Source organism: Pseudarthrobacter sulfonivorans (genome assembly GCF_024391045.1).
GTDB classification, from domain to species: Bacteria; Actinomycetota; Actinomycetes; order Actinomycetales; family Micrococcaceae; genus Arthrobacter; species Arthrobacter sulfonivorans_B.
Genome location: NZ_JANFCZ010000020.1, coordinates 1 through 56,599 on the forward strand (window position 1 = coordinate 1; position 56,599 = coordinate 56,599).

Genomic DNA, 56,599 nt, shown 5'->3' on the forward strand with positions numbered 1-56,599 from the left:
ATACCGGGCCGGGCCGGCTCCTGATCGCCGTCTATGCGGTGTTTGCCATCTCGGCCACGGCCCGGGCCGGCTACCAGATCCTGACCAAGTTTTCCGATGCCCCGCTGGCGTACCTGCTTTCCGCTTTCGCCGCCCTGGTGTACCTTGTGGCCACCGTTTCCCTCGCCAAGGCGGGCAGCACGTGGTTCAAGGTGTCGCTGACCGCCGTGCTGGTGGAACTCATCGGCGTCCTTGTGGTGGGCGCGCTGAGCCTTCTGGATCCGGTCGCCTTCCCGCACGAAACCGTCTGGTCGCTTTTTGGCCGGGGTTACGCGTTCATACCGTTGCTGCTCCCCATCCTCGGGCTGGTCTGGCTGTACCGCCGCAGGCCGGGCAAGCGCGTGGCCGACGCGCAGATCTAGCCTCTACTTCATACCGAACAGGCCGCCAAGGAGGCCGCCCAGCCCGCCGGGCTTGTCAGCTTCCGCCGTCCCCGTCTCAGCCTCCGTCTCCGTTTCCTGGCCGGGCAGATCCACCTGGATGGCCTCAGCGGGCTGAACTGAGGGTGCCCCGGGCAGGCGCTGAAGCCCGGGCTGTCCTGCCCCGTACGGCTGTTCTGCCCGGGCCGGCTGTTCCGCCGCGGCTGGCTCTTCCGGGGTTCCTGGGTCGAAACTTTGGTCCGTCCCAGCGATGTCATCCGCGCCTGTGTTGGAAGCGCTGCCGGCGCCCGCTCCGCCGCCGAGCAGCCCGCCAAGCCCACCGAGAATGCTGTCCAACACCGAACCCTGCCCCGCTCCCGCAGGTCCGCCTCTGCCCGCTCCCAGAATTCCACCCAGGATGCCGCCGAGGTCAATGCCGCCGGCTCCAAGTCCGCCAGCACCGGCACCGCCTGCTCCAGGTCCACCGGGCTGCGACGCCTGCCCGCCGCCCTGGCCGCCCTGCCCGAAGATCTTCTTGGCGAGGTAGGACATAACAATCGGTGCCAGGATCGGCAACGCCTTGCGAATGAGGTCCCCGCCCACACCGCCAAGCCCCGCTGTGCCGGCCAGTTGTGCGGCCACCTGATCCTGCTGGCCGCCAAACACGTGGCCAACGATCTTTTCGCCGTCGGCCGTATCAACCTGGTTCACGTCAACGCCCCCGTCGAGCAGGCCATTCTGGTGCTGACCGAGGGCGGATTGCAGCGCGGCGGCGCCGTCGGGAGCCTGGGCGTTGGTGTGCATACCCGCCAGCAAGGTGGGGAGTGCCGCTTCCACCGCGGTCTGCGCGGAGGCCGGGTCGGTGCCGAGCAAGGACGCCACTTGGTTGACGTCAATCTGGTTCAGGAGATCGTGAATCTCGGACATTTGGTACTCCTTCAGCGCCGCGGCGGTACGCGGACATGGTTTGTTTGCGGCACGCGGGGTGTGTCGTAGGAGGACTGCCCTTGAATCGTAGTCCCGGTGCCCGGCAGGCCACTAGGGAAAAGCGGCGTGATTTCCAGCCTGCCGCCAGTTCCGGGCCGCGTCAGGAGGGCCGCCTGAATGCGGGTAATCTTAGAGAGTTCCGGCGCCGGCGCGTTCGGATAGATGTCAGTGCAGGCAGTAAAAGGCGAGGTTGATGGTCTACATCTGGAACGATCCGTCCGAGGTCCCGGCGGACTTTGGTCCCTCCGTGGTCACTTTCGGCAACTTCGACGGCGTCCACCGCGGCCACCAACAGGTGCTCTCCGAGCTCATCCGGTCCGCCCGCATTAACGGGACCAAAGCCGTGGCTGTGACCTTTGATCCGCATCCGGCGCTGATCCACCGGCCGGAGACCGCACCGGAAATGATCATGGGGCTGGCGGACAAGCTCGCGGCCCTGGGCGAGTTGGGCCTGGACGGCATCCTGGTCATGAAGTACTCGCTGAACCTCGCCAGCTTGACCCCCGAGGAATTTGTGGGCCAGGTCCTGGTGGACAGCCTCCACGCCAGCCACGTGGTCATCGGTCACGACGCCCGGTTTGGCCGCGGCAACTCAGGGGATCTCGACACCATGAAACAGTTGGGCGAAAAGTTCAACTTCGACGTCGAGGTCATCAGCGAGTTCGGCTCCGAAGGGTACCCGCTGCATGACGACGGCGGCACTGACCGCCGCTGTTCCTCCACCTGGGTGCGTGAGGCACTTCAGGAAGGCGATGTCGCCACGGCCGCAGAAGTACTGGGCCGTCCCCACCGCATGCGCGGCGAAGTGGTGCACGGTGCCGCCCGGGGACGTGCCCTCGGGTTCCCCACCGCCAACCTCGCCCACGAGGCCAGCGGGTTTGTGCCGGCAGACGGAATTTACGCGGGCTGGCTGGTTGACCAGGCCGGCAGGCGCTGGCCCGCCGCCATTTCCGTGGGCTCCAATCCAACCTTCGACGGCGTGAGCCGCCAGGTCGAAGCCCACGTGATCGACCGCCCGCATGAAGAGGTGGAGGACTTCGATCTGTACGGCCAGACAGTAATTGTGGAATTTGTGGCGCGGCTCCGCGGCATGGTGGCTTACCGTGGGCCTGAGGCTCTCGTTGACCAGATGCGGCTGGACGTCGTCCAGGCCCACGAACTCCTGGCCAGGCGCTGACCCGGCCCACCGGGAACCGAAGGCGGCCGTCGTGAAGGAGAAAGGCAGCGCAGTGACCGTTGAGAAGAACACCCGCAAGCTGGACAAGGGAATCGTCCGCGATTTCAGTTCCCGGATGAGCTACGCATCGTACCTTCAGCTGCCCACCCTTCTCAGCGCCCAGCAGCCGGTCAGCCAGCCCGAGCACCACGACGAAATGCTGTTCATTATCCAGCACCAGACCACGGAGCTGTGGCTGAAGCTGGTGCTGCACGAACTTCGTAGCGCGGCTGCCTGGCTCCGCGCCGATGATCTTGGCTCCGCGCTCAAGGGCATCGCCCGCGTCAAGCACATCCAGAAGACACTGACCGAACAGTGGTCAGTCCTGGCAACGCTGACGCCAACGGAGTACTCCCAGTTCCGCGGCTTCCTGGGCAGTTCCTCCGGCTTCCAGTCCAGCCAGTACCGTGCGGTGGAGTTTGTCCTGGGCAACAAGAACCGCAAGATGCTGCCAGTGTTCGAATCGGATCCGGCCGCCCACGCCATGCTGACGGAGCTGCTCAATGCCCCCAGCATCTACGATGAGTTCCTCTCGTACCTGGCCCGCCAGGGCTACAACGTGCCGCCGACCGTTTTGGACCGCGACGTCACCCGCGCCCACGAGTTCTGCCCGGAGCTGGTGCCGCTCTTCAAACACATCTATGAGAACGCGGCGGCCAACTGGGGCGCCTACGAGGCCTGCGAGGAACTCGTCGACCTGGAAGACAACTTCCAGCTGTGGCGGTTCCGCCACCTGCGCACCGTGCAGCGGACCATCGGCATGAAGTCTGGAACCGGCGGATCCAGCGGTGCCGCGTTCCTTCAGAAGGCACTGGAACTGACCTTCTTTCCTGAACTTTTCGCAGTACGGACGGAGATCGGCCAATGAGCAGCGCTACCGATGCAACGATGGAAAATCACGACGCCGCCGCCCTCCTGGACCGGGCTGCGCACCTTGATGCAGTGGACCCGTTGGCTGACTTCCGGGACCACTTCATCGGCACCGATTCAGACCTGTCCTACCTCGATGGCAACTCGCTGGGCCGGCCGCTGAAAAGAACAGTGGACGATATCAGTGCCTTCATTCGGGACGGCTGGGGCGGGCGCCTGATCCGCGGCTGGGACGAGGAATGGCTCGACCTGCCGCAGGTCATCGGCGACCAGGTGGGCCGGTCCGTCCTCGGCGTCGCGCCGGGCCAGACCGTCATTGCCGACTCAACCACCGTGGTGCTCTACAAACTGATCCGTGCGGCCCTGGCCGCCGTGGCTGACCCGGCCCGGACAGAGATTGTCCTGGACACCGACAACTTTCCCACTGACCGCTACCTCGTTGAGGGGATCGCCCTGGAGGAAGGGCTGACCCTGCGGTGGATCGAAACCGATCCAGCAGCGGGGGTGACCCCTGACCAGGTGCGGGACGCAGCCGGACCAGCCACCGCCGTCGTACTTTTGAGCCATGTGGCGTACCGCTCCGGCTTCCTCGCCGATCTGCCGGCCATCACAGAGGTTGCACACAGCGCGGGGGCCCTGGTGGTCTGGGATCTGTGCCATTCAGCCGGTTCGGTGGAGCTGGACCTCGACGCCGCGGACGTGGATTTTGCCGCAGGGTGCACCTACAAGTACATCAACGGGGGCCCCGGTTCGCCGGCCTTCGCCTACGTCAATGCCCGGCACCTGCCCGCGCTGAAGCAGCCGATCTGGGGGTGGATGGGGCGCAAGGACGCGTTCGAGATGGCCGCCGGCTACGAGCCTGCGCCGGGCATCCGGGGTTTCCTCAGCGGCACGCCTGCCATTTTCGGAATGCTGGCCATGCGCGGGACCTTGGACCTCATCGAGGAAGCCGGCATGGCGGCCATCCGGCAGAAGTCAGTGACATTGACCGGCCACGCCGTGGAACTCTACGAGGCGTGGCTCAAGCCGCTGGGGGTGGAACTGGCGTCACCATGGGATCCGGAACGGCGTGGGAGCCACATCACCCTTGACCATCCGGCCTTCCGCGACGTCACTGCGGCGCTGTGGGAACAGGATGTCATTCCGGACTTCCGTGCGCCGCAGGGAATCCGGATCGGACTTTCTCCGCTGAGCACGAGCTTCGTGGAGGTTCACCGGGGAATGGCCGCGGTCAGGGAACTCCTGCAGCGGTAATTGCCCGCTCGCGGTGGGGCTGTTTTCCTTGCCCCCGAGCGGCGGTTTCGACAAGTCTGCGGACCTGCCGGTAAACTGGGCGTTGGATCTGGCTGCAGTCCGTGGCGGCTGGTTCCTGCCATGCGTGGAAAAACCCTGATATTCAGGGAATTCCCGCGCGGGCAGACCCGGCAGTGAATTACTGATTCGGGCCTCACGGCACATCTCTAGGAGTTATTGTGGCACTTGACGCCGCTGTAAAGCAGTCCATCATCAAGGATTTCGCAACGTCCGAGGGCGACACCGGTTCGCCGGAGGTCCAGGTTGCAGTCCTGACCCAGCGGATCAAGGATCTGACTGAGCACATGAAGGAGCACAAGCACGATTACCACACCCAGCGCGGTCTGCTGGCCATGGTTGGTCGTCGCAAGCGCATGCTCGCCTACCTCAAGAACACTGACATCACCCGCTACCGTGCGCTCATTGAGCGTCTCGGCCTGCGCCGCTAGTCAGGCTTAAGGGGCGGCCCTTTCCCTTGTGGATCGGGCCGCCTTCTTCAGAAGAAAACTAAACAGGAGGATCAACCGCATCACGCATTCGCGGTCCTCGGTAGTGATCCCCGGGAACGGCTTCGTTGATTGAAGCCACGGCCCGTGGATCTCGATCGACGACCGGGTGCAGGGACAGTAGACAGATGCTGGCCTGGGTTGATGCGGCTGGACTCCGTGAAACAGAAACGGAGGTGACTCTCTTGGAGGGTCCCGAAATCCAGTTCTCAGAAGCAGTCATTGACAATGGCCGCTTTGGCAAGCGTGTAATCCGCTTCGAAACCGGCCGCCTCGCCAAGCAGGCAGCCGGCGCAGCCATGGTGTACATCGACGACGACACCGCGCTGCTCTCCGCCACCACCGCAGGCAAGCACCCGCGCGAAGGCTTCGACTTCTTCCCGCTGACGGTTGACGTTGAAGAGCGCATGTACGCCGCCGGCCGCATCCCGGGCTCGTTCTTCCGCCGTGAAGGCCGCCCCTCCACGGAAGCCATCCTGGCTTGCCGCCTCATGGACCGCCCGTTGCGCCCGGCCTTCGTCAAGGGCCTGCGCAACGAGGTCCAGATCGTGGTGACCGTTCTGGCCATCAACCCGGACGAGCTCTACGACGTGGTGGCCATCAACGCCTCCTCCATGTCCACCCAGCTCTCCGGCCTTCCGTTCTCCGGCCCGATCGGCGGCGTCCGCGTTGCCCTCGTCGCCGACGAGAACGGCTCGCAGTGGGTTGCCTTCCCCAAGCACTCCCAGCTTGAGAACTCAGTGTTCAACATGGTTGTGGCCGGCCGCATCGCCGGTGACGACGTCGCCATCATGATGGTCGAGGCCGAAGCCACCGACAACTCCTGGAACCTCATCAAGGAACAGGGCGCCACCGCCCCCACCGAAGAGGTTGTTTCGGAGGGCCTGGAAGCTGCCAAGCCGTTCATCAAGGCACTGTGCGACGCCCAGGCCGACCTGGCTGCACGCGCCGCCAAGCCCACCATTGAGTTCCCGGTCTTCCTGGACTACCAGGACGACGTCTACGCAGCTGTTGAGGCCGCCGCCGCCGAGAAGCTGGCTGCCGTCTTCCAGATCGCTGACAAGCAGGACCGCGACGTTGCCACGGACGCCCTGAAGGACGAAACCACTGCTGCCCTGGCCGGCCAGTTCGAAGGCCGTGAGAAGGAGCTGTCCGCAGCATTCCGCTCTGTCACCAAGCAGGTTGTCCGCCAGCGCATCCTCAAGGACCAGGTCCGCATCGACGGCCGTGGCCTGACGGATATCCGCCAGCTCACCGCTGAAGTTGAGGTTCTGCCCCGCGTCCACGGCTCGGCCATCTTCGAGCGCGGCGAGACCCAGATCCTGGGTGTCACCACGCTGAACATGCTCAAGATGGAGCAGCAGATCGACTCGCTGTCGCCCGTCACGCGCAAGCGCTACATGCACAACTACAACTTCCCGCCGTACTCCACCGGTGAGACCGGCCGTGTGGGTTCGCCCAAGCGCCGCGAAATCGGCCACGGTGCCCTGGCGGAACGCGCCCTCGTGCCCGTGCTGCCGTCCCGCGAGGAATTCCCGTACGCCATCCGTCAAGTGTCTGAGGCTCTCAGCTCCAACGGTTCGACGTCGATGGGTTCCGTCTGCGCCTCCACGCTCTCCATGCTCAACGCCGGTGTGCCGCTGAAGGCAGCTGTTGCAGGTATCGCCATGGGCCTGGTCTCCGACCAGGTTGACGGCCAGACCCGCTACGCAGCCCTCACCGACATCCTGGGCGCCGAAGATGCCTTCGGCGACATGGACTTCAAGGTTGCCGGTACTTCCGAGTTCGTCACTGCCATCCAGCTGGACACCAAGCTCGACGGCATCCCCGCTTCCGTGCTGGCAGCAGCCCTGAAGCAGGCCCGCGAAGCCCGCCTGCACATCCTGGATGTCATCAACTCCGCGATCGACACCCCTGACGAGCTCTCCGAGTTCGCGCCGCGCGTCATCGCGGTCAAGATCCCCGTTGACAAGATCGGCGAGGTCATTGGGCCCAAGGGCAAGATGATCAACCAGATCCAGGAAGACACCGGCGCTGACATCTCCATCGAGGATGACGGCACGGTCTACATCGGCGCCACCAACGGTCCGTCTGCAGACGCAGCACGCTCCGCCATCAACGCCATTGCCAACCCGCAGGTTCCGGAAATCGGTGAGCGTTACCTGGGTACAGTCGTCAAGACCACCACCTTCGGTGCCTTCATCTCCCTGACCCCGGGCAAGGACGGCCTGCTGCACATCTCCGAACTGCGCAAGCTGGCCAACGGCAAGCGCGTGGACAACGTGGATGACGTGGTTTCCGTCGGCCAGAAGATCCAGGTGGAAATCACCAAGATCGATGATCGTGGCAAGCTGTCACTGTCCCCCGTAGTGGCTGAAGAGGAAGGCGCTGGCGACAGCGTTGACGCTTCCGCTGCAGAGGGCGCCTCCGAAACGGAATAGTTCACCGACGCGGAGCTACGTGCTCCTGCATCACAGCATGAATCGGCGGGGCCGGTGGATGATCCACCGGTCCCGCCGCTGTTACGATGGCAGCCAGATCCGGCCGCCGCTCCTGAAAGGCTTCAATTGACTGTTGTACCCCTGCCGCTTGAGCAGAACCAGCCCGGCGACACCTTGGTCCACGGGTCCGACGGCGGCTCCGTTGTCCGCCGTTCCGTGCTTCCCGGCGGCGTACGGGTGCTCACGGAGGCGATGCCCGGACAGCGTTCGGCAACCATCGGGTTCTGGGTAGGGGTAGGCTCACGCGACGAGGCTCCCGGCCAGCATGGTTCCACGCACTTCCTGGAACACCTTTTGTTCAAGGGCACGAAGCGCCGCACCGCTCTGGAAATCGCCTCGGCCTTCGATGAAGTGGGTGGGGAATCCAACGCGGCGACGGCCAAGGAAAGCACCTGCTACTTCGCGCGTGTACTGGACACGGACCTGCCCATGGCCATCGACGTCATTGCGGACATGATCACCGGCGCGGTCCTGGACCCGGCCGAAATGGAGCAGGAACGCGACGTCATCCTGGAGGAAATCGCCATGGACAGCGATGACCCCACCGACGTGGCGCACGAAAACTTCGTCGCCTCCGTGCTGGGCACGCATCCCCTGGGCCGGCCTATCGGCGGCACTCCGGCGGCTATCCGCGCGGTCGCCCGGGACTCCGTCTGGGATCACTACCGGCGCTACTACCGCCCGGACGAGCTTGTCATCACCGCCGCCGGAGGCCTGCAGCACGACGTCGTCTGCAATCTCGTGGTGGATGCCCTCCACTCCGCCGGCTGGGCACTCGAGTCCGACGCAGCCCCAGTGGAGCGCCGCTCCACAGCCCGCGCCGAGATCGTAGGCACTGCCGGCCTGCACGTGGTTAAGCGTGCAGTGGAGCAGGCCAACATCATCATGGGGTGCCCCACCATCGTGGCCACCGATGAACGCCGCTATGTCATGAGTGTCCTCAACGCCGTGCTGGGCGGCGGGATGTCCTCGCGGCTGTTCCAGGAAATCCGCGAGAAGCGCGGCCTCGTGTACTCCACCTACTCGTTCGCCTCGTCGTACGCCGACGCCGGCTACTTCGGGATGTACGCCGGGTGCACCCCGTCGAAGGTCCGGCAGGTGCTTGATCTGTTGGGGCGGGAACTGGACAAGCTCGCCGAGGGCGGGATCTCCGACGACGAACTCCGCAAGGCCGTAGGGCAGCTCTGCGGCGGCATCGTCCTGGCCCTTGAGGACACCGGATCCAGGATGTCCCGGCTGGGACGGGCTGAACTCGTCTCCGGCGAATACCAGGACATCGACGAAACGTTGCGGCTGATCAAGTCCGTCACCGTCCAGGAAGTCCAGGACCTTGCCCGGGAGCTGGCGGCGGCGCCCCGGACAGTCACAGTGGTCGGTCCATTCGAGGAGACGGAGACGTTCGGCCTCTGACGGGGTGGCGCCCTTCGGGTTAGCCGGGCGTCAGAGGGGCATCCGGTCCGGAGACACCAGTCGGTTATTAGCCGGTCCGGACGCACCCGTCCGTTGGTGCCCGGTCCGGGAGTACGGGTCTGTTAGTACCCGGTCCGGACGCACCCGTAGGTTGGTGGGCCGCGGTGGAGCAAGGATCGTGGGATTTCTGTCCCGATGCTTATTTTGGCGGGCCATAATGTAGCCATGAACTCTTCGCAGCCGGGTATGTTGCACGCAGTGCTGGAAGAGTTCCTGGGGCACTGGCGCGGAATCACGCATCTTGTCCCGTCGGCTTGGGGACCTGAACGCTCGGCCGTGGCGGAGATCAGCTTTACCCGGGCGGCCGGAGGTTTCGCGGTAGTGCAGAGCTACCGGCATACGGAAGAAGACGGCACTCATTTCGACGGCCATGGCGTGTTCACAGTGGATCCTGATCATAATGACGTCCTTTGGTATTACGTAGACAGTATGGGCATGCCGCCCGGAACTCCGGCACGCTGCCTCTGGGTGGATGGAGTCCTGCGCGTGGAACGCCACAGCGACCGGGGGAGTGCGCGCCACACCTTCCGAGTCTCCGACGGCGTGCTGACCCACACCGCCGAACTGCGCATTGGCGATGCCCAGGATTTCGTTCCGTTCATGACGTCGGAGTGCCGCCGCCACTGACGCGCTCCCGGCTTCGCCCGGCCTGTTGGGTCTCGTCGCAGCACGAGGCTAAGAACCTGTGCTCCCGGCGGCGTGGCCTTATGGTCGGTAGGTGTCCCGCGCTGCTCCGGAGGAGCGGCGCGGCGCGACTAGTCAGCACGGCAATCGAACCGGGCAACGCTGATGGCCGTGGCGCCATCATTGGTGCACTTAGTTAGGTGGTGCCACTCTTTGTGGCCCCCTCATTAAGCAGCTTCCACCGGATCGATGGATGATCCGGTAACTGGACTGCTCAATCGCCTGATTCTGCGGGCGCGTGTGATCCGGTAGGCGGACTGCTCAGTCGGCTAAATTTGCGGGAGCGTGTGACTCCTCAGTCAGTTCTTTAGTCGAGCTGACAATCCAACTGGGTGGGTTGTCGGGCCAGGTGGGTGGTTCCCAGTCGGGTGGTTCGCTGTGGTACTGGCGTCCGGAGGGTGAGATCCAGCCGGGTGGTGTGTCTTGGGTGGGTTCGGTGGGTGTCCAGGCGGTGGTGTGGCGGAGCCTGTGGTGGCGGTGGCAGGGCTGGCCAAGGTTTGAGACCCCGGTGGTCCCGCCGTCGGCCCACGCGAGGATATGGTCGGCTTCGTTATCCAGGGACTGGTTAGTACAGCCGGGGAAGGGGCATCGCCCGTCGCGGAGCCTGAGCCATTGGCGTTGGGCTTTGGTGACCCGGTAGCTGGACCGGCCGATCTCCAACGGTGCCCCGTCACGGGGGTCGATCAGGACCCGGTGGAAGGAGTCTGCGCCGTCGGCGATCAGCCGCCGGGCCATGGACGGCGGGATCGGCCCGTACCCGTCCAGCATCGCCGGTTCCTCCGTCACACCCAGTAAAGCCATCACCGGGACCGTGATCAGCACCTGCGCCCGCGGCGACGGCACACCAGCACCCCCACCGGCGCCCGGGCCGGGGCCACTGCCCGGGCCGGCGGATCCGCCAGCCAACCCATCAGCGCCAATGCCGGCCCGCATAGCGGACAGGCCGTCCGCGGCCCCGTTGAGCGGAGCTGTCTGGTTTGGGTTTTCTCCGGTGATGTTCTCGACGTCGGAGGTGCAGGTCCCGCCCAGGAGCCAGGTGGCTGCGTTGTCGGCGCGGAGCTGGGTGAGGGTGCGGTCCTCGCCGGGGCCCTGCATGGCCCGCGCGGCGGCGGTGGTCCGTTCCCAGATCCCCGACGCGGTATCGGCCGGGAGGTAGGCCGAGAGCCAGGCCATCCCGTCCCGGTCCGGGGCAAACACCACCCGCCGGTCCGTTACGCATTTGGCATAACGCTTTTCGATGCTCACCGGGTGGTGCCGCTCCCGCCACAGCCGGGCCTTGGCCCGGAACCGGCCGGGAACCAGATCCCCGACCGGACAACCCCGCGCCGGGCCCACCGCATCCGGGCCGAGAAAGTGCGCTTCCAACGCCTGCGCGCCATCGGGCCCGAGGCTGCTGGCCTCGTCCACCATGATCCGGGCATGCTGCCACGACACCCTCCCGGCCTCCAACGCCGCCATCGTCAGCGGCAGGGCCGTGGTCAGCTCCCGGGCCTCCACCAGCAGCCCCGCGGCCGCCGACTCTCGGACGGTCAGGGCACAAGCGACCTCTGCGATGACGGCCATCTCCTGGGCGGTGTTCTCCTGCGGGGACGCAGGAGGCGGCGCCTGGGCTTCCACAGCACGGGAGTAGCCCGCCGCAAGGTGAACTCTCAGTGCTGATGCCTGGGCGTCAATCCGGGCAGTCTCAGCCAACCCGTCGAGGAAATCATTGGCCAGCGCCCGCAGCGGATCGGCGTCACGGTCGTCCCCGCCTGTGCCGGACCCGATCGGTGCTTCTCCCCGCAAAGCCGCGGCAAGCGCAGTGGCAGAAGCCGCCAAGGCCTCCGCCGCTTCCACCGCCGCTCTACGATCCATACCCACAGCATCCCAGCAAGCCGGGGCAAAAAACCCGTGGATTGGCGGCTATGTGGATAACTCTGGGGTACCCCTGCAAACGGGCACGCAGCCCCCGGTAATCCTGGTAAACAGCAACGGGCACGCAGCCGCCGGTAAGGCTGGGCCAACTCCACCCGTCGCGTCAGCCTTTGCCGATATCCCTATCCGCCGGCGAACGGCGGCAACACGTCCACCACGTCGCCCGGGTTCAGGACAGTGGCACGGTCCTTAACTGCCACCTCGTTCAGCAGGAAGCTGCTCCGGGCGAGGAGCCGCTGCAGGGGAGGAGTTCCGGTGGGGGGCTCGGCGCGTTCCACGGCGAGAACCGCTTCGAGCAAATCGGCCACAGTCGCCCCCAACGGGAGATCGTAGGCTTCCTCTTCCACACCTGCGGCAGCGCGCGCGGCAGCGAAGTAACGTACGTTCAAGAAATTCAGCCTCCGATGGCGCTCATGCTGCGGTCCGGCTGGACGAAGTCCGCCGCACCGAGACCCGTGTGGTCCATTCCGTGCGCCTTGGGCTTGACCCACATGGCATCCTGCCACCGCTCAGCCAGGGCTTCATCGCTGGCGCCTTCCCGCAGAAGGCCCAGCAGATCAAACTCTTCACGCGAGAACAGGCAGCTCATGATCTTGCCCTCGGCGGTGATCCGGGTGCGCCGGCAGTCAGCGCAGAACGGCTCCGTGACGGAGGCGATGATGCCCACGGTGCCCAGCACCGGACCCTCCGCGCCCAGCTGCTCCGCATCAGAACCAAGCGGACCCGCAGCCCCGGCCACCCGTCGTCGTACTTCAAAACGCTCGGCAGGGGCGCCGTCGCGGGCGCGCGGGTCCGGGCTCAGGACATAGTCCACGGAAAGCAGGGAACGGATTTCGGCGGCCGTGATCATGTTCCGGCGGGTCCAGCCATGATCGGCGTCTAGCGGCATCTGCTCGATGAACCGGAGTTCGTAGCCACGTTCCAGGGCCCAGGCGAGCAGTGCGGGCGACTCGGCGTCGTTGATCCCCCGCATCAGGACGGCATTGAGCTTGACCGGGCCCAGACCCGCCGCCCACGCGGCGTCGACCCCGGCCAGGACACGGTCCAGGAACGGACGACGGGTGAGCTTGGCGAAGGTCTCTTCGTGCAGGGAATCCAGGGAAACATTGATGCGGGTCAGGCCCGCAGCCTTAAGTGCGGCGGCCTTCTTATCCAGTCCAACACCGTTGGTGGTCATGGAGATCGGCAGCTCGGGATGATTGCTGCGCAGCGCGGCGATGATGTCCACCAGGTCAGCCCTGACCAGCGGCTCACCGCCCGTCAGGCGGAGTTCGCGCACGCCCAGCAGTTCGACGCCGACGCGGACAATCCGCACAATCTCGTCCGCGGTCATCACTGCCTGCTTGGCAAGCCACTCAAGGCCCTCGGCCGGCATGCAGTAGGTGCAGCGCAAGTTGCACTTGTCCGTCAGGGATAACCGCATGTCGGTGGCGCGGCGTCCGTACTGGTCCAGCAGCCCGGACGGGGTGCCGGCCGGCCGGGCAGGCGGCAGGCCAGGACCGACGCTGTCCCGGGATTGCGGCATGCCTAGCTGAATGCTCATGGATTCAGGCTACGCCACCCGGGCCCGCTCATCACGTTCGCGTCGCCCCGCACCCGCCGCATCTCCCGGCAGCTGCAACTTCCCGCCGATAAGAGGCCAAGTCCGGCGCCGCCAGGCTGCCACACTCCTATGCTGGAGGTGTGAACAGGTTCCTGCCCGTGGATGAAACGGCCGACGACGGCGCGAGCTCCGGAACGAGGCACCGTACCTTGCGTGCCGCACAGGGCGGCCGCTTCCGGGCAGCTGCGTCAGGGACTGTTTCCGCGGTCGCAGCCGTTGTGGTCGGAGAGCTGCTCGCCGGACTGCTCAGCCCGTCCTTGTCTCCTTTGGCAGCAGTCGGCGGGGCATTGATCGACGCCCTTCCGCCGGGAGTGAAGGAATGGGCCGTCAGCCTCTTCGGCACCGCAGACAAGACAGTCTTCGTGACCGGCATGCTGATTGTCATCGCTGCCGTTGGGGGTCTCGCCGGAATCCTGGAGCAACGACGACGCTTTGCCGGTGCCGCCGTGATGGCGGTCTTTGGTCTCGTGGGGCTTGTTGCCGTCATCACCCGCGCACAGGTGACGTTCGGCGCCGTTCCGGTTCCCTTGGCCGCAGCCCTTGCCGGTGCGCTCCTGTTGCGGTTCCTGATCCGGCGGCTCCAGGAAGACGCTTCGACCGACGCGCCGGTCCCAACTGGTACCGGCCGGCGCACGTTCCTGCAGGTCCTGGCGGCCAGTGCTGCGGTGACGGCGGTGGCAGGGATCCTTGCCGGGGTCTGGCGCGGCGCCGCCGCGGGTATCAGCACCGCCCGCGAAAAGCTGAAACTGCCCGCGGCGGATTCTGCTGCGCCTGCAATTCCCGCAGGCGCAGAAGTAAGCCTGGACGGCATGCAGCCGCTGGTCACCCCAAACAACGACTTCTACCGGATCGACACCGCCCTGATCGTCCCGGTCATCGACCCCGATACCTGGACACTGCGCGTCACGGGGATGGTGGACCAGGAAATCGAACTGAACCTGGCTGACCTCCTGGCCAAGCCACTCATCGAACGCCACGTCACCATTGCCTGCGTGTCCAACGAAGTGGGTGGCGACCTGATCGGCAATGCGCGCTGGCTTGGGTGGCCGGTGCGGGAATTGCTCTCCATGGCGCGCCCGCAGGCCGGCGCGGACATGGTGTTGTCGCGAAGCTCGGACGGCTGGACCGCAGGCACGCCGCTGGAGGTCCTCACCGACACCAGGGACGCCATCCTGGCCGTGGGGATGAACGGCGAACCCCTGCCGCTCGAACACGGCTTTCCCGTGCGCATGATTGTGCCCGGTCTGTACGGCTATGTCTCGGCCACAAAGTGGCTCACGGAACTCCGCCTCACCAAATTCGCCAACGACGAAGGCTATTGGACGCCGCGCGGCTGGTCCGAGCGGGGCCCCATCAAGACGGCATCCAGGATCGATGTCCCGCGCCAGGGCAAGCGGGTCAGCGCCGGCACGGTGCAATTCGGCGGCGTTGCCTGGGCACAGCACACCGGCATCGGCAAAGTGGAACTGCGGGTCAACCGCGGCACGTGGCAACAGGCAGACCTCGCCCCCGGCATCTCGCGGGACACCTGGTATCAATGGCAGTTGGGCATCACCCTCAGTCCCGGCCAGTACGAAGTCCAGGTCCGGGCCACGGACCTCAACGGTGAGCCGCAGGCTGAGGAACCCCGGCCCGTCGCGCCGGACGGAGCCACCGGCTTCCACACCATTAGAGTTGACGTGAGTCCATGACAGCCTCTACCGAAGGCAGGACCATGCACAGCCCTCCGCATCAGCACGGCGCCGCCCCGCACCAGTCGCGGTCCGTTGCCCGCCACCGCGCCGCAGTCGCCGAACTGCTTGCGCCCCTGCTGACCGGCGGCAAGACGGAAACGCTGGCGCTGCGGGACGCACTGGGGAGGGGCCTGGCCCACGATATTGCGGCGCCCCTCAGCCTGCCGCCGTTCGCGAACTCGCAAATGGACGGCTTCGCCGTCAACAGTTCAGACCTGCCCGACGACGGTGCGGAGCTCAGGGTCGTGGATCCGGTTCCGGCAGGTGCCACGCCCGCGCCCCTGGAGCGCGGGTGCGCTGCCCCGATCATGACCGGCGCCATGATCCCTGACGGTGCCGACGCCGTCGTGCCCGTGGAACGTGCCATCCCGGACAGTTTTCCCGCCCCCGGGGTTGCAAGCACCGTGTGGCTGCCGGCGACGGCGGCGGGCACCTTCGTGCGCGCCGCAGGAAGCGACCTTGCAGCGGGGGAGCAGGCGCTGGCTGCCCGCACGTTCCTCGGGCCGGCGCAGCTGGGGCTTCTGGCCGCCCTGGGCATCAGAGAGGTGACGGTGCACCGGACGGTGACCGTTCTCCTGGCCACCACAGGGGACGAAGTGGTGGAGCCGGGCACGCCGTTGCCGGCCGGGAAGATCTACGACTCCAACGGAACCCTCCTCGAAAGCGCTCTCCGGCAGGCTGGCCTGACGGTGGTGCGCACCGCCATCGCCTCGGACCGGCCCGAAGAACTTCAAGCGCTGCTGCGCAGCCACGCCGGATCCGTGGACCTGATTGTCACCACCGGAGGGGTCAGCAAGGGAGCCTACGAAGTGGTCCGGCAGGCGATGGACGGACAAGCAGCCGAGTTTGTGCACCTGGCCATGCAGCCCGGGGGGCCGCAGGGGATCGGCGAATTCGACGGCGTGCCTTTCCTGGGATTTCCAGGCAACCCGGTGAGCTGCCTGGTGTCCTTCGAGATGTTCCTCCGGCCGGTGCTGTCCGAAATGTTTGGCTCACCCGCCCCCCGGACCAGCCTCCGCGCACGCCTGGCCCATGGCCTCACCTCCCCGCAACACAAACACCAGGTCCGGCGCGGAAGCTTCCAGGCTGACGGCACCGTCCGCCTGGAAGGGGGCGAAAGCTCCCACCTCATGCATGCGCTCGCCGGCTCCAACGCGCTTGTTCATGTCCCGGCTGGAGTCTCGGCGCTCGCGGAGGGCGACGAGGTGGAAGTATGGATGCTGTGAATCCAGAACAAACGCCGGCGCTGACCCACCTGCGCCACGACGGCAGCGCCCAGATGGTGGACGTATCAAACAAGGCCGAAACCACCCGGGAAGCCACCGCCACGGCCACCGTCCGCACCACCCGCGAAGTGCTGGGCCTGCTCGGCTCCGGCGGACTGCCCAAGGGCGACGCCCTGGCGGTGGCGCGCGTCGCCGGGATCATGGCGGCCAAGAAGACACCGGAGCTCATTCCGCTGTGCCATCCGCTGCCGCTGTCCAAAGTCACCGTCGACTTTGAACTGGGGACGGAATCGGTGGACATCCTTGCCACGGTTAAGACCCGCGGTGTCACCGGAGTGGAGATGGAGGCGCTCACGGCGGCGTCCGTGGCAGCCCTCAGCGTGTATGACATGGTCAAGGCCGTCGACAAGCACGCCGTACTGACCGACATCAAAGTGCTGGCTAAAAGTGGCGGCAAGAGCGGGGACTGGACACTGTGAGCGAGGACACTTTCTTGAGCGAGCCGCACACTCACGTGCCGCACGCCGCTGAGCCGCAGGCCCCCGAAGCGCACGCGCACGACAACCACACACACGGCGAGGTCCAGGGCCGGAAAGCCGGAGTTGTGATTGCCTCCACCCGGGCCGCGGCCGGCATCTACGAGGACGAGACCGGCCCCGTGATCACCGACTGGCTCACGGAGCACGGGTTCCAGGCCTACCCCCCAATGGTGGTGCCGGACGGTGAGTCCGTGGGCGCAGCCATCCGGGCGCTCCTCACCCAGCACCCCGCCGTCGTCATCACCAGCGGCGGGACCGGCCTCAGCCCGGACGACCGGACCCCTGACGTGACGCAGCCCCTGCTGGATCGCGAAATCCCAGGGATCATGGAAGCCATTCGGCGCGCCGGAGCGGCGAAAACCCCGCTCGCCGCGCTGAGTCGGGGGTACGCCGGAGCGGCCGGCCGGACGTTTATCATCAACCTGCCCGGTTCGCCCAAGGGCGTCATGGACGGGCTGTCCGTCCTGGACCCATTGATCGGGCACCTGTGCGACCAGTTGGAGGGCCGTAATGGGCACTGAATCAGTTTTCGAAGTGGTCCACGCGGTCTTGAGTGCGGAAGCGATCTCCGTGGAACAGGCCATCGCCGCCGTCGAATCGGACACTGCAGGCGCAGTTGTCAGCTTCAGCGGGGTGGTCAGGAATCACGACGGCGGCAAGCCGGTGGAGCGCCTCAGCTACAGTGCGCACCCCACTGCGCACCAGATGATGGCGGACGTCGTCGCGGCCCTGGTCGCAGAACATTCCCAAGGTTCGTCCGGCGAGCAGCCGGTCCGGATCTGGGCTGCCCACCGCATCGGCCTGCTGGACATCGGGGATCCCGCACTGGTTTGCGCTGTCTCTGCCGCCCACCGGGGCGAGGCCTTTGCCGTGTGTTCCGAGTTGGTGGACCGGATCAAGGAACAGGTTCCCATCTGGAAGGAACAGTTCTTCACCGACGGCACCGTCGAGTGGGTGGGCGCCGGCAGCTGACTCCAGCCTGACCGGCCGGCCGCCGCCTAGGCATTCACGTGTTGCCTTTCGCCGCCGACCCGCATGCGAGGTAACGCACGCCCGCCGGTTCCGTACCGCACCCTGCCCGACGGTAGGGTTAAAGGCATGACCGAACAACACCCCGCTCCCAGCCGTGTGGCTGTCCTGGGCGCCAACGGGCGCATGGGCGCCGAAGCCGTCAAAGCCGTTGAAGCCGCAGCCGATATGACCCTCGTAGCCGCCCTGGGACGGGGCGATTCGCTGGATCAGCTGGCCGCCGCCGGAGCCGAGGTCGTGGTGGACCTCACCGTTCCCGAGAGCACGGAAGCTAACGTACGGTACGCCGTCGAGCACGGCATGCACGCCGTGGTGGGAACCACCGGGTGGGATGGCACCCGGCTCGCCGCCCTCGGAGCCCTGCTCGCGGAGTACCCCGGAACCGGTGTGCTGATCGCTCCCAACTTTGCCCTCGGTTCGGTGCTCGCCTCAGCCTTCGCCGCCAAGGCCTCCAAGTACTTTGAATCCGTGGAGGTCATCGAGCTGCACCACCCGGACAAGGTGGATGCACCTTCCGGAACCGCCGTCCGGACCGCCCAGCTCATCGCTGCCGAACGGGCCGCGGCAAACGTGCCCGCCAGCCCTGACGCAACGACCAGTGAACAGCCGGGGGCCCGTGGCTGCGACGTGGACGGAGTGCGCGTCCACAGCGTCAGGCTGCGTGGACTCGTGGCGCACCAGGAAGTCCTGCTGGGCGGACCGGGGGAGCAGCTGACCTTCCGCCACGATTCCTTTGACCGCGCCTCGTTTATGCCCGGTGTGCTGTTGGGTGTCCGCAACGTCGCGGCGAACCCCGGACTGACCGTGGGCCTGGACGGCTACCTGGACCTGGGGATCTAGGCCGTGGGTCCGTTCCTCGCTGCGTTCCGGAAGAACCGCACCAAGATCTGGGTGGGTGCCGTGACGCTCCTCCTGGTCTTCTACCTGGTGGTTTCCTTCCAGCGTTCCATCCTGCTGCTCACGGACAACAACCTTGCCGCCAAAGCGATCGGCGCCGCGTACCTGGTACTGCCCATCGTCGGTGCCTGGGCGCTCATTCGGGAGCTCATGTTTGGAGCGCGAACTGAAAAGATGGCCAGGATCCTGGAAGCCGAAGGCGGGCTGCCTGTGGACGACCTGCCGCGCACGCCCGCCGGCCGGATCATCCGGGCGGCAGCCGACCAGGAATTCGAAAAGTACAAGGCCGAGGCCGAAGCCGCGCCCGAGGACTGGCGGTCCTGGTTCCGCCTGAGCTGCGCGTACGATGCCGCGGGGGACCGCAAACGCGCACGTGCTTCCATGCGTGACGCCGGCCGGCTCTTCCAGGGGAACGTTCCCGCCAGTTAGGGTCCGCCGATCCGTCCGGTGCGGCCGAGTTGGTTGGCCGCGTGGCCAGCCAACTCCAGCGGTCCGCGCCATTTCAACAGGACAAATACCATGCCGGCGACGATGGCTACAGCGGCGTGCGCAAAGTACATTCCGTCTTCCGTCCAGCCGACGGGCAGGGGCTTCAGGTAGAAGCCCGACACCACCCAGACGTGCGCCGAGTAGAGCGTCAGCGTCATGGCGCCCGCACCGCGCAATGGCAGCAGCAGGTCCAGGTCCAGCCAGTCCGCCAGCTTGCCGAGGAGGAGGCAGGCGCCCACCACCGCCGCGGCCACCCCTGAGGTGTGCGCGAGGTCCAGGGGTGTGGCCGAATGCGGTGCAGCGGAGGCCAGCCACCACCACGATCCTTCCTGCCGGATCCCGGTGAGATTGACCTGGAGCACGCTGTCGAGTGGGTATCCCGGGGCGTTCAGCACCTGCTCCAGTGCTGCGCGGCCGCCCCAGTTTTCCATGGCGGCCGTCCCCAGGGCCTTGGCCAGAGCGGCCACCGCTGTGCCTCCGGTCAGCAGCAGGACCGGGACCAGCGCTGCGGTGAGGGGCAGCCGGCCGATGGCCAGGCCAACCAGCAGGTAGGCCAACCATTGAAAGGCCGGGTAGTAGCCGGTCAGGAACAGCTCACCCAGCAGGGGGAAAGGCGTCGAGAGGTCTTCCCAGGACGGGTTGTGTCCCAGATGGAGCGGCGGGTCCGCCGCCATCAGCCAAGGGCGGAGCAGATAGGCCAGCACCGGCGAGAACAGGATCCAGCCCGCGGCCCAGGCGCACAGCGCCTTTAATTTCAGTCCCAGGAACGGCAGGACGCACAGAAACAGCACGGCATAGTGGACCAGGATGATCGCGACGTTGACTTCCAGCCCGCCCAAGGAAAGTCCGACGGCGGCAATTACCAGTGCGCGCAGGGCCACTCCGCGGCGGGCAGCGTTCAGGGCGGCTCCTTCCAGCGGTACCCGTCTCCCGGTTGAAAGTGCCAGTCCGACGCCCGCCAGTACGGCGAACAGGGCCGCTGCGCGGCCCGAGAACGTCAGGCCGATCCACGTGGGTGTCAGCTCCGCGTTGGGCTCGAACGTGGGCAGCAGGTGGGTGGCCATCATGCCCAGGAGCGCCAGTCCCCTCGCGGCATCAATACCGCGGAGCCGGCTGGCAGGGGAAGCTGATCGAGTGGCCCGCGAGGGACTTGCCGTGGCTCGGGACGTCATGAGGCATGTTCTCACACCGGTACGGCCGGTCCCCAGTCAACATGTCGCCAACCCTCGCTGCCGGTAGGACGCTGGCAGGGTAGTAGGACGCTGGCAGGGTAACTGCCCGGCCCGCACTTGTATTCGAATATATGTTCGAATAACATGAGCGTTATGCACACTCCATTCGAGCCGCAGCGGTTTCCGGAACCTTCAGCCGATGGTGGCCCGCTGCGGCCACCGCCCGGGGTCGGCACCACGGCACAGCCGGCAGGACAGTCGGCAGGATTGATGAGGGCCATGAGCCCCGGGGTGGTTGATTTCCTCTTCCGCCAGCTCGTGGCAGGACGGTCCGCGGAGGACATCCAATGGCAGCAGGAGGGCATCACCCTGACCGCGCAGCCACCGGGAGCCGAACTGGCGCGCCGGTTGGCCGAGACGGATCTGGACGCGCTGACACCCACGGAGCTGTTCCACTATGTCCGTTCCGCCCAACGGCTGGCGGCCTGGGCTGAAGGATTACGGGAGGCTGCAGTTCAGAGGTATTGCCGGCCCGGTGAGGTGCAGGAGGAAAGGTTGCCTGGTGCGCAGGAGCAAGGTGGCTGCCTAGGATAAGGATGTGACCGAGGCCCTGACAGTATCCGCCGTCCAGTACCAGGCCCTGGCTGGCGGGATCATCCCGAATGTCGAGGAACACGTCCGGCTGATCGAAGACGCCGACTCCCACGGCGCCCGGCTGGTGATCTTCCCGGAGATGTCGTTGACCGGATACGATCTCGCTCTGCTGTCCGCTGAGGAAGCCTGGTTGCAACCGGACGATCCCCGGCTGGAGGACCTTCACGAAATTTGCCGCAGGACCGGGATCACAGCCGTTTCAGGGGCGGCCTATCGGGAGCCAAACGGCACTCCCCGGCTGGCATGCGTTGCCACCCACCCGGACGGCACCACCGCATTCAGTTTCAAGACCCACCTTCACGGACCGGAGGAGGCCCTCTTCAGGGCCGGCCAACGTGCCCTGCTCCTCGAAGTGGATGGCTGGCTGGTCGAACTGGCCATGGGCACCGATGCTGCTGTTCCGGCCCGTTCCGCAGCGGCGGCGCCCGCCGGCGCCGATGCCTTTGCCGTGCCGGGCCGCTACACGATGGAGGAGGCGCGGCGGCTTGGCCTGCACCTGGCGGCCAGGGCCATGGATAACCGGATGTTCGGCGTCCTCGCAAACCTCGGCGGAGCCACGCCGGCGGGACCTTCCTGCGGGCTGAGCGGCTTCTGGGGACCGGACGGCTTCCAGATGAAGAATGCCGCCGGTACCGGCACAGAGGTGGTCACGGCCGTTCTGCAGCGGAACGCCGTACGGAAATTCCGTTAATCAGGTGGCCTCGGGGGAGTATGTTTGACGCTTATCACCCCGCCGGCATTGTCCTAACCGGCGGCTGACAGGGTAACGTTTTTTCCATGCCTCACAATTCCGTCACCATCCCTGCCCTTGGTACGCTCCTCACCGCCATGGTCACGCCCTTCACCAAGGACGGCGCCGTGGACTACCGGCAGGCGGCGGAACTGGCCACCAAGCTCGTTGATGAGGGCTGCGACGGCCTCGTGGTCACCGGGACCACCGGAGAAACGTCCACCCTGTCCGACGAAGAAAACCTTGGCATGTTCCGAGCCGTCAAGGAGGCCGTGGGGGACCGCGCCGCCATCATTGCCGGCACCGGAACCAATGACACCGCACACTCGGTACACCTTTCCCAGCAGGCGGCCGCGCTCGGCGTCGATGGCCTGCTGCTTGTCACGCCCTACTACAACAAGCCCAGCCAGGCCGGCGTCCGCGCACACTTCGAAACCGTCGCGTCCTCCACCGACGTGCCCGTCATGCTCTATGACATTCCGGGCCGCTCCTCCATTCCCATCGAGCCCGAGACCATGATTCGCCTGGCGCAGCACCCGAACATCGTCGCGGTCAAGGATGCAAAAGCCGATTTCATGGCCGCCAGCCGCGTGATGGCAGAGACGGACCTGGACTTCTACTCAGGCGATGACGGCCTGATCCTGCCCTGGATGTCCCTGGGCGCCGTCGGGCTGGTGGGCGTGACAACCCACGTGGCCACGCGCCGCTTCCGCGAGCTGATCGACGCCGTCAACGCGAACGATCTGGAGACCGCACGCAAGATCAACTTTGGGCTGCTCCCAATCGTTCGGGCCACGATGACCCGCGTCCAGGGAGCCGTTGCAGCCAAACAAATTCTTAAATGGCAGGGAGTCCTGCCCAACTCGATTGTCCGTTTGCCCCTCGTGGAGCCGGACGAAGCCGAGATCGAAACCATCCGCGAGGACTTGGCGGAAGCGGGGCTGGTCTTTTCCTGAGGCTAAGACCGGCACCCTTCCGCCTGGAAAGTAGTGCACTATGACCCAAACCGCCCTTCCCGGCCTTGTCACGCCGCCGCGCCTGCCGAACGGCACCCTCCGCATTGTTCCGCTTGGCGGGCTGGGGGAAATCGGCCGGAACATGGCCGTGTTCGAGATCGACGGGAAGCTGCTGATCGTCGACTGCGGTGTCCTCTTCCCGGAGGAAACCCAGCCCGGCGTTGACCTGATCCTGCCTGATTTCTCCTACATCGAGGACCGGCTGGACGACGTCGTGGCCGTTATCCTGACCCACGGCCACGAGGACCACATCGGTGCCGTTCCCTACCTCCTGCGGCTCCGCGCGGACATCCCCCTGGTGGGCTCGCAACTGACGCTTGCCCTGATCGAGGCCAAGCTGCAGGAGCACCGGATCCGTCCCTACACTCTCACGGTTGAAGAAGGCCAGATCGAGAAATTCGGCCCGTTTGAGTGCGAATTCGTCGCCGTCAACCACTCCATCCCGGACGCACTTGCAGTGTTCCTCCGCACTGCCGGCGGCACCGTGCTGCACACGGGTGACTTCAAGATGGACCAGCTGCCCCTGGACGGCCGCATCACCGACCTCCGTCACTTCGCCAAACTCGGCGAAGAGGGCGTCGACCTCTTTATGTCCGATTCCACCAACGCGGACGTGCCCGGGTTCACCACTGCCGAAAAGGAAATCGGCCCCACTCTGGAGCGGCTCTTCGGCCAGGCCACCAAGCGCATCATTGTGGCCTCCTTCTCCTCGCACGTGCACCGCGTCCAGCAGGTGCTGGACGCCGCGGCCAAGCACAACCGCAAGGTGGCCTTCGTGGGCCGCTCCATGGTCCGCAACATGGCCATCGCGGCAAAGCTCGGCTACCTCGACGTGCCCGACGGCCTCCTGGTGGACATCAAGAACATCGACAACCTCCCGGACAACCGTGTGGTGCTGATGTCCACCGGATCGCAGGGCGAACCGATGGCTGCCCTGTCCCGCATGGCCAACGGCGACCACCGCGTTGTAGTGGGCGACGGCGACACCGTGATCCTGGCTTCCAGCCTGATCCCCGGCAACGAGAACGCCGTGTTCCGGATTATCAACGGCCTGCTCAAACTCGGCGCGGACGTCATCCACAAGGGCAACGCGAAGGTCCACGTTTCGGGACACGCAGCCGCCGGCGAACTGCTGTACTGCTACAACATCCTTGAGCCGCTCAATGCCATGCCCGTGCACGGCGAGACCCGGCACCTGATCGCCAACGGCAAGATCGCCATCGAGTCCGGCGTTCCCACGGCCAGTGTCATCCTGGCGGACAACGGCACCGTCATCGACCTCAAGGATCACCGGGCCGACGTAGTGGGCCAGGTCGAAGTGGGCTTTGTCTACGTGGACGGCTCCAGCGTCGGCGAGGTCACGGAAGCTGACCTCAAGGACCGCCAGACCCTCGGCGATGAGGGTTTCATCTCCATCATCACGGTCATTCACCGCGCCACCGGCAAGGTGGTCTCGGGACCGGAGATCCACGCCCGCGGTGTGGCCGAGGACGATTCCGTCTTTGACGAAATCATCCCCAAGATCAACGCCGCACTGGAAGAAGCCGTGCTCAACCGCACGGATCACACCACGCACCAGCTCCAGCAGGTAGTACGGCGTGTGGTGGGCACCTGGGTCAACCGCAAGCTGCGCCGCAAGCCCATGATCATCCCCGTGGTCCTCGAGGCGTAACCCGCCCATCGGTGACACTGCTGCCCCTGCGGGAGCCCGAAAGGCCCGGTTCTTCGGAACCGGGCCTTTCGCTGTTCCCGGACACCGGTTTGAGGGCGCAGGGAGGCAACATGGAAGCCCCGGATCCGCCGGAAATCCGCGGAAAACCGGACCAGTTCCGGTACCGTGGCACGTATGGCCACTCGTACTACCCCCGCGCCCAAAGGCACCGCCCGCGGCAGCAACACCGCCAAATCCGGCAGCTCCGCGGGCCGCGGCGCAGGCGCAGGCAGCTCCAGGAGCGGCGCCGGCAGCCGGACGGGAACTTCCGCCGGCACTGCACGCACCCGCCAGGTTCCCGCCGTCGAACAGCGGCAGTCCTGGCTCCTTCGGGTGGTGGGTGGCGCGTGGCTCGGCGTAGGGCACCTGGTCGGCGGGGGAGTCCGCAGGATCGGCTCCGACGTCAGCGACCTGCCTGCCGAGGAGCGCCGCGACGGCGCCGCCCTGTTCAACCTGGCGCTGGGTGTCTTCATAGCAACCTTCGCCTGGTGGGGGATGACTGGCTGGTTTCCCGACGCCGTCTACAGTGTGGTCAACGGCACCTTCGGCTGGATGTCGCTGGTGTTGCCACTGATGCTCTTTGCTTGTGCGTTCCGGCTGTTCCGGCAGCCCGACGACGGCCGCGGAAACAACCGGGTGGGGATCGGCTTCCTCATCATGACCTTCGCGGGCTGCGGGCTCGCGCACGTGCTGGGCGGACAACCCACCGTCGCCGAAGGCTTCGACGGCCTCCGCCAGGCAGGCGGCATGCTCGGTTTCCTGGCGGCGACCCCGCTTGCCGCCATCCACCCCGCCGTGCCTGTGGTGCTTTACGGCGTCTTGGCCTTCATCTCCCTGCTGATCATCACCGCCACACCCTTCGGGGCCATTCCGCGCCGGCTCCGCGCCGCCTACGAACACCTGATGGGCATCGACCTGCACGAACCGGGCGACGCCGGGGACCGCCACGACCGCAGCTACCTGGAGGAAACGCGCGCAGCAGCCGCACCGAAGAACAAAAAGAAGCGGCGCTTCTTCGGCAAGGATGAAGACTCCGACGCCCGTCTGGAAGGCTATGTCGGGGACGAGGCCTTCGAGCACGCGGTCATCGATGACGAGGACGCCGAAGCCGAAAAAGCAGGCCGGGGACCCCGTCCTGCGCCCGGAGTGCGGCGCCCCACCCAGGCGGAGATCGCCGTCGAAAAGATCAAGGCCGCCCAAGGCCTCGGCGGCGCCGGACACAGCCCGGCGGAGAACGCCACCGAGGCCATTCCGCTGGTCACCCCTGGTATGGTGGCCGCCGGCTCGCTCAACGCTCCCGCCGTCAGCCCGCAGGTGCCGGCCAACCCCGTCGCCCCCGCGCCGTTGCCCACGCCCATCCCGCAGCGGACTGAGCAGCTTTCACTCGCCGGTGACGTCACCTACACCCTGCCGTCCTCCGACGTCCTGACCCCGGGCTCCATCCCCAAGGAACGCACGGAGGCCAACGACGCCGTCGTCGCCGCACTCACCGACACACTCCAGCAGTTCAACGTAGACGCCACGGTGACCGGCTTCAGCCGCGGGCCCACCGTGACCCGATACGAGATCGAACTGGCGTCGGGAACCAAAGTGGAGCGGGTCACCGCCCTGTCCAAGAACATTTCCTACGCGGTCGCCTCCAGCGACGTCCGGATCCTCAGCCCGATTCCGGGTAAGTCCGCCATCGGCATCGAGATCCCCAACACCGACCGTGAAACCGTCTCACTCGGCGATGTCCTCAGGAGCCAGAACGCACGGCGGACCGAACACCCCATGGTCATGGGCGTCGGAAAGGACGTCGAGGGCGGATACGTCGTGGCCAACCTGGCCAAGATGCCCCACCTGCTCGTCGCGGGAGCCACCGGCGCGGGTAAATCGTCCTTCGTGAACTCCATGATCACCTCCATCCTGATGCGGGCCACCCCCGATGAGGTACGCATGGTTATGGTGGACCCCAAACGCGTGGAGCTGACGGCCTACGAGGGGGTCCCGCACCTCATCACGCCCATCATTACCAACCCGAAGAAGGCGGCCGAGGCCCTGCAGTGGGTGGTCCGGGAAATGGACGCCCGCTACGACGACCTCGCCAACTACGGGTTCAAGCACATTGACGACTTCAACAAGGCGGTCCGGGCCGGCAAAGTCATCCCGCCCGAAGGATCCAAACGGGTCATCCGGCCCTACCCGTACCTGCTGGTGATCGTGGATGAGCTCGCCGACCTCATGATGGTGGCACCCCGCGACGTGGAAGACTCGATTGTCCGGATCACCCAGCTGGCACGTGCCGCCGGCATCCACCTGGTCCTGGCCACCCAGCGGCCGTCCGTGGACGTCGTGACCGGCCTGATCAAGGCCAACGTGCCCTCCCGCATGGCGTTTGCCACCTCCTCGGTCACCGACTCCCGGGTGGTGCTCGACCAGCCCGGTGCGGAGAAGCTCATCGGCCAGGGTGACGCGCTGTTCCTGCCGATGGGTGCTTCCAAGGCCATGCGTGTGCAGGGAGCCTGGGTCACCGAGTCGGAAATCCACAAGGTGGTGGAACACGTCAAGGGACAGCTCAAGGCCGTCTACCGCGATGACGTAGCGCCCGAGGCGCAAAAGAAGCAGGTCGACGACGACATCGGGGACGATCTCGATGTACTGCTGCAGGCCACCGAACTCGTGGTCACCACCCAGTTCGGTTCCACCTCGATGCTGCAGCGCAAGCTCCGTGTCGGTTTCGCTAAGGCCGGCCGGCTGATGGACCTGCTGGAGTCCAGGGGAGTGGTTGGCCCCTCCGAAGGATCCAAGGCACGCGACGTCCTCGTCAAACCTGACGATCTCGCCGCCGTACTGGCAGCCATGAACGGTCAGGATGCACCGGCTGTTGCGGATGCCCACACCGCGGCGCTCAGTGACAACGCCAACGCCAACATCAGCCAGGGCGGCTACGCGGAAGACCTGGTCCAGGCGGACCTGGACCAGCGGAGCCAGAACGCTGAATACTTCGACGGCGCCGACGGCGGCGGTGACGACGAGGACGGCTCCGAGGACGCCTGGTCACTCACCGGGCGGTAGCCCAAAGAATGTAGCCTAGGAGGGTGACTAGCACCGAAGCAACTGCCGCCGGCTCCAGCAGCTCAGGGATCTGGAATCTACCCAACATCCTCACCATGCTGCGGATCGCACTCGTGCCGTTCTTCGTTTGGTTCCTCGTCCTTGACGCTCCCGGGCTGCGCAGCGAGTCCGGTCCGTGGCGCTGGGCGGCGGTGCTGGCGTTCTCCGTCGCCATCTACACGGACAAGCTCGACGGCGACATCGCCAGGAGCCGCGGGCTCGTCACCAATTTCGGCAAAATCGCCGATCCCATCGCCGATAAGCTCCTGATCGGCTCTGCGCTCGTTATGTTGTGCGTCCTCGGTCAGCTGCCGTGGTGGGTCACCATAGTGATCCTTGTTCGGGAGTGGGGGATTACGGCACTTCGCTTCTGGGTCATCCGCTACGGCGTTATTCCGGCATCGCGCGGCGGCAAACTCAAGACCGTGGTACAGACTGCCGCGATCTTCCTTTACCTGCTGCCGCTGGGCGCGCTGGCTCCCTGGCTGGTGTGGGTGGCCTTCGGTGTCATGATGGTGGCAGTACTCATCACAGTGTGGACCGGCGTCGACTATGTGGTGGAAGCCCTGCGTCTGCGGGCGCAGGGAAAGCGGTCCCGCAACACAACGCCCGGTACCTAGGAGCTGACGTGACAAATCTTCATCATCTGGCGGAGCAGGCAGTCAGGAGTGCTTTGGAGGCGGGGCGGACTGTCGCGGCTGCGGAGTCACTTACTGCCGGGATGGTCACCGCCGTCCTGGCCGATACTGCCGGCGCCTCGGGCATGCTGCAAGGCGGGGTGGTGGCATACCAGAACTCCGTGAAAGTTGAGGTCCTGGGTGTTTCCGCCGAACTGCTGGCCGCGGTCGGCTCGGTGGACGGCGACGTCGCTGCGGCCATGGCCACGGGTGTGCGGTCCGCGCTGCGCGCCGACATTGGGGTCGCCACCACAGGGGTGGCCGGCCCCGAAGAACACGACGGCAAGGCTGTGGGCACTGTCTTCATCGGCATTGCAACAGCCGAAGGAGCCTTCGGTTACCAGTACAGCTTCACCGGCAACCGCGCCGATATCCGCGGGCAGGCATGCGGTGCAGCACTGGAAAAGCTGCTGAGTGTCCTGTCTACCTGATGGCCTCCACCTTGCAAGCTACCGGGAGTAAAGTTGCCGGGAACAAATCCCCGGACCTATTAGTTATTACATTGTGTCGCTTTGGAAGAGCCGAGGCGCCTAGGATAAATACCAACTCCGGTTTTCCACGGTGAACCGGACATATGAAGGAGCAATGCGATACAGATGGTAAAGCAGCCCGTATCCGTAAACGGCGTTGTCCGCTGGAAGGATGTGGGCCTCGCCGATCAGGCTAAGAGCGAACAGAAGGAGCGCAAAATGGTTGTACTTCGCCACGAAATCGGTGATGTCCTGCGCGATGTCCGCCAGCGCCAGGGGCGTACGCTCCGCGAAGTGTCGCACAGTGCCCGCGTATCGCTGGGCTACCTCAGCGAAGTGGAGCGGGGCCAGAAGGAAGCCTCATCCGAGCTCCTGTCGTCGATCTGCTCCGCCCTGGACGTCCCGTTGTCCATCATGCTCCGTGAAGTCAGCGACCGTGTAGCCGTCGCCGAAGGCGTTGCAGTTCCGGACACCGTCCCCCAGGAATTCTCACAGCGCTATGGCCGCGATCTTGACCGGGACCTCAACGCTGAACTCACGAACGAACTCACCACAGGCCTCCTCTCCGGCGCACGCTAAGCCGGCCCGCAGGGGCCCTGCACAACACCAGCAAAGCCTCCGGCCAGCGGCCGGAGGCTTTGCTGTGCGCTGCCACGTGCTGGTGCTCGGCTACGTGGCGGTGGTGCCCGTCCGGTACGGTCCACCGCCACGGGCGCCCGGCTCTTTGCCGAGGACGTCCAGGTCGAAGACCGCGTTGAGCTTTGCCATGTAGTCGGCCAGCGTCTGCAGTTCCTCCACCGGCCATTCCCCCAAACGCTCCCGGAAGTCCTGGCGGCGTGCGTCCTGGACCTGATGCATCCTTTCCTCACCCTTTTCGGTGAGGCGGATCGACTGCGCACGCCCGTCCAGCGGGTCCGCCTCCTTGGAGACCAGCCCGATGCCTTCCAGGAAGGCGATTTGGCGGCTGACCGACGGCTTGCCCACGCCAATGTTCTGGGCCAGATCGGTCAAACGGATGGGGCCTTCACGCCGGATAACCGCCAACAGGCCGTAGGCGGACGGCTCCATGTCCGGATGGACCTGACGCGAGAGCTGCTGGGAGATTGAACGCGAACGGCGCCAAAAAAGGCTGATCTGATGTTCCACCGTGTTGAGCGTTTCGTCGAGGGTGTCCCCGCCCGAAACTGTGTCGGGAGCGACTGCATCAGCAGGTGCTCCTGCTGGGGGGCCATCGGCTGGGTTGCTCATGGCAACAATTCTAGGGTCCGGGATCATGAGAGACTCTATTGGTGCGGATCAGTGACTATTGGCGGCTAATGGACGACGAATTTGGCGCCGGCTACTCCAGGGTCCTGAGCAGCACCCTGGTTTTGGCCGGCGTGGGGGGACGCACTGCAGATGAAGCCCTCCGGTCCGGCGTGAGCCCCAGGAACGTCTGGCTCGCCATGTGCGACGTGCAGGACGTTCCGCCCGAGCGGCGCTTGGGCCGTGACGTCAAGCCCCGGGACTGAGCGCTTGCGTCTGAACCCCCGCGACTGAGCGCTTGCGTCTGAACCCCCGCGACTGACCTGCTAAACGATGCGCGTGCTTCCTTCCGGCTGACACGCCGCGGGATCTGTTCGAATATCTGTTCGGGTAAAGCTATGCTTTTTGTAGTGGGTTATCCACATACGCGATGTCGCCCGGCCTGAATGTCGGAGGGTGCCATTAGCGTCAGAGATGACCAATAAAGGCCGCTGAGGCCACTCCAAAGCGAGAAAGCATTAGAGGTGTGAACCATGGCGGCAGCCCCGGATCGTGAAAAAGCGCTGGAAGCAGCGCTGGCCCAGATCGACAAGCAGTTCGGCAAAGGATCGGTCATGCGCCTGGGGGACGAAGTCCGTGCCCCCATCGAGGTCATCCCCACCGGTTCCATCGCCCTGGACGTGGCACTGGGAATCGGCGGCCTGCCCCGTGGCCGCGTCGTAGAGATCTACGGCCCGGAATCCTCGGGTAAAACCACCGTGGCCCTGCATGCGGTCGCAAACGCCCAGCGTCAGGGCGGCATCGCCGCGTTCATCGACGCCGAGCACGCCCTGGACCCGGAATACGCCGCCAAGCTCGGTGTCGACACGGACGCCCTCCTGGTCTCCCAGCCCGACACCGGTGAGCAGGCCCTGGAAATCATGGACATGCTGATCGGATCCGGCTCGCTGGATGTCATCGTCATCGACTCCGTAGCCGCCCTGGTGCCGCGAGCGGAAATTGAGGGCGATATGGGGGACAGCCACGTCGGCCTGCAGGCGCGCCTGATGAGCCAGGCGCTGCGTAAGATCACAGGCCGCCTGAGCCAGACCAAGACCACCGCCATCTTCATCAACCAGCTCCGTGAAAAGATCGGCGTCTTCTTCGGCTCCCCGGAGACCACCACCGGTGGTAAGGCCCTGAAGTTCTACGCCTCCATCCGCATCGACGTCCGCCGGATCCAGACCCTGAAGGAAGGCGCCGACTCCGTCGGTAACCGCACCAAAGCCAAGATCGTCAAGAACAAAATGGCGCCGCCCTTCAAGATCGCCGAGTTCGACATTATCTACGGCCAGGGAATTTCCCGTGAGGGCGGCATCATCGACATGGGCGTTGAGCACGGCATCATCAAGAAGTCCGGCTCATGGTTCACCTATGACGGCGACCAGCTTGGCCAGGGCATGGAAAACTCCCGCCGGTTCCTGCGCGACAACCCCGAACTGGCCGCTGAACTTGAGCGCCTCATCAAGGAGAAGCTGGGCGTGGGAGTCAAGCCCGCCGCGGACGAGTCCAAGGATTCGCCCAAGCTGAAGGCCGTCGACGGCTTTTAGGGTGACGGGTTCCAGGGTTGAAGAGTTTTAGGACCGTGCTTTCGAAGACGCCGCAGACTGATGGATGAGCGGGACCCCGCGGCAGGCACAGCGCGGCGCACGGGTACCGGGAGACGTACGGGCGCCGGCCGGCGGGGCAGCAGTGGATGGCACACCACGTCGGCCCCGGACGGACCCGATCCGGACTCGTCCGTCGCTGCGGACCCCGAGCCTGACCCGGCGTCCGTAGCACGGGCCATCGTCCTGCGGCAGTTGACCAGTTCGGCAAAAAGCCGGCAACAGCTTGCCCGCAAGCTAGCGGAACGGAACATCCCGGAGGACGTGGCCGAGGCCGTACTGGATCGTTTCCAGGAGGTCCGGCTGATTGACGACGCCGACTTCGCCGACATGTGGGTACGCAGCCGCTCGCAGTCGCGGAAACTGGCGAAGGGGGCGCTCCGCCGCGAGCTGGCAGACAGGGGCATCGACGCGGACACCACCGCGGCCGCGCTGGAGCAACTCTCCGATGCGGATGAGGAGGCGGCCGCCCGCCTGCTGGTGGAACGGAAGCTCCGCCCCGGCACCGAACTCTCCGACAGGGCAGACCGGGACAAGACCACCCGGCGCCTTGCCTCGATGCTCGCGAGGAAGGGCTACCAGCCCGCCCAGGCGTTCCGGGTGGTGGGTGAGGTCATCGACGCCCGCCTGGGCGATGGGGCAGCCGGTCACGGGTCCCGCCATGACGCCTACGACCCCGAGCCCTAGGCTGCCGGGACGGTGGCTCCGCTGAGCCGGTACCCTTAACGGGTGAGTTTGACCATTCCTTCCCCCGCATCCGGCACCGTCCCTTCCGCAGCCACAGGCGCACCGCAGGCTACAGGCGTCCCCAAAGCTTCTGGCGTCCCCAAAGCTTCTGGCGTCACCCAAGCTTCCGGCGAACCGCAGCCGCGCACCTATCAGGTGCGTACTTTTGGTTGCCAGATGAACGTCCATGATTCGGAGCGGATGGCCGGCATGCTTGAGGACGCCGGCTACGTGCCGTCCCAGGGCGAGCAGGCCGACGTGGTGGTGTTCAACACCTGCGCGGTGCGGGAGAACGCGGACAACAAGCTCTACGGCAACCTGGGGATGCTGGCGCCGGTGAAGGCGGCCAATCCGGGGATGCAGATCGCCGTGGGTGGTTGCCTGGCCCAGAAGGACCGCGAAACCATCCTCAAGAAGGCTCCCTGGGTGGATGCCGTCTTCGGCACCCACAACGTCGGTGCGCTGCCGGCGTTGCTGGACCGGGCCCGACACAACAACGAAGCCCAGTTGGAGATCCTCGAATCCCTGGATGTCTTCCCCTCCACGCTGCCCACCAAGCGGGACTCGGTCTACTCGGGCTGGGTGTCCATCTCGGTCGGCTGCAACAACACCTGCACGTTCTGCATCGTTCCGGCGCTGCGCGGCAAGGAGAAGGACCGGCGCCCCGGCGACATCCTGGCTGAAATCCAGGCACTCGTGGACGATGGCGCCATCGAAGTGACCCTGCTCGGGCAGAACGTCAACTCCTACGGGGTGGAATTCGGCGACAGGCAGGCCTTTTCAAAACTGCTGCGGGCATGTGGCGACATCCAGGGCCTGGAAAGGGTCAGGTTCACCAGCCCCCACCCCGCAGCCTTCACGGACGACGTCATTGACGCCATGGCCGAGACCCCCAACGTCATGCCGCAGCTGCACATGCCCCTGCAGTCCGGATCGGACAAGGTCCTGAAAGACATGAAGCGTTCCTACCGGTCCACCAAGTTCCTAGGCATCCTGGACAAGGTCCGGGAAAAGATCCCGCACGCTGCCATCTCCACCGATATCATCGTGGGTTTCCCCGGTGAAACGGAGGAGGACTTCCAGGCCACCCTCGATGTGGTGGAGAAATCGCGCTTCGCCACGGCCTTCACGTTCCAGTACTCGAAGCGTCCGGGCACTCCCGCGGCCGACCTGGCGGACCAGCTGCCCAAGGCCGTGGTCCAGGAACGCTTCGAGCGACTGACCGCGCTGCAGGACCGCATTGCCGCCGAAGAGAACGCCAAGCAGCTCGGACGCCGGGTGGAGGTCATGGTCACGGCCCAGTCAGGGCGAAAGGCGGATGAGACCCACCGGCTCTCCGGCCGGACCCAGGACCAGCGGCTGGTGCACTTCTCGGTTCCGGAGGGCGCCGAGTCACCACGTCCCGGAGACCTTGTCACTGTCAGCATCACCGAGGCCGCCGCCTTCCACCTCGTCGCGGACCCGGCACTGCAGGACTACAGCCTGCGTCGTTCCCGTGCCGGGGATGCCTGGGACAGGTCGCAGGCTGAGTCCTGCGGCGCTCCCGTACCGGGCACCGGCGACGGTCGCAAGGGCGTTTCGCTCGGGATGCCCTCGCTGCCCGTGCGCACTTCCTGATCCGTGGGCACCCCGCCCGTAATCGCCGTCGTTGGTCCCACCGGCTCGGGTAAGTCCGATCTTGCGGTGAGCCTTGCGCTCGAGCTGGATGGTGAGGTGATCAACGGCGATGCCATGCAGTTCTATCGGGGCATGGACATTGGTACCGCCAAGATCACCCTGGCCGAACGGCGCGGCGTGCCCCACCACCTCCTGGACACCCTGGACGTCACCGAGGAAGCCAGTGTTTCCGACTTCCAGCAGCAGGCCAGGGAGGTCATCGCGGGCATCCACGCCCGCGGCAAACGCGCAATCCTGGCTGGGGGGTCAGGCCTCTACGTGCGGGCAGCACTGGATGTTCTGGAGTTTCCGGGGACCGACCCCCTGGTGCGCCGCAGCCTGGAAGCCGAGCTTGAGCAATCCGGACCGGAAGCTCTCCTCGCCCGGCTCCGGGAAGTGGATCCCGTCTCCGCCGGCCGGGTCAGTGATGCCCGGCGCATCATCAGGGCACTGGAGGTGCACCAGCTCACTGGCAGGCCGTTCAGTTCGTTCATGCCCCAGCGGGAGTATTTCCAGCCGGCAGTGCACATCGGCCTGGCCGTGGACCGCGCGGCTCTCCGGGAACGGCTGGGCCTGCGCGTCCACAAAATGGTGGAACAGGGCCTGCTGGCGGAAGTGCGCCGGCTGGATGCGGCAGGACTGCGCACCGGCAAGACCGCGCCCCGTGCCCTGGGCTATGCCCAATTCCTTAAAGTGCTCGACGGCGTCTCAACCGTCGCGGAGGCAACCGAGGACACCATCGTCGCCACCCGTCAGTTTGCCCGGCGCCAACTCACCTGGTTCCGGGCAGACCCCCGCATCACCTGGCTGGACTGGCAGGCACCGGATCTGGTGGCCCAGGCCGCGGCACAGAGTGGCTGACAAGCGACGCGGCTGACAAAGCGACGCGGGTGATAACTGCACTGCGCGGCTGACAAAGGACGCGGCACTCAAGGCAACAAGCCCGCACACAGCAGCCGCCGCCGTCGGCCGTTTTAGCCGTTCAAAGCTCGGCCGGTAACCTAGGAGCATGGACGCAACCCCCGCAGAGACCACCGAGCCCGCCTACCGTTCGCTGGGCGGCCTCCGCTTCTCCAAGGGCCACGGCACGGGCAACGACTTTGTGCTCATCGCCGATCCGGACGGGGTCCACACCATCGACGCCGGCCAGGTTGCCGCCCTGTGCGACCGGCACCGCGGCATCGGCGGGGACGGCCTGATCAGGGCTGTTCCCTCCCGCTTCCTGTCCGAAGGCCGTGACCTGCTGCAAACCGTTCCGGAAGCGGAATGGTTTATGGACTACCGGAACGGTGACGGGTCGCTCTCGGAAATGTGCGGCAACGGTGTCCGCGTTTTCGTCCACTTCCTGCGGGCCGAAGGCTTGGTTGACCTGCCCGACGGCGGATCACTCACCATCGGTACGCGCGGCGGCGCCAAGACAGTTGTCCGGACCGGCGACAGCTACGCCGTGGACATGGGGCCGTGGGAGTTCATTTTTCCTGGCGAAGCGACAGCCAAGGCCATGGATTCCCTGGTGACCGCGGACGGCCTGGAAGTGCCCCGGCCGGCGCTCTCCGTCAGCATGGGCAACCCGCACACGGTGGTGGCATTAGCCGAACTGTCCGAGCTGGAAACCACCAGGCTCTACGACGCCCCGATTGTTGATCCGGTGCCAGCCCACGGCACCAACGTCGAATTCGTTGTGCCCGCCGAACCGCTCGTCCACAACGGCGTCGGCACCGTAACGATGCGGGTCCATGAGCGCGGCGTCGGCGAAACCCAGTCCTGCGGAACCGGCGCCTGCGCCGCAGCGGTAGCCATCCGGCACTGGGCCGGTGCTGAAGCGCCCGACTCCTGGCTGGTCAACGTGCCGGGCGGCGTGGTCGGCGTCAAGTTTTTTGTTGGCGCTGCCGGCCACGAGCACGTCGAACTCAGCGGTCCCGCGGTGATCGTGGCTACTGGGACGCTTTCCTGACCCGCAGGATCCGGAAGGATTTGGCGGTGCTTTCGCGGGTGACGGTGAGGGACCGGTCCAGTTCCGCGGCCAGCCAGCGCTGAAGCGAATCAGAGCCAAGATTTTTCTGGACCACCAGCCAAGCCGAGCCGCCGGGCGCCAGCCGGGGGAGCCACAGCTTGAGCAGGCTGTGCAGTTCGTCCTTGCCGATCCGGATGGGCGGGTTGGACCAGATGGTGTCGAACCGAAGGTCGGGGTCCACGGCGTCCGGGCTGCTGGCCGTCACGTTGCCCAGGCCCAGCAGGGCGGCGTTTTCGTTGGTCAGGGTGATGCACCGCTCATTAACATCCACGGCATACACCGCGGCATGCGGGGCGCGCAGCGCAAGCGTCAATGCAATGGGGCCCCAGCCGCAGCCGATGTCCAGGAGGTTGCCGGTGGGGGACGGTGCCGGGACTTCTGCCAGAAGGACTGCCGTTCCTTTGTCGATGCCGTCCGGGCTGAAAATCCCCGCCGAGGTCTGCAGCGTGCGCGTTGCGCCGGCCAGCTCCACCGTCAGGGGCTTGCGGGTGAACGGACCGGCGGGCGATGCGCTGAAATAGTGTGCGGACTCCATAACTGGCCAGATTAGTTGGCGGCGGTGAACAATGCGAAACGGAGCACGCGAAACTGAAGCATCCGGTTCTGCTAATCTTGAACCCATGTTCTTGATCTTCGAGTAGCCGGACCGGCGCTGCGCCTTGCGCAGCTGTCCGTCCCGAAGCCCGCGCCCACGGCGATGCAGGTATCTTCCTTCCGTCTGTGCACCACAGGCAGGTCTCCCACACCTGTCCTGCCGCAGGGCGAGCCTCGAGTGATCATCCCCCGGAACGGTCCCTCCCTTGAGATTGCCTGCGCCCTTTCCATCACTCGTCGCATCAGCTCTGATGCGACCCACCCGCCGCGCCCCGCTTTGAGCGGCCGGCGGGCAGGCCAGGAGGCCAGGATGACTGCAAGCCGTCAGCCCAGCGCGAATACTTCACCACGTTCCAACGAACGGCACTATTCTGAGAATGCCGAATCTTCAAAGGAGACCATGACCAGCCAGCCCAACACCGGTTCCGATCCAGCAGCCCAGGACATGAGTCCCGAGGAAATCCAGGCTGTTATCGACCGGATCCTCGCCAAGGACGTCCCGGCCAGGAACGCCAAAGCTGCCGACGGCGAGAAGGCCGTGTTTGGCAGGGCCCAGGCCATTTCCCGCCAGGACAACGAACATACAAGCTACGACGGCGACCAGCAGGACCTCGACGAACGCCGGGCCCTGCGGCGCGTGGCAGGCCTCTCCACGGAACTCGAGGACGTCACCGAAGTCGAGTACCGGCAGCTGCGGCTCGAAAGGGTGGTGCTGGCAGGTCTTTGGTCCGAGGGCACGCTCGCAGATGCAGAGAACTCCCTCCGCGAGCTCGCAGCCCTCGCCGAGACGGCGGGCTCGGAAGTGCTGGACGGACTGGTGCAGCGCCGTGCCAAACCTGACCCCGGCACATTCCTGGGCTCCGGCAAGGCCCAGGAGCTGAAGGAAATCGTCATGGCCACGGGTGCTGACACCGTGGTGGTCGATGCTGAACTGGCGCCGTCCCAGCGCCGCAGCCTTGAAGACATCGTCAAGGTCAAGGTCATTGACCGCACGGCCCTGATCCTGGACATCTTTGCCCAGCACGCCAAGAGCCGTGAAGGCAAAGCCCAGGTGGAGTTGGCGCAGCTTGAGTACCTCCTGCCGCGCCTGCGTGGCTGGGGTGAATCGATGTCCCGCCAGGCCGGTGGCCAGGTGGGTGGCGCCGGTGCCGGTATGGGTTCGCGTGGACCCGGTGAGACGAAGATCGAACTGGACCGCCGCCGGATCCGCACGCGCATGGCCAAACTGCGGCGGGAAATCGCCGCGATGAAGCCTGCCCGGGAAACGAAGCGGGCCAACCGTCGTCGTAATTCGGTGCCGTCTGTGGCAATCGCCGGGTACACGAACGCCGGAAAGTCATCGCTGCTCAACCGCCTCACAGACGCCGGCGTGCTGGTCGAGAACGCCCTGTTCGCCACGCTTGATCCCACGGTCCGCAAAGCAGAGACTGCTGACGGCCTGGGGTACACGCTGGCCGATACCGTGGGCTTTGTCCGGTCCCTGCCCACCCAGCTGGTGGAGGCCTTCCGCTCCACGTTGGAGGAAGTGGCTGACTCCGATCTGATCCTGCACGTGGTGGATGTTTCGCATCCCGACCCCGAAGGCCAGATCGCCGCCGTCCGCAAGGTCTTCAGCGAGGTTGACGCCCGCAACGTGCCCGAGATCATCGTCCTCAACAAGGCCGATGCTGCCGACCCGTTCGTGGTGGAGCGCCTCAAACAGCGTGAGCCGCGGCACGTGGTGGTGTCAGCCCGGACCGGTCAGGGGATCCCCGAGCTTCTTAAGGCCATCAGTGACGGGATTCCGCGGCCGGGCGTCAAGCTGGAGCTGCTGATCCCGTACGACCGCGGTGACCTGATCAGCAAGCTGCACGAGAGCGACGCCGAAATCCTCAGCCTCGATCATGTGGAACAGGGTACACGGGCTGTGGTGATGGTCCGCGAGGGCCTTGCGGCTGAACTGGAATCCTTCGTCAGCAATGACTGATTTGGTGGCAGGGGAGATCTCCGACACGGCCGGCGAGGAGTTCGTCATTGAACTGCTCGACCGTGCCGTGGCCGGAATGGGCGGTCAAAGCCGGGCCGGCCAGCACGAGATGGCCCGGCAGGTGGCCAAGGCCATCGAAACCGGCGATCACCTCCTGGTCCAGGCCGGCACCGGTACCGGCAAGTCACTGGCGTACCTCATCCCGCTGATTGCGCATTCGCTGGTCAGCGACAAGCCCACCCTGGTATCCACGGCAACCCTTGCTCTGCAGACCCAGATCGTGGGCCGGGACCTCCCCCGGCTGCTCAAAACCATCACGCCGGCACTGGACCGTCCCGTCAAGGTGGCGCTCGTCAAGGGCCGCTCCAACTATGTGTGCCGGCACAAGCTGGAGGGCGGGTTCCCCTCCGAGGAACCCGCCGAGGGCCAGCTCTTCTCCCTCGGCGAGGACACCAGCGTGCCGCACTTTGCCGCTGCCGTGGGTGGCCCGTCGTCGCAGCTGGGCAAGGAAGTGGTACGCCTTCGGGAATGGGCTGAAAAGACGGCCACGGGGGACCGCGACGAGCTCCTTCCCGGCGTAACAGACCGCGCCTGGCGGCAGGTGTCCGTCACGTCGATGGAATGCCTGGGCGCCCAGAAGTGCCCGATGGCGGCCGAATGCTTCAGCGAGCTGGCGCGCCACGATGCGGCCGAAGCCGATGTTGTGGTCACCAACCATGCCATGCTCGCCGTCAGCGCGTTTGAGGGCCTGGCTGTGCTGCCTGAATACGACGTTGTGGTGGTGGACGAGGCCCACGAACTGCAGGACCGGGTCACGGGCGCCGTGTCCGGGCAGTTGTCGGTGGCCATGGTGCACGCTGCGGCGGCGGGCGCCCGCAAGCACACCGCCATCACAGTTGACGCCCTGAATGCCGCTGCCGCCAACCTCGAACTCGCGCTGGTGGGGGTCCCGAACGGATTGCTGCCCAACGGGCTCAATGACGAACAGCTGGACTGCGTGGATCAGTTGCGGGAGGCGTGCCGGGCAGCCCTGTCAGATTCCAAGGGGGACGGCAGCCAAACGGCCGACGGCGGGCGGCAGCTGGCGCGGTCACGGCTGATGCTGATCCTGGAACTGTGTGAACGCCTCATCGTCGCCCGCGAGAACCGTGAAGTCGTCTGGTTTTCCCGCGCCAGTTCGTTCGACCCGCAGCAGGGCTACTCGCAGCCCGACGACTCTGCTCCGGCGTTGATCAACATCGCGCCGCTCAGCGTTGCCGGCAAGTTGCGCGAGGGGCTGTTCGCCGGTCACACCGTGGTCCTGACCTCGGCAACCCTGGCCATCGGCGCAGCGTTCGAACCGGCTGCCGGCGGCCTGGGACTGGTAGGGGAGGGTGCGCCCAGCTGGACCGGGATCGACGTCGGCTCGCCGTTCGACTATCCCAAACAGGGGATCCTCTATGTTGCCGGCCACCTGCCCAAGCCCGGGCGCGGAGCGTCCCCGGAATCGCTCGACGAGCTGGAGGCGCTGATCCGTGCTTCCGGCGGCGGAGCGTTGTGCCTCTTTTCGTCGCGCCGTGCCGCGGAGGAGGCGGCCGATGCGATGCGCCTCCGGCTCGGACTCAGCATTCTGTGCCAGGGCGACTCCACCATGACGGCGCTCGTGAAGCAGTTCGCTGACGAACCCGATACCTGCCTGTTCGGCACCATGTCCTTGTGGCAGGGCGTCGACGTTCCCGGTGGATCATGCCGGCTGGTGGTGATCGACCGCATTCCGTTCCCGCGGCCCGACGATCCGCTCATGACGGCCCGCTCCCGCGCCGTCGCGCAGTCCGGCGGGAACGGCTTCATGGCAGTCTCTGCCACGCACGCAGCCATCCGCCTGGCCCAGGGGGCAGGCCGGCTGATCCGGTCGACGGGGGACAAGGGAGTGGTGGCTGTGCTCGACTCACGCCTTGCCACCGAGCGCTACGCCGGTTTCCTGCGCGCAGCGCTGCCGCCGTTCTGGCCCACCACGGACCGGAAGACGGCGTTTGCGGCGCTCGAAAGGCTATCCGGGAAAAGCACCTGAGGCTTCGCGGCGCGCGTCTGGCCGTAGCTGCTGCCAGCCCGCGGCGAGGACCCGGCTACGAGGGCCTGGCTACGCGCACCTTGCTACAGCGACCGCAGTACCGAGACGACCTTGCCCATGATGGTGGCGTGATCCCCGAGGATTGGCTCGTACCGGGTGTTCTGCGGCAATAGCCAGGTGTGGCCATCACGCTGGCGGAAGGTCTTGACGGTGGCTTCGTCGTCCAACAGGGCCGCCACGATATCGCCGTTGGCGGCGTCGGCCTGCCGCCGGACCACCACCCAGTCGCCGTCGCAGATGGCGGCGTCCACCATGGAGTCGCCGGCGACGCGCAGCATAAACAGCTCACCCTGACCCACCAGTTGCCGCGGCAGGGGCATCACGTCCTCCACCACCTGGTCGGCAAGGATTGGCCCACCTGCAGCGATGCGCCCAACCAGCGGCACCATGGCAGTGTCCATGGCCGTGGGAAGTTCGGTGACTGTTCCGCCGACGCTGTGCAGGACTGCAGGCTTGGCCGAGGATCCGGCTTTGCCTGCACCGCCGTCCAGCGTCAGAGGCATGAGGACTTCCATGGCGCGCGGGCGTTTCGGGTCCCGGCGGAGGTAACCGAGCTTTTCCAGCTGGGAGAGCTGGTGGGTGACGCTCGAAAGGCTGGCCAGCCCAACGGTATCCCCGATCTCCCGCATGGACGGTGGGTACCCGTTGTCATTGACGGAACGCTGGATGGTTTCGAGGATTTTCTTCTGGCGGGCAGTGAGCCCCTTGGGGGTCCTCTGGGGCTGGCGGCCCTGCGGAGTCGCCTTGCCCTCGGCGGCTGGTGCTGCCATGTTCGCCAATGCCTTTCGGTTGCCCCGGTTCCGGTCCGGCCGTTATGCCGGAATGACCGGGCTGTTTAAATGTCAGACCCTGCTGATCAACTACACGAGTGGCTGATCCTTGATCCAAACGTAGGCCAGCCACATTGCTTTTTCAAACATTTGTTCTAGCGAGTCTCGACAATATTCGTTGATAAGTGCTAAAAATGGAGAAGCAAAGTTCGAATATGTGTTCTACTCGTTGCTAGCGGATTCGAATATCCGCACAGGCGGAGGCGTGAGCCTCAGTGCGATGGCGACGCGGAGGTCACGCCGGGCAGCACAGTATGGTCCAGGAGGGCTCATCTCATGTCAGCTATATCTGCTTCACAGGATTCCCGTCCGCAGTTCGCGTCCGTCGAGCATCTGACGTCGCGGCAACGCAAAGAATCCCTGCCGCCACTCCGTCTTACCCGCAGGGGGCGAGTTGTCCTTATTGGCATCCCGCTGGTCCTCCTGGCCGCGATCCTTCTGTCGCTGGTGGGATTCCTTACCGCTCCGGCGAAGGCCGCGGATTCCGCCGCGGACCTTTCCGTCACGCCCACCGTCACGGTGACGGTTCAGCCGGGACAGTCGCTGTGGGCCATCGCCGGCACGGCGGCACCGCAGCGGGACGCCCGCGACGTCATTGCGGACATCGTTCAACTGAACAACCTCACCGGCGGCGGCGTCGTGCCCGGCCAGCAACTCTTTGTCCCCACCCGCTAACTGCAGGGATAGACGTTTCAAGCGGTCAGGTCCGCCGCTGACCGTCACATTTTCCGGCCGTGTGCTTCGGAACTAAACTGTTCAGGTGAATGACCAGCTAGAGCGCCTGAACCGACTTCCCCTCCGGACCAACCTTCGCGGGCTCACCCCCTACGGTGCCCCCCAGTTGGACGTGCCCATCCTGCTGAACGTCAATGAGAATACCCATGGCGTCCCGGCGGATGTGCAGGCGGCCATCGCAGCGGCCGTAACCGAAGCGGCGTCAGGGCTCAACCGCTACCCGGACCGCGAGTTCACGGAACTCCGGGACGCGCTGGCCGAATACCTTGGTCATGGACTGGACGCCACCAACATCTGGGCCGCCAACGGGTCCAATGAAGTCCTCCAGCAGATCCTGCAGGCCTTCGGCGGGCCGGGACGTAAAGCCCTCGGGTTCCCGCCCACGTATTCCATGTACCCCTTGCTGGCCAGCGGCACCGACACCGAATACATCGTGGGCCAGCGCGCTGAAGATTACGGGCTGAGCGCCGAGTCAGCCGCCCTGCAGGTCAAGGAACTTCAGCCGAACATCGTTTTCCTTTGCTCGCCCAACAACCCCACCGGGACTGGTCTTGGCCTGGACGTGGTGGAGGCGGTGTACGCCGCCGGCGAGGCCAGCCAGACCATCGTGATCGTCGACGAGGCGTATCACGAATTCGCCCATGACGGCACGCCCAGCGCCCTGACCTTGCTGCCGGGCAGGGAGCGCCTGATCGTTTCCCGCACCATGAGCAAGGCGTTTGCCCTTGCCGGAGCGCGCCTCGGCTACATGGCGGCCGCAGCTGAAGTGACGGACGCCCTCCGACTGGTCCGGTTGCCGTACCACCTCTCGGCGATCACCCAGGCCACGGCCCTGGCGGCCCTGCACCACAGGACTGCCCTGATGGCGGACGTCCAGGACATCAAGGAACAGCGGGACCGCATTGTCTCGGAACTGACCCGGATGGGCCTCAAACCGGCGGCCTCGGATTCCAACTATGTCTTTTTCGGCGGGTTGGACAGCCCGCACGAGGTCTGGCAGCAGCTGCTGGATGCGGGCGTACTGATTCGTGATGTCGGCATCCCCGGCCACCTGCGGGTCACCGCGGGAACTGAGAGGGAGACCACAGCCTTCCTGACCTCCCTGGAGGGCATCCTGGCCGGCCAGGCCAAGCTCCCCGCCTAGACTTGAAGTACCGGCGCGCCCGCGCGCCCTAATACTCCTGCGTTATAAGGACCAGATGATCATGAGTTCCACCGGATTGAACGCTGCCGCGCCCCGGACCGCACGCATGGAGCGTGCCACCAGTGAGTCGTCAGTGCTCGTGGAGATCAACCTCGACGGGACGGGCGTATCGGACATCGACACGTCGGTCCCGTTCTACGACCACATGCTGACGGCGCTGTCCAAGCACTCGCTGATTGACATGACGGTCAAGGCCACCGGTGACATCCACATTGACGTCCACCACACGGTGGAGGACGTCGCCATTACCTTCGGCGAGGTGTTGCGCACCGCGCTGGGCAACAAGGCGGGCATCCGTCGGTTCGGCGAGGCCACGGTACCCCTCGACGAGGCCCTGGCAAACGCCGTCGTCGACGTCTCCGGACGCCCGTACCTGGTCCACGGCGGCGAGCCTGCCGGGCAGGAATACCACCTGATCGGCGGTCACTTTACAGGGTCCCTGACCCGTCACGTCTTCGAGGCCATCACACTGCACGCTGGAATCTGCCTGCACATGAACGTCATTGCCGGGCGCGACCCGCACCACATCGTCGAAGCGCAGTTCAAGGCCTTCGCCCGCGCCCTGCGTGCCGCCGTCGAACCCGACCCCCGCGTGGAGGGGATTCCGTCCACCAAGGGTGCCCTGTGACCGGCCAGATCCTCCGTGATGGCGCCGTCATCGATCCCGCCACGGGCAAGAAGCCGGTGTCGCCCGAAGGCAAACCCACCGTCACCGTCCTGGACTACGGTTCGGGCAACGTCCGCTCGGCGGTGCGTGCCCTCGAACGGGCCGGCGCCGAGGTCATCCTGAGCTCCAAGCCTGAAGACGTCCTGAATGCCGACGGCCTGGTGGTACCTGGCGTAGGTGCCTTTGAAACCGTGATGCGCGAACTCAAGGCTGTGGACGGCATCCGGCTGATCGGCCGGCGCGTAGCCGGCGGGCGTCCGGTCCTGGCCATCTGCGTGGGCCTGCAAGTGATGTTCGAAGCCGGTGTGGAGCACGGGACCGAAGCCGAAGGCATGGGGGAGTGGCCCGGCAAGGTGGAGCTCCTTCCGGCGGACGTTGTGCCGCACATGGGTTGGAACACCGTTCAGGTACCCGAAGGCTCAAAGCTTTTCGCCGGTGTCGAGAACGAGCGGTTCTACTTCGTCCACTCGTACGGTGTGCAGGACTGGAACTTCGATGTCATCCAGCCCCGGATGACCGCGCCGCTGGTGACGTGGTCCGAGCACGGCGCGCGCTTCATCGCTGCCGTGGAAAACGGCCCGCTCTGCGCCACCCAGTTCCACCCGGAAAAATCCGGCGACGCCGGTGCCCGGCTGCTGCACAACTGGGTGGACGGCCTGCGCAAACCGTCCGCCGCAGGTACCGCCTAGATGTGGTCCATCGTCCTCATGGGCCTCGCAGGCCTCCTGGTGGGAGGGGCGTTATCGTTCCGGCAGCAGCGCAAACCACTGTGGACTCAGATCAGTTTCTACGTCCTCGCCGGCATGTCACTGCTGGCGGCCTACCTGCTGACGCTTCCGGGCAACTAAGGGCCGGCGCACCACCGCACGATCCGTCTCCGCACTGCCAGAATCACAACATTGAAGAGGATTTGAGATGACCACCGCAACCGACCTGCCGATTCTTGAACTGCTGCCCGCCGTCGACGTCGTAAACGGCCAGGCCGTCCGGCTGGTCCAGGGGGAGGCCGGCAGCGAGACGAGCTACGGCACGCCGCTGGAGGCAGCCCTTAACTGGCAGCAGCAGGGCGCCGAGTGGGTGCACCTGGTGGATCTTGATGCTGCCTTCGGCCGCGGCTCCAACGCCAGCCTGCTCCGCGAAGTCGTAGGCCGGCTCGACATCAAGGTGGAGCTCTCCGGCGGCCTCCGGGATGACGAATCCCTCGAAGCGGCGCTGGACCTTGGCGTGGCCCGGGTCAACCTCGGTACGGCGGCGCTGGAGAACCCGGAATGGACCCGCAAGGCCATCGAACGTTTCGGTGACAAGATCGCCGTCGGCCTTGACGTCCGCGGAACAACGCTGGCGGGCCGGGGCTGGACCAAGGAAGGCGGCGACCTCTGGGAGGTTCTTGGCCGCCTCGAAGAGTCCGGTTGCGCCCGGTATGTGGTCACGGACGTCACCAAGGACGGCACCCTGCAGGGCCCCAACGTGGAGCTGCTCCGCCAGATGGTTGAGAAGACCGGCAAGCCGGTGGTGGCCTCGGGCGGCATCTCCAGCCTGGACGACCTCAAGGTACTTCGGTCGCTGGTGCCCCTGGGTGTGGAAGGGGCGATCGTGGGCAAGGCACTGTACGCCGGCGCGTTTACGCTGCCTGAAGCCCTCGACGTCGCCGGACGCCGCTAGCCGGGCCCCGTGGACAGCACGCACACACCCGGAACAAACGGCGGGACTCCGGTCCAGCGCCACCTTCCCGGACACATCGCCGCTGCCCTTGCCGGCGCGGGCGGCCCCGCAGACTCGGCAGGGAGGCCCTGGGAAGGCCGTAGCCTGGCCGGGGAAGACGCCAGGATCCACAACTTCGAGGACGACGACGGAACGGCGGACGCCGGTTACCTCGCCGCCGTGGGGGCGCTGGTTGACGGCACCGGTGACGAGGCCGCGGTGGTGGCCTCGCTCGCCACTGCCCGCGTCTTCATCCCCATCATCGCGCAGCTCGGCGCCGAGGCGGAGGGCGTGGACGGTCTGACCGCCGATAAGCAGGCCGACATGGCGCTGGTGACCCTCCAGGCAGCGGACGGGCGGACAGCCATGCCCGCGTTCACCTCTGCTGAGCAGCTGGCTGCCTGGCATCCCGAGGCGCGGCCGGTGGCGGTGTACGCGGCCCGTGCCGCGCTCTCAGCTGTCTCCGAGGGGGCTGAATTGCTGGTCCTTGACCCGGGTTCGGACGTTACCCTCGTGGTCCGCCGGCCCGCGGTGTGGGCACTCGCCCAGCAGCAGGAGTGGATTCCTTCCTACACCGATGCCGCACTGGCAGCCGAAATGTCCGACGCCGCGGGCCGTTTCCCGGCGGTCCGCAGCATCGAACTGCTGCCGGGATCCGGCGTTGCCGCCGTGACCGGCGGGGGAGTCCCGCTCTCCGGGGGCGGTGCCGGACCGGAACTGCAGGTGGTCCTCTACCTTGAAGATGGCCTTGACGCCGCCGCGGTCCAGGAGCTCGTCGCCGGACTACAGGCCGCCTGGTCCCGGAATGTATTGTTTGGTGAGCGGGTCGACTCCATGGAAATAAAGTTGCGGCGCGCGGTTCAGTAGCTGACGGTCAGCGGGGAGACCCCTCGGTCTGCCCGTACCAGACCCAAAGGATCCTCCGTGAATTTCGCTCTCTACCGGGAGTTGCTCGCCGTCGGGCCCATCAGGCGGCTCCTGCTCGTGGGCATGGTGGCCCGCATCCCGCACTCGGCCGCAGGCGTCCTGCTCACCCTGCACATCGTCCTCACCCTGGACAAAGGCTACGCCGCCGCCGGCGCAGCTGCCGCGGTGATGACCATCGGCATAGCCGTGGGTGCCCCCTGGCGTGGCCGGCGCGTTGACACGGTCGGCCTGCGCAGGGCGCTGATCCCGTCGGTGGTGTGCGAAGCCGTCATCTGGTCTGTTGTGCCACATGTCAGCTATGAATTGTTGTTGCCGTTGGTCTTTGTCGGTGGACTGCTGACCCTCCCGATCTTCAGCGTGATCCGGCAGTCCCTGGGAGTTCTCGCTGACGGTGCCCAGCGCCGGACCGCGTTCGCCCTGGACTCGATCGCCACGGAGGTCGTGTTTATGATCGGACCCGCCGCCGGCGCCGTCGTAGCCACCAGCGGATTCACTGTCCTGGGTCTCACCGTGGTGGGCCTGTCCACGTCCCTCGCAGGACTGTTCCTGATGTGGTTCAACCCGCCCACGCGCAGCGCGACCCGGACGGAGGACGCCGAGGCGGACCAGCAGCACGCTGCGGAGGCGGCCGTGGTGTCCACGGCGCCGGTCCATGTCCAGGAGGCGGCGGCCGATCTTGTGCCGGCCGGCGTCGAGGCCGCAGGGGCCGGGCGGACAGGCCTGTGTGGCAAAGTGGCCCACAATTTTGCGTGGTTTACGGCTGCTGTCGCAGCGGTCTTTGCGGTTGCGGCGGGGACCGGGATGGTCCTCAGCGGCACCGACGTAGGCATTGTTGCGGCCTTGGAAATCGGCGGGCACCAGAGCGAAATCGGCGTCGTTTTCCTCTTCTGGTGCGCCGCGTCCGTGCTCGGTGGGCTGGTCTACGGCGCCATGCACCGGCCGGTGTCGCCAATGCTCCTGCTCCTCGGCATGGCGGCCCTGACCATCCCGATGGGATTCGCGCACGATACCTGGACCCTGGCGTTCGTTTCGATCCTGCCGGGACTCCTGTGCGCACCGGTACTCTCGGCGGCTTCGGAAAAAGTAGCTGACCTGGTGGCCGAGGAACGCCGCGGCGAGGCGATGGGCTGGTACGGCTCGGCACTCACGGCCGGTGTGGCGCTGGGCGCACCGCTCGCCGGAATCTTCATCGACGGAACGGGACCGTCCGGAGGCTTTGTGGCGGTGGGCCTTGCGGGTGTGCTGCTTTGCCTGGTGGGACTGCTGCTGCAGGCAATGCGGCGCCGCAAGGTGGCTGCCTAAGCCCTCTCGCGAGAGTTCTTGTCCAGTTAGTCGGCCTTTTCGGGGGCGGAAGTGCAATTACCTGGACAAAAACTCGGGGAAACGACGACGGCGGCCGGCGGACCACCGTGGTCCGCCCGCCGCCGTCGTGATTTAGTTTTTGGAGGAAATGCCGCGTCGGGTACTAGTTGACCGCACCGGTGTACTTCTCGCCGGGGCCCTTGCCCGGGGCATCCGGAATGACGGATTCCTCGCGGAAGGCCAGCTGCAGGGACCGCAGTCCATCGCGCAACGGTCCGGCATGCTGCGAGCCGATTTCCGGAGCGGCGGCCGTCACCAGGCCGGCGAGGGCGGTGATGAGTTTGCGGGCCTCATCCAGGTCCTTCAGTTCCTCCGCGTTGTCCTCGGCCGCGAGGCCAAGCTTGACGGCCGCGGCACTCATCAGGTGGACCGCAGCGGTGGTGATGACCTCGATGGCCGGCACCTCGGAGATGTCGCGGATTTGCTGGCTCACGTCGGCCTCGGCAGGGGCGGCCTCGAAAACGTGTGAATTACTGTCTGGGGTACTCATACTGGTAAGCTTGTCACAGACCGACTGAATGTCGTTATTTTGCTGTGTTAAGGTCCCGCCGGCGCCCCGCTGCGTTGTGAGGGATATTTTCTGTAGAATGGCATGCAGTTTGCAAGCGGAGTTCTCTCCCACCCGCGTCAGCCGTTTTCCCGCCGGAAGCCATTCCAGGGAAGCAAGGTTGCCGGGTAACGGTCGGACAGTTCGTCAGGCGTTGTGCCTGAGGAGCTGCGCACGGCTTCTCCCAGGGGAAGCGTGGATCCGACCATTGAGGCCTTCGATTGCTCCGGCAATTGGGGGCCTTCTCTATTTGCCGGTGGGTTTACTACATCAATCACAGGAGCTTTAACATTAGCGAGCCAAGAATCAATGAGCGTATCCGCGTCCCCGAGGTGCGGCTGGTCGGCCCTGCAGGTGAACAGGTAGGAGTCGTCCGTATTGAGGATGCCCTGCGTCTGGCTGCTGAGTCCGATCTTGATCTCGTTGAAGTAGCACCTCAGGCCAAGCCTCCGGTGTGCAAGCTGATGGACTTCGGCAAGTACAAGTACGAGGCCGCAGTCAAGGCACGTGAAGCCCGGAAGAACCAGACCAACACGGTCCTGAAGGAAATCCGCTTCCGTCTGAAGATCGACACTCACGACTACGAAACCAAGCGCGGCCATGCGCTTCGCTTCCTCGGTGCAGGTGACAAGGTCAAGGCCATGATCCAGTTCCGTGGCCGCGAGCAGCAGCGTCCGGAGATGGGCATCCGCCTGCTCCAGCGTTTCGCTGACGATGTCGCCGAAGTGGGCGTTGTTGAGTCCAGCCCGCGTATTGATGGCCGCAACATGGTGATGGTCGTGGGCCCGCTGAAGAACAAGGCAGAAGCCAAGGCTGAGGCACGCCGCGCATCGCAGCGTGCAGAGGCCAAGGCGCAGAACGAAGCCAAGGCTTCGGGCCGCATCGATGTCACCGGTGACGATCAGGCGCCGCTGACCCAGTCATTGGCTGACCTGCTTCCGGAAGGGTTCGCCATTACCACGCAGCCTGAAGCCCCTGCGGCGGCAACGTCGGAAGCAGACGCCACTGAGGCGGCAGCTCCGGAAGAGGCAGCCACCGCGAAGGCTGAAGCAGCTGAGGCACCCGCTGTTGCTGTGGCTGACGCCCCGGCGAAGGAAGCACCGGTCAAGGAAGCCGCTGCCCAGGAGGCGGCCAAGCAGGCTGCCCCGAAGGCTGCTGCTCCCAAACGGGAAGCCCCGAAGGCAGCCCCGGCTCCGGCCAAGGCTGCCGAGGCCAAGCCCGCTGAAGCTGTCAAGGCGCCGGCTCCGGCCGCGCCGAAGCCTGCCGCAGTCCCGATGCCCAAGCCGGTAGCCCGGCCCGCGGCACCGAAGCCGGCTGCACGGCCTGCCCCCAAGGCAGCCCCCAAGCCGGCCGGCAAAAAGACTACCTAGTTCGAAGCTGCGGGAGGTTTCCTCCCGCAGTACGCAACCAGCATGCTGCCTGCAGGGGCGGCTGCTCGAAAGAACTGCAGACAACGTCTGCGGACACGTAAGGAGATCGGTTCCCATGCCGAAGATGAAGACCCACAGTGGTGCTAAGAAGCGCTTCAAGCTGACCGGCAGCGGTAAGCTGCGCCGCCAGCAGGCCAACCGCCGCCACTACCTCGAGCACAAGTCCTCCAGGCTGACCCGTCGTCTCGCCGGCGACAAGATTGTCTTCAAGGGTGACGCTAAGGTCATCCGGAAGATGCTCGGCATCTAAGTTCCAAGTTTCCTGGCTGGTGCCACCTGGCAGCAGTCAACTACCAATAAGGCTTCTCAGGCCAGCCGGTTGTCCGGCAGTAGATGCTTGGGATCAGATTTTGAAGGAGTACGCACGTGGCACGTGTGAAGAGGGCGGTCAACGCCCACAAGAAGCGCCGGGTTATCCTTGAACGCGCAAAGGGCTACCGTGGACAGCGTTCACGCCTGTACCGCAAAGCCAAAGAGCAGCTGCTGCACTCGTTTGTGTACAGCTACGGTGACCGCAAGAAGAAGAAGGGCGACTTCCGCCGCCTGTGGATCCAGCGCATCAACGCTGCATCCCGCGCCAACGGCCTCACCTACAACCGTCTGATCCAGGGCCTGAAGGCCGCTGAGGTTGAGGTTGACCGCCGCATGCTGGCCGAACTGGCTGTCTCCGACGCCAACGCCTTCGCCGCACTGGTGCAGATCGCCAAAGATTCCCTGCCTGCTGACACGTCGGCTCCGGCCGCAAAGTAGCACTCAAGGCCCGTTCGAGGACCGGTGGCTGAAGCCACTAAGGTTCTTATATGAACGAAACCGGGCGCCCGCAAGATTTACCGCTTTCCAACCCTCGAGCTGATCGGGTGAGGAAGGTGGCACAACTTGCCGGGCGCCCGGCGCGTTTAAAGCGCCGTGAGTTCCTTGCAGAGGGTCCGCAGGCCGTCCGTGAGGCCCTGGCCCTGCACCAGGCAAGGACCGCCGCGGGGGAGCCGGGTGTGGTGTATGAGGTCTACGCGAGCGAGGCGTGCCTCGACCGGCACCCGGACCTTGAGTCCCTCTCCGAAGGCATTGACGCGTACCTCACCACCGATGAAGTGCTTGCCGCCATGGCGGACACCGTCACCCCCCAAGGCATTCTCGCCGTATGCGGTTTCCTTGACGTGAGCCTTGAGGAAGTGCTCGACGGCGGCCCGCGGCTGCTCGCCGTGCTGTGCCAGGTGCGGGACCCTGGCAACGCGGGTACCGTGCTCCGGGCAGCCGACGCAGCCGGGGCGGATGCCGTCATCCTGACCGCGTCCAGCGTGGATATCTACAATCCCAAGGCCGTCCGCTCCACGGCCGGTTCCCTGTTCCACCTTCCCGTAGTCCTTGGCGCCGATATTGAGGCAGTGGCAGCCGCCTGCCGGGCCCGGGGAATTGGAATACTTGCCGCCGACGGCAACGGCGACGTCAACCTGGACACGCTCCAAGATCAAAACGCTGCCCGTCGCATTGCCTCATCCGGCGTCGAATCGCTCTTTCCGTTGGAGGCACCCACGGCGTGGCTCTTTGGAAACGAAGCGCAGGGGCTCTCAGACGCCGAACTGGCCCTGGCTGACCACCGTGTCGCCGTGCCCGTCTACGGTGCCGCGGAGAGCCTCAACCTGGGTACGGCCGCTACGGTTTGCCTCTACGCGAGTGCACGGTCCCAACAGGAGCGGTCCGAAACCGGCCAGGCGGGCTAGCGGGCACCTTCGGAGAATAGGGAAAGGCCCCGAAGTGTCGGGGCCTTTCGTATCGATACGGTGCGTGAAGTGACTAAGGCGCGCGGGTGGAACCCCGGCGTCCGGTGATGGCGCCGTAGATGCCGGCAACGACGAGGCCTCCAACGATGGCCAGAAGCCAGGAACCGAGGTTCCAGAATTCCATCTTGCCGCCGCCGAAGAGCAGGTCGCCGATCCAGCCACCGACAATTGCCCCGACTACGCCGAGCACCAAGCTGGTGACCCAGCCGCCGCCGACCCTGCCGGGCATGACTGCCTTAACGATTGCACCTACTATGAGTCCGAGAATGATCCAGCCTAGAAAGCCCATGTCTCCTCCTTCATATTTCGTCGGGATTTATATGTCCCGATTAGTGTTCAAGCTAACATAGGGGCGCGCCATTGTCAGCAGGCTTAGTGCCTGTGTCCCGTGGGTATCTTCAGGGTGAAAAGGTACGGTAAGCGTGAGGCGTCACCCGTTCAGGCGTCGCAGATCATCCTGCTCGTTTCCAACCGTGAATGAGGTGAAGTCCCGGTGGCTGCAAATGGCGGTAGCAAGGCGATCGTCGCGGCTCTTGCCGCGAACTTGACCATCGCCGTCCTCAAGTTCCTTGCGTTCATCCTCACTTCGTCCTCGTCCATGTTGGCCGAGGCCATCCACTCTGTAGCCGACTCCGGTAATCAGCTATTGCTGCTGATCGGTGGAAAACGCGCCAACAAGGCGGCCAACGCGGAACACCCGTTCGGGTACGGCCGCGAACGCTACATTTACGCCTTCATCGTCGCCATCGTGCTCTTCAGCGTGGGCGGTCTCTTCGCGCTCTTCGAAGCATGGGAAAAGCTGAAGGATCCGCATGGCATTGAAGGGGATTTCTGGTGGGTTCCACTGGCCGTGCTGATCGGGGCCATCGCGGCTGAGTCCTTCTCCTTCCGGACAGCCATCGGCGAGTCAAACCTGATTCGTGGCAAGCAGGGCTGGGTGAGCTTTGTGCGTACCGCCAAGCAGCCCGAGCTGCCGGTAATCCTGTTGGAGGACTTCGGGGCGCTCCTGGGCCTGGCCTTCGCGCTCGTTGGAGTCGGCATGACGCTTATCACCGGGAACGGCATCTGGGACGCTGCAGGCACCGGCATGATCGGGCTGCTGCTGGTGGCGATCGCGGCGGTGCTGGCGATTGAAACGAAGTCCTTGCTGCTGGGCGAGTCGGCCACGCGCGACGACGTGGCCCGGATCAGTCAGGCCATCGAGGCGGGCGGGCACAACCGCATCATCCACCTCAAGACCCTTCACCTCGGACCGGAAGAACTGCTGGTGGCTGCAAAGATTTCCGTCGGGGCCGCCGAAACGGGCAAGGACATTGCGGCGTCCATTGACGGCGCGGAGTCCAGGATCCGCAGCGCTGTTCCGATTGCGCGCGTGATCTATCTGGAACCGGATCTGTATCGTGAAGGGCTGCCTGCCGCCGGCGAGGATCCCGCAACGTCAACGGCGCAGGATCCGCACCCCTGATCTGCCAGCCGCCCCGGTCAGGCAGCCAATGGCTTCTTCCGTTCCAGCAGGCCACTGGCCACCGCGACTGCCAGACCCAGGAGGGCCAGCACCGCACCCACCAGCGCGGGCGCTACGAAGCCCCACCCCCAGGCGATCACTAGGCCGCCCAGGAAGGCGCCGAGTGCATTTGCAACGTTTAGGGCCGCGTGGTTGAGGGATGACGCCAGGGAGGGGGCGTCCGGTGAGGCATCCAGCAGACGGGTCTGCAGGGCCGGCACGAGCATGGAGCCGGACGCACCCACCACAAAAACCATGGCCAGGGCCGACCACGGCCAGTGAACAGCGATGGCGTAGACCACCAAGGCAACCGCAATGCCGGGCAGGACCCAGTACAGCGTCCCCATCACCGACTTGTCCGCCAGCCTGCCACCCACCACGGTTCCGGCAACCATGCCCAGTCCGTAGAGCGCAACCACTAGGGGCAGCAAGGAAGCGGGGATACCGGCAACCATCGTCATCGTGTGCGCAATGTAGGTGTAGGTGGCGAAGAAACCGCCAAAGCCCACGATGCCGATGAGGATGGCCAGCCAGACCTGCAGCCGTTTGAGCGCGCCCAACTCGCGCCGGATGCTGGCGTCCGGATGGGGCGCCTGGTACGGAACGAATTTCCACAGCAGCGCCAGCGTCAGGACGCCTATGCCGCCGACGAGGACGAAGAGCAGCCGCCAGCCGAAGGTTTGGCCCACCCAGGTGGCTGCGGGCACGCCGATCACGTTGGACACTGACAGGCCAGCCATCACCATGGAAATGGCCCAGCCGCGTCGGCTTGCAGGAACCATGGAGGCGGCGATCACGGCCGCGACGCCAAAAAATGCGCCGTGCGGCAACCCGGCCGCGAATCGCGACACGAGCATGCTTCCATAGTCCGGAGCGATGTAGGACGTGAGGTTCGCCAGGGTAAAGAACAACATCAGCCCGAGTGCGAGGTGCTTGCGGGGAAGCTTAGCGCCCACCGCCGCGAGGAGCGGCGCACCCACCACCACTCCCAAGGCGTAGGCGGAGATGAGGTGCCCCGCTTCAGGGGTGCTGATGTTGAGTCCCTGCTCCACTTCCTTCAGCAGGCCCATCATGGTGAATTCAGTAACGCCGATCCCCACGCCGCCCATGGCCAAAGCGAAGATGGCCGCACCGATGTTGGGAGTTTTCACTCTGGACGTTGTGGACGTTCGGGTGGTGCTGCTCATGGGCCTGCTTTTCAAGGGGTTTGGGATGCAATGGGAATGCTCGGATGGTTCCGGGAAAGAGCCAGCCGGAGCCACCCAGGGGAACCGCGAGCCGGGCGCAGGTATTCCAGGCGGGCCCTGGACAACAGCTTCCCGTCCATTGTCCCCTATTGCGGGTGGCCGCTACATAGACTGGGGCGGTGACTGAACAGATACAGGTAGTCGGCGCCGCAATTTTGGATTCCCTGGAGCGCCCCGCCCGCATGCTGGTGGCGCGGCGGACGGCTCCCGAACAGTTCGCCGGGCTCTGGGAATTCCCCGGCGGCAAGGTGGAGGACGGCGAAGAATGTGAGGCCGCGCTGCACCGTGAACTACGGGAAGAACTCGGCGTCCGGGTCAGCCTCGGGGCTGAGCTGCCAGCCGCAGCACCCGCGGGCTGGCGTCTGAACGAGCGGGCCAGCATGCGGGTGTGGCAGGCCGAAGTCACCGACGGGGAGCCGCGTCCGCTGGAAGACCACGACGAACTGCGGTGGGTAGGCCTGGCAGACCGCCAGGCAGTCCTTGACCTTCCCTGGATTCCCGCCGATTTTCCCATTGTGCAGGCCCTGCTGGATGCCCTCAGCCCACAGGTGCTGCACGCCCCCACGCCCTGATTCAGCACGCGCCCTGATTCAGTGCACGTCCTGATTCAGTACGCCCTGATTCAAACGGGCTGCGCTGGCCTCAATGGGCTGCGCTAGCTCAAATGGGCCGCGCCGCGCTCTGCCGCACGGTGTGAATGGCGTGAATGGAGTAAGTCCCCGCGTCAAAAGAGGGTCGGCTGGCGAACTGCCGGGTCCTCGATGCCGGTCCGCGCGTTGCTGCCGGTCTTGCCGGAAACAGGCAGGCTCCCCTCCGGGTACCGTGCTTCCTCGCTCCGGGGATCATCCTCGAGGTCACGGTGGCTGAAGCCGTGGCCGCCGGTGAATCCGTGCCGCTGCTTGAAGTACCGGACTTTCGCCGCGAGCCAGGTGCGGTATTCCTTTGACGCGTAGGATCCTGTGCCGTAGAGCCGGCGGTAACGGCCTGCAAGCTCCGGATGGGTCTTGGCGATCCACTGCATGAACCATTCCCGGGTGCCCGGCTTCAGGTACAGGGCGCCGGCCGTCACTCCCGTGGCGCCGGCAGCGGCCAGGGATCCGAAGAGTGCATCCAACGCTTCATCGCTGTCGGAGAGCCAGGGCAGGATGGGCATGGCCATCACACCGCAGGGGAGCCCTGCGTCGCGGAGTCGGGAGATGAGCTTGAGCCGGGCCCGGGGTCCTGGCGTGCCGGGTTCCACAGCCTCGGACAGTGCCTCGTCGGTCATGGCCAGCGAGATGCCAACACCCACCGGAACCTGGGCAGCTGCATGCTTGAGGAGCGGAATGTCGCGCGCCAGCAGGGTTCCCTTGGTGAGGATGGAGAGCGGCGTGCCGGAGTCCGCCAGCGCTGCAATGATTCCCGGCATCAGCTGGTACCGGCCTTCCGCGCGTTGATAGGGGTCCGTATTGGTGCCCAGAGCTACCTGATGGCGTCCCCAGGAGGGCTTGGCCAGTTCTTTCCGGAGGACCTCGGCAGCGTTGACCTTGACCACCACCTGGCTGTCGAAGTCGAGTCCCGCGTCGAAGTCCAGATACGTGTGGCTTTTGCGGGCGAAACAGTACACGCAGGCGTGGCTGCACCCGCGGTAGGGGTTGACGGTCCATTCGAAGGGCATCTTGGAACCGGAAACCACCTTGTTGAGCACCGATTTGGCGGTGACCTCATGGAAGGTGATGCCGGCGAATTCGGGAGTGGTGACTGACCGGACCAGCCCGGCCAACGGAAGGAGGGCGGGTGATGCCATGCTTCCGGCGTCCTCGGCGGGCCGCTGCATCAAAGCCTGTGCA

At 65.6% G+C, this 56,599-nt stretch carries 57 protein-coding genes (1 of these 57 cut by a window edge); 45 read left to right on the top strand and 12 right to left on the bottom strand.

What is annotated here, in order from left to right; translation table 11 throughout:
• The coding region (locus tag NQJ30_RS13365) for a hypothetical protein (RefSeq protein ID WP_255770427.1) at positions 1–401 on the top strand (401 nt) is incomplete at its 5' end.
• Between the two features lie 3 nt (positions 402–404).
• Here the strand turns inward: NQJ30_RS13365 and NQJ30_RS13370 are convergent.
• A complete protein-coding gene (locus tag NQJ30_RS13370) occupies positions 405–1,325 on the bottom strand; it encodes a DUF937 domain-containing protein (protein ID WP_255770428.1) in 921 nt (306 codons plus the stop codon).
• A gap of 253 nt (positions 1,326–1,578) precedes the next feature.
• Between NQJ30_RS13370 and NQJ30_RS13375 the strand changes: the two genes are divergently transcribed.
• The 7 genes from NQJ30_RS13375 (at position 1,579) to NQJ30_RS13405 (ending at position 9,868) form a co-directional block, all read left to right on the top strand.
• The gene (locus tag NQJ30_RS13375) at positions 1,579–2,562 is read left to right on the top strand and encodes a bifunctional riboflavin kinase/FAD synthetase (RefSeq protein ID WP_255770429.1); all 984 of its coding nucleotides are present in this window, start codon (positions 1,579–1,581) and stop codon (positions 2,560–2,562) included.
• A gap of 52 nt (positions 2,563–2,614) precedes the next feature.
• Complete coding sequence (gene kynA, locus NQJ30_RS13380; protein ID WP_255770511.1) at positions 2,615–3,469, top strand: tryptophan 2,3-dioxygenase; 855 nt, start codon at positions 2,615–2,617, stop codon at positions 3,467–3,469.
• On the top strand, positions 3,466–4,725 hold the full coding sequence (gene kynU / locus NQJ30_RS13385) for a kynureninase (RefSeq protein WP_255770430.1): 1,260 nt from the start codon (positions 3,466–3,468) through the stop codon (positions 4,723–4,725). Before kynA ends, kynU begins: the two co-directional genes overlap by 4 nt.
• Positions 4,726–4,943: 218 nt before the next feature.
• Positions 4,944–5,213 carry a 30S ribosomal protein S15 gene (rpsO, locus tag NQJ30_RS13390; RefSeq protein WP_255770431.1) on the top strand — a complete coding sequence of 90 codons (270 nt, stop codon included), beginning with the start codon at positions 4,944–4,946 and terminating at the stop codon, positions 5,211–5,213.
• A gap of 242 nt (positions 5,214–5,455) precedes the next feature.
• Positions 5,456–7,711, top strand: coding sequence for a polyribonucleotide nucleotidyltransferase (locus NQJ30_RS13395; RefSeq protein ID WP_255770513.1), 2,256 nt, complete (start codon positions 5,456–5,458; stop codon positions 7,709–7,711).
• A 126-nt stretch (positions 7,712–7,837) separates the two neighbouring features.
• The gene (locus NQJ30_RS13400; protein ID WP_255770432.1) at positions 7,838–9,181 is read left to right on the top strand and encodes a M16 family metallopeptidase; all 1,344 of its coding nucleotides are present in this window, start codon (positions 7,838–7,840) and stop codon (positions 9,179–9,181) included.
• 225 nt (positions 9,182–9,406) lie between these two features.
• Positions 9,407–9,868 (top strand): DUF1579 family protein, encoded by a 462-nt coding sequence (locus NQJ30_RS13405; RefSeq protein ID WP_255770433.1) that lies wholly within the window; start codon positions 9,407–9,409, stop codon positions 9,866–9,868.
• A 318-nt stretch (positions 9,869–10,186) separates the two neighbouring features.
• Here the strand turns inward: NQJ30_RS13405 and NQJ30_RS13410 are convergent, their stop codons facing one another.
• The 3 genes from NQJ30_RS13410 to moaA all read right to left on the bottom strand — a co-directional run bounded on the left by NQJ30_RS13410 (position 10,187) and on the right by moaA (position 13,382).
• Positions 10,187–11,779 carry an HNH endonuclease signature motif containing protein gene (locus NQJ30_RS13410; RefSeq protein WP_255770435.1) on the bottom strand — a complete coding sequence of 531 codons (1,593 nt, stop codon included), beginning with the start codon at positions 11,777–11,779 and terminating at the stop codon, positions 10,187–10,189.
• A gap of 182 nt (positions 11,780–11,961) precedes the next feature.
• Positions 11,962–12,228, bottom strand: a complete 267-nt coding sequence (locus tag NQJ30_RS13415) for a MoaD/ThiS family protein (RefSeq protein WP_255770436.1) — start codon at positions 12,226–12,228, stop codon at positions 11,962–11,964.
• A 5-nt stretch (positions 12,229–12,233) separates the two neighbouring features.
• On the bottom strand, positions 12,234–13,382 hold the full coding sequence (gene moaA, locus NQJ30_RS13420) for a GTP 3',8-cyclase MoaA (protein ID WP_374113265.1): 1,149 nt from the start codon (positions 13,380–13,382) through the stop codon (positions 12,234–12,236).
• Positions 13,383–13,591: 209 nt separating this feature from the next.
• Here moaA and NQJ30_RS13425 point away from each other — a divergent pair, with 209 nt between their 5' ends.
• The 7 genes from NQJ30_RS13425 (at position 13,592) to NQJ30_RS13455 (ending at position 19,295) form a co-directional block, all read left to right on the top strand.
• Complete coding sequence (locus NQJ30_RS13425; RefSeq protein ID WP_255770515.1) at positions 13,592–15,133, top strand: molybdopterin-dependent oxidoreductase; 1,542 nt, start codon at positions 13,592–13,594, stop codon at positions 15,131–15,133.
• Positions 15,134–15,156: 23 nt separating this feature from the next.
• Positions 15,157–16,401, top strand: a complete 1,245-nt coding sequence (locus tag NQJ30_RS13430) for a molybdopterin molybdotransferase MoeA (protein ID WP_374113268.1) — start codon at positions 15,157–15,159, stop codon at positions 16,399–16,401.
• On the top strand, positions 16,389–16,880 hold the full coding sequence (moaC, locus tag NQJ30_RS13435; protein ID WP_255770439.1) for a cyclic pyranopterin monophosphate synthase MoaC: 492 nt from the start codon (positions 16,389–16,391) through the stop codon (positions 16,878–16,880). The genes NQJ30_RS13430 and moaC overlap by 13 nt, the downstream gene beginning before the upstream one ends.
• 125 nt (positions 16,881–17,005) lie before the next feature.
• Positions 17,006–17,461 (top strand): MogA/MoaB family molybdenum cofactor biosynthesis protein, encoded by a 456-nt coding sequence (locus NQJ30_RS13440; protein WP_255770516.1) that lies wholly within the window; start codon positions 17,006–17,008, stop codon positions 17,459–17,461.
• A complete protein-coding gene (locus tag NQJ30_RS13445) occupies positions 17,451–17,912 on the top strand; it encodes a molybdenum cofactor biosynthesis protein MoaE (RefSeq protein WP_255770440.1) in 462 nt (153 codons plus the stop codon). Before NQJ30_RS13440 ends, NQJ30_RS13445 begins: the two co-directional genes overlap by 11 nt.
• Before the next feature lie 126 nt (positions 17,913–18,038).
• A complete protein-coding gene (gene dapB / locus NQJ30_RS13450; RefSeq protein ID WP_255770441.1) occupies positions 18,039–18,809 on the top strand; it encodes a 4-hydroxy-tetrahydrodipicolinate reductase in 771 nt (256 codons plus the stop codon).
• Positions 18,810–18,812: 3 nt separating this feature from the next.
• Positions 18,813–19,295, top strand: a complete 483-nt coding sequence (locus NQJ30_RS13455) for a hypothetical protein (protein ID WP_255770442.1) — start codon at positions 18,813–18,815, stop codon at positions 19,293–19,295.
• Here the strand turns inward: NQJ30_RS13455 and NQJ30_RS13460 are convergent.
• Positions 19,292–20,527, bottom strand: coding sequence for a heparan-alpha-glucosaminide N-acetyltransferase domain-containing protein (locus NQJ30_RS13460; protein ID WP_255770443.1), 1,236 nt, complete (start codon positions 20,525–20,527; stop codon positions 19,292–19,294). The two genes, NQJ30_RS13455 and NQJ30_RS13460, sit on opposite strands and share 4 nt — an antisense overlap.
• 153 nt (positions 20,528–20,680) lie before the next feature.
• On the opposite strand from NQJ30_RS13460, the gene NQJ30_RS13465 reads away from it, so the two are divergent.
• The 8 genes from NQJ30_RS13465 (at position 20,681) to NQJ30_RS13500 (ending at position 29,460) form a co-directional block, all read left to right on the top strand.
• Positions 20,681–21,121, top strand: a complete 441-nt coding sequence (locus NQJ30_RS13465; RefSeq protein ID WP_255770445.1) for a hypothetical protein — start codon at positions 20,681–20,683, stop codon at positions 21,119–21,121.
• A gap of 4 nt (positions 21,122–21,125) precedes the next feature.
• The gene (locus NQJ30_RS13470; RefSeq protein WP_255770446.1) at positions 21,126–21,872 is read left to right on the top strand and encodes a carbon-nitrogen hydrolase family protein; all 747 of its coding nucleotides are present in this window, start codon (positions 21,126–21,128) and stop codon (positions 21,870–21,872) included.
• 86 nt (positions 21,873–21,958) lie between these two features.
• Positions 21,959–22,867, top strand: coding sequence for a 4-hydroxy-tetrahydrodipicolinate synthase (gene dapA / locus NQJ30_RS13475; protein ID WP_255770447.1), 909 nt, complete (start codon positions 21,959–21,961; stop codon positions 22,865–22,867).
• A gap of 40 nt (positions 22,868–22,907) precedes the next feature.
• Positions 22,908–24,599, top strand: a complete 1,692-nt coding sequence (locus NQJ30_RS13480; RefSeq protein WP_255770448.1) for a ribonuclease J — start codon at positions 22,908–22,910, stop codon at positions 24,597–24,599.
• A gap of 174 nt (positions 24,600–24,773) precedes the next feature.
• Positions 24,774–27,695, top strand: a complete 2,922-nt coding sequence (locus NQJ30_RS13485; RefSeq protein WP_255770449.1) for an FtsK/SpoIIIE family DNA translocase — start codon at positions 24,774–24,776, stop codon at positions 27,693–27,695.
• A gap of 23 nt (positions 27,696–27,718) precedes the next feature.
• The gene (gene pgsA, locus NQJ30_RS13490; protein ID WP_255770450.1) at positions 27,719–28,354 is read left to right on the top strand and encodes a CDP-diacylglycerol--glycerol-3-phosphate 3-phosphatidyltransferase; all 636 of its coding nucleotides are present in this window, start codon (positions 27,719–27,721) and stop codon (positions 28,352–28,354) included.
• Between the two features lie 8 nt (positions 28,355–28,362).
• Positions 28,363–28,842, top strand: a complete 480-nt coding sequence (locus tag NQJ30_RS13495; protein WP_255770451.1) for a CinA family protein — start codon at positions 28,363–28,365, stop codon at positions 28,840–28,842.
• Positions 28,843–29,007: 165 nt separating this feature from the next.
• Entirely contained in the window at positions 29,008–29,460 is a 453-nt protein-coding gene (locus NQJ30_RS13500) for a helix-turn-helix domain-containing protein (RefSeq protein ID WP_255770452.1), read from the top strand.
• A gap of 90 nt (positions 29,461–29,550) precedes the next feature.
• On the opposite strand, the gene NQJ30_RS13505 is transcribed toward NQJ30_RS13500, so the two are convergent.
• Positions 29,551–30,129: a MarR family winged helix-turn-helix transcriptional regulator gene (locus NQJ30_RS13505; protein WP_255770453.1), complete on the bottom strand. Its 579-nt coding sequence runs from the start codon at positions 30,127–30,129 to the stop codon at positions 29,551–29,553.
• Positions 30,130–30,170: 41 nt separating this feature from the next.
• Between NQJ30_RS13505 and NQJ30_RS13510 the strand changes: the two genes are divergently transcribed.
• The 6 genes from NQJ30_RS13510 (at position 30,171) to dapF (ending at position 36,108) form a co-directional block, all read left to right on the top strand.
• Positions 30,171–30,392: a DUF3046 domain-containing protein gene (locus NQJ30_RS13510; protein WP_374113266.1), complete on the top strand. Its 222-nt coding sequence runs from the start codon at positions 30,171–30,173 to the stop codon at positions 30,390–30,392.
• 267 nt (positions 30,393–30,659) lie between these two features.
• Complete coding sequence (gene recA / locus NQJ30_RS13515; RefSeq protein ID WP_255770455.1) at positions 30,660–31,715, top strand: recombinase RecA; 1,056 nt, start codon at positions 30,660–30,662, stop codon at positions 31,713–31,715.
• Positions 31,716–31,952: 237 nt separating this feature from the next.
• Positions 31,953–32,459, top strand: coding sequence for a regulatory protein RecX (locus NQJ30_RS13520; RefSeq protein ID WP_374113269.1), 507 nt, complete (start codon positions 31,953–31,955; stop codon positions 32,457–32,459).
• A gap of 195 nt (positions 32,460–32,654) precedes the next feature.
• Positions 32,655–34,115: a tRNA (N6-isopentenyl adenosine(37)-C2)-methylthiotransferase MiaB gene (gene miaB, locus NQJ30_RS13525; protein ID WP_374113270.1), complete on the top strand. Its 1,461-nt coding sequence runs from the start codon at positions 32,655–32,657 to the stop codon at positions 34,113–34,115.
• A gap of 3 nt (positions 34,116–34,118) precedes the next feature.
• Positions 34,119–35,015, top strand: coding sequence for a tRNA (adenosine(37)-N6)-dimethylallyltransferase MiaA (gene miaA / locus NQJ30_RS13530; protein WP_255770458.1), 897 nt, complete (start codon positions 34,119–34,121; stop codon positions 35,013–35,015).
• Positions 35,016–35,163: 148 nt separating this feature from the next.
• A complete protein-coding gene (dapF, locus tag NQJ30_RS13535) occupies positions 35,164–36,108 on the top strand; it encodes a diaminopimelate epimerase (protein WP_255770459.1) in 945 nt (314 codons plus the stop codon).
• On the opposite strand, the gene NQJ30_RS13540 is transcribed toward dapF, so the two are convergent.
• Entirely contained in the window at positions 36,089–36,703 is a 615-nt protein-coding gene (locus NQJ30_RS13540) for a class I SAM-dependent methyltransferase (RefSeq protein WP_255770460.1), read from the bottom strand. The two genes, dapF and NQJ30_RS13540, sit on opposite strands and share 20 nt — an antisense overlap.
• Positions 36,704–37,162: 459 nt before the next feature.
• Between NQJ30_RS13540 and hflX the strand changes: the two genes are divergently transcribed.
• Both hflX and NQJ30_RS13550 read left to right on the top strand, forming a co-directional pair.
• Positions 37,163–38,728, top strand: coding sequence for a GTPase HflX (hflX, locus tag NQJ30_RS13545; RefSeq protein ID WP_255770461.1), 1,566 nt, complete (start codon positions 37,163–37,165; stop codon positions 38,726–38,728).
• Positions 38,721–40,778, top strand: a complete 2,058-nt coding sequence (locus tag NQJ30_RS13550; protein ID WP_255770463.1) for an ATP-dependent DNA helicase — start codon at positions 38,721–38,723, stop codon at positions 40,776–40,778. Before hflX ends, NQJ30_RS13550 begins: the two co-directional genes overlap by 8 nt.
• Before the next feature lie 83 nt (positions 40,779–40,861).
• Here the strand turns inward: NQJ30_RS13550 and lexA are convergent, their stop codons facing one another.
• On the bottom strand, positions 40,862–41,608 hold the full coding sequence (lexA, locus tag NQJ30_RS13555; protein WP_255770464.1) for a transcriptional repressor LexA: 747 nt from the start codon (positions 41,606–41,608) through the stop codon (positions 40,862–40,864).
• 336 nt (positions 41,609–41,944) lie between these two features.
• Between lexA and NQJ30_RS13560 the strand changes: the two genes are divergently transcribed.
• The 8 genes from NQJ30_RS13560 (at position 41,945) to NQJ30_RS13595 (ending at position 48,204) form a co-directional block, all read left to right on the top strand.
• Positions 41,945–42,343 carry a LysM peptidoglycan-binding domain-containing protein gene (locus NQJ30_RS13560; RefSeq protein ID WP_255770465.1) on the top strand — a complete coding sequence of 133 codons (399 nt, stop codon included), beginning with the start codon at positions 41,945–41,947 and terminating at the stop codon, positions 42,341–42,343.
• An 85-nt stretch (positions 42,344–42,428) separates the two neighbouring features.
• Complete coding sequence (locus NQJ30_RS13565; protein WP_255770466.1) at positions 42,429–43,547, top strand: histidinol-phosphate transaminase; 1,119 nt, start codon at positions 42,429–42,431, stop codon at positions 43,545–43,547.
• A 61-nt stretch (positions 43,548–43,608) separates the two neighbouring features.
• Positions 43,609–44,235, top strand: coding sequence for an imidazoleglycerol-phosphate dehydratase HisB (gene hisB / locus NQJ30_RS13570; RefSeq protein WP_255770467.1), 627 nt, complete (start codon positions 43,609–43,611; stop codon positions 44,233–44,235).
• Positions 44,232–44,963 carry an imidazole glycerol phosphate synthase subunit HisH gene (gene hisH / locus NQJ30_RS13575; RefSeq protein WP_255770468.1) on the top strand — a complete coding sequence of 244 codons (732 nt, stop codon included), beginning with the start codon at positions 44,232–44,234 and terminating at the stop codon, positions 44,961–44,963. Before hisB ends, hisH begins: the two co-directional genes overlap by 4 nt.
• Entirely contained in the window at positions 44,964–45,122 is a 159-nt protein-coding gene (locus NQJ30_RS13580; RefSeq protein ID WP_190988697.1) for a hypothetical protein, read from the top strand.
• A 67-nt stretch (positions 45,123–45,189) separates the two neighbouring features.
• The gene (gene priA, locus NQJ30_RS13585) at positions 45,190–45,936 is read left to right on the top strand and encodes a bifunctional 1-(5-phosphoribosyl)-5-((5-phosphoribosylamino)methylideneamino)imidazole-4-carboxamide isomerase/phosphoribosylanthranilate isomerase PriA (protein WP_255770469.1); all 747 of its coding nucleotides are present in this window, start codon (positions 45,190–45,192) and stop codon (positions 45,934–45,936) included.
• A gap of 9 nt (positions 45,937–45,945) precedes the next feature.
• Positions 45,946–46,842 carry an SseB family protein gene (locus NQJ30_RS13590; RefSeq protein ID WP_255770470.1) on the top strand — a complete coding sequence of 299 codons (897 nt, stop codon included), beginning with the start codon at positions 45,946–45,948 and terminating at the stop codon, positions 46,840–46,842.
• 57 nt (positions 46,843–46,899) lie between these two features.
• Complete coding sequence (locus tag NQJ30_RS13595; protein ID WP_255770471.1) at positions 46,900–48,204, top strand: MFS transporter; 1,305 nt, start codon at positions 46,900–46,902, stop codon at positions 48,202–48,204.
• 163 nt (positions 48,205–48,367) lie between these two features.
• Here the strand turns inward: NQJ30_RS13595 and NQJ30_RS13600 are convergent, their stop codons facing one another.
• Entirely contained in the window at positions 48,368–48,754 is a 387-nt protein-coding gene (locus NQJ30_RS13600) for a DUF1844 domain-containing protein (RefSeq protein ID WP_164201053.1), read from the bottom strand.
• A gap of 389 nt (positions 48,755–49,143) precedes the next feature.
• Here NQJ30_RS13600 and infC point away from each other — a divergent pair, with 389 nt between their 5' ends.
• The 4 genes from infC (at position 49,144) to NQJ30_RS13620 (ending at position 51,959) form a co-directional block, all read left to right on the top strand.
• On the top strand, positions 49,144–50,181 hold the full coding sequence (gene infC, locus NQJ30_RS13605) for a translation initiation factor IF-3 (RefSeq protein WP_374113267.1): 1,038 nt from the start codon (positions 49,144–49,146) through the stop codon (positions 50,179–50,181).
• A gap of 115 nt (positions 50,182–50,296) precedes the next feature.
• Positions 50,297–50,491: a 50S ribosomal protein L35 gene (gene rpmI / locus NQJ30_RS13610; protein WP_009358635.1), complete on the top strand. Its 195-nt coding sequence runs from the start codon at positions 50,297–50,299 to the stop codon at positions 50,489–50,491.
• 116 nt (positions 50,492–50,607) lie between these two features.
• Entirely contained in the window at positions 50,608–50,991 is a 384-nt protein-coding gene (gene rplT, locus NQJ30_RS13615) for a 50S ribosomal protein L20 (RefSeq protein ID WP_255770472.1), read from the top strand.
• A gap of 50 nt (positions 50,992–51,041) precedes the next feature.
• A complete protein-coding gene (locus NQJ30_RS13620) occupies positions 51,042–51,959 on the top strand; it encodes a TrmH family RNA methyltransferase (protein WP_255770473.1) in 918 nt (305 codons plus the stop codon).
• 73 nt (positions 51,960–52,032) lie between these two features.
• Here NQJ30_RS13620 and NQJ30_RS13625 read toward each other — a convergent pair whose 3' ends face one another.
• Positions 52,033–52,308 (bottom strand): GlsB/YeaQ/YmgE family stress response membrane protein, encoded by a 276-nt coding sequence (locus NQJ30_RS13625; protein ID WP_255770474.1) that lies wholly within the window; start codon positions 52,306–52,308, stop codon positions 52,033–52,035.
• A 204-nt stretch (positions 52,309–52,512) separates the two neighbouring features.
• Between NQJ30_RS13625 and NQJ30_RS13630 the strand changes: the two genes are divergently transcribed.
• Positions 52,513–53,484, top strand: coding sequence for a cation diffusion facilitator family transporter (locus NQJ30_RS13630; RefSeq protein ID WP_255770476.1), 972 nt, complete (start codon positions 52,513–52,515; stop codon positions 53,482–53,484).
• Between the two features lie 17 nt (positions 53,485–53,501).
• On the opposite strand, the gene NQJ30_RS13635 is transcribed toward NQJ30_RS13630, so the two are convergent.
• Positions 53,502–54,710, bottom strand: a complete 1,209-nt coding sequence (locus NQJ30_RS13635; RefSeq protein WP_255770478.1) for an MFS transporter — start codon at positions 54,708–54,710, stop codon at positions 53,502–53,504.
• A gap of 179 nt (positions 54,711–54,889) precedes the next feature.
• Between NQJ30_RS13635 and NQJ30_RS13640 the strand changes: the two genes are divergently transcribed.
• Positions 54,890–55,342 carry a (deoxy)nucleoside triphosphate pyrophosphohydrolase gene (locus NQJ30_RS13640; protein WP_255770480.1) on the top strand — a complete coding sequence of 151 codons (453 nt, stop codon included), beginning with the start codon at positions 54,890–54,892 and terminating at the stop codon, positions 55,340–55,342.
• Between the two features lie 152 nt (positions 55,343–55,494).
• Here the strand turns inward: NQJ30_RS13640 and NQJ30_RS13645 are convergent, their stop codons facing one another.
• On the bottom strand, positions 55,495–56,599 hold the 3' portion of the coding sequence (locus tag NQJ30_RS13645; RefSeq protein WP_255770482.1) for an Rv2578c family radical SAM protein. 11 nt of this gene lie beyond the right edge of the window; only the last 1,105 of its 1,116 coding nucleotides appear in the window; the start codon falls outside the window, past its right edge — the gene reads right to left on this strand; its stop codon occupies positions 55,495–55,497.

Coding starts and splice junctions, on each gene's coding strand:
- NQJ30_RS13375 (WP_255770429.1), top strand. CDS start 1,579: ATGGTCTACATCTGGAACGATCCGTCCGAGGTCCCGGCGGACTTTGGT.
- kynU (WP_255770430.1), top strand. CDS start 3,466: ATGAGCAGCGCTACCGATGCAACGATGGAAAATCACGACGCCGCCGCC.
- NQJ30_RS13580 (WP_190988697.1), top strand. CDS start 44,964: ATGTGGTCCATCGTCCTCATGGGCCTCGCAGGCCTCCTGGTGGGAGGG.
- NQJ30_RS13620 (WP_255770473.1), top strand. CDS start 51,042: ATGAACGAAACCGGGCGCCCGCAAGATTTACCGCTTTCCAACCCTCGA.
- NQJ30_RS13500 (WP_255770452.1), top strand. CDS start 29,008: ATGGTAAAGCAGCCCGTATCCGTAAACGGCGTTGTCCGCTGGAAGGAT.
- NQJ30_RS13410 (WP_255770435.1), bottom strand. CDS start 11,779: ATGGATCGTAGAGCGGCGGTGGAAGCGGCGGAGGCCTTGGCGGCTTCT.
- NQJ30_RS13540 (WP_255770460.1), bottom strand. CDS start 36,703: ATGGAGTCCGCACACTATTTCAGCGCATCGCCCGCCGGTCCGTTCACC.
- dapF (WP_255770459.1), top strand. CDS start 35,164: ATGGACGCAACCCCCGCAGAGACCACCGAGCCCGCCTACCGTTCGCTG.
- NQJ30_RS13460 (WP_255770443.1), bottom strand. CDS start 20,527: ATGACGTCCCGAGCCACGGCAAGTCCCTCGCGGGCCACTCGATCAGCT.
- NQJ30_RS13635 (WP_255770478.1), bottom strand. CDS start 54,710: ATGAGCAGCACCACCCGAACGTCCACAACGTCCAGAGTGAAAACTCCC.
- moaA (WP_374113265.1), bottom strand. CDS start 13,382: ATGAGCATTCAGCTAGGCATGCCGCAATCCCGGGACAGCGTCGGTCCT.
- moaC (WP_255770439.1), top strand. CDS start 16,389: ATGGATGCTGTGAATCCAGAACAAACGCCGGCGCTGACCCACCTGCGC.
- lexA (WP_255770464.1), bottom strand. CDS start 41,608: ATGGCAGCACCAGCCGCCGAGGGCAAGGCGACTCCGCAGGGCCGCCAG.
- NQJ30_RS13405 (WP_255770433.1), top strand. CDS start 9,407: ATGAACTCTTCGCAGCCGGGTATGTTGCACGCAGTGCTGGAAGAGTTC.
- NQJ30_RS13600 (WP_164201053.1), bottom strand. CDS start 48,754: ATGAGTACCCCAGACAGTAATTCACACGTTTTCGAGGCCGCCCCTGCC.
- NQJ30_RS13550 (WP_255770463.1), top strand. CDS start 38,721: ATGACTGATTTGGTGGCAGGGGAGATCTCCGACACGGCCGGCGAGGAG.
- NQJ30_RS13430 (WP_374113268.1), top strand. CDS start 15,157: ATGCACAGCCCTCCGCATCAGCACGGCGCCGCCCCGCACCAGTCGCGG.
- hisB (WP_255770467.1), top strand. CDS start 43,609: ATGAGTTCCACCGGATTGAACGCTGCCGCGCCCCGGACCGCACGCATG.
- dapB (WP_255770441.1), top strand. CDS start 18,039: ATGACCGAACAACACCCCGCTCCCAGCCGTGTGGCTGTCCTGGGCGCC.
- NQJ30_RS13480 (WP_255770448.1), top strand. CDS start 22,908: ATGACCCAAACCGCCCTTCCCGGCCTTGTCACGCCGCCGCGCCTGCCG.
- rpmI (WP_009358635.1), top strand. CDS start 50,297: ATGCCGAAGATGAAGACCCACAGTGGTGCTAAGAAGCGCTTCAAGCTG.
- NQJ30_RS13370 (WP_255770428.1), bottom strand. CDS start 1,325: ATGTCCGAGATTCACGATCTCCTGAACCAGATTGACGTCAACCAAGTG.
- priA (WP_255770469.1), top strand. CDS start 45,190: ATGACCACCGCAACCGACCTGCCGATTCTTGAACTGCTGCCCGCCGTC.
- NQJ30_RS13485 (WP_255770449.1), top strand. CDS start 24,774: ATGGCCACTCGTACTACCCCCGCGCCCAAAGGCACCGCCCGCGGCAGC.
- NQJ30_RS13445 (WP_255770440.1), top strand. CDS start 17,451: ATGGGCACTGAATCAGTTTTCGAAGTGGTCCACGCGGTCTTGAGTGCG.
- NQJ30_RS13625 (WP_255770474.1), bottom strand. CDS start 52,308: ATGGGCTTTCTAGGCTGGATCATTCTCGGACTCATAGTAGGTGCAATC.
- NQJ30_RS13465 (WP_255770445.1), top strand. CDS start 20,681: ATGCACACTCCATTCGAGCCGCAGCGGTTTCCGGAACCTTCAGCCGAT.
- recA (WP_255770455.1), top strand. CDS start 30,660: ATGGCGGCAGCCCCGGATCGTGAAAAAGCGCTGGAAGCAGCGCTGGCC.
- dapA (WP_255770447.1), top strand. CDS start 21,959: ATGCCTCACAATTCCGTCACCATCCCTGCCCTTGGTACGCTCCTCACC.
- NQJ30_RS13560 (WP_255770465.1), top strand. CDS start 41,945: ATGTCAGCTATATCTGCTTCACAGGATTCCCGTCCGCAGTTCGCGTCC.
- NQJ30_RS13505 (WP_255770453.1), bottom strand. CDS start 30,129: ATGAGCAACCCAGCCGATGGCCCCCCAGCAGGAGCACCTGCTGATGCA.
- hflX (WP_255770461.1), top strand. CDS start 37,163: ATGACCAGCCAGCCCAACACCGGTTCCGATCCAGCAGCCCAGGACATG.